Source organism: Leptospira paudalimensis (assembly GCF_026151345.1).
In the GTDB taxonomy this organism is placed as follows: Bacteria; Spirochaetota; Leptospiria; order Leptospirales; family Leptospiraceae; genus Leptospira_A; species Leptospira_A paudalimensis.
Window position 1 is genome coordinate 1 of the sequence record NZ_JAMQPR010000002.1, and the last position, 57,671, is coordinate 57,671.

Here is a 57,671-nt window from a genome sequence, read left to right on the forward strand (position 1 = left end):
AAAACCGACTCGAAGGAGGGAAGTCTTCTTTCCAAAGGAGTTTGTTACTCATCCTTGCCATCACTTTGCATAATATCCCAGAGGGACTTGCGGTAGGTGTCGCCTTTGGTGCCTTAGGTGATGGGTTTACTTACGAGGCTCTTATGGCGGCAGTGGTGGTTGCCTTTGGGATTGGGATCCAAAATATCCCAGAAGGGGCTGCGGTTTCCATTCCATTGTTACGTGAAGGGTATAGTGCTAAAAAAAGTTTTTGGTATGGACAACTTTCTGGATTCGTGGAACCCATTGGAGGGCTTCTTGGTGCGGCCCTAGTGTTTTATGTAGCTAGTATCCTTCCGTTTGCACTTTCCTTTGCGGCAGGTGCGATGATCTTTGTAGTGGTGGAGGAATTGATTCCAGAATCACATACGGGGAAAGAAACCGAAATGTCTACTCTCGGTGCGATGTTTGGATTTGTGCTGATGATGGCATTGGATGTGGGTCTAGGGTGAAAGTAATCATACATATGTTAAATGAAAATCAAATTACGAGTGTACTTATTTTCTTTTTGTTTATTTCCTGTGCGATTGACATCAAACAGGTTCCACAACCTAGAGAAGCAGAAAATACTATTTATCCTTTTATAAACCAAGAAGTTTATATCGGTAAATTTGAAGTTTACACTTCTGATAGTGTCAATTTTACAAAGGCTTGGAAATATACTTTCAAATCCATTCTAAAAAACAATCGAGTTAGTAATCAAGTCTTAGATGTCTCAAAAGATCGAAATTCTAAAGAGGAGGTGGACAAGTATCTGATCGATATTGAGGTGTATCCTAATTTCGAATCAAATTTTATCATGTGGAAAACTTGGCCAGCATTTTGGCCTTTTACTGGCTACTGGCCATTGCAAGTACGCAATCATCATTATGAGGTAAAACTCTTATGTAAAATTTCCGTTAATGGTGTTCCACGCACAAGTATTGAAATCATAGAAAATGCCAAAAAAACAATAGAAATTTATGGGTTTTATCGCACTAGCGAAATCGAATCCATGATTGAAGTTGCCAATTTGAAGGTATTAGATCGATGCGCAAAAGAAATCATAAATCATTTACAATAAATTTACTTTTGTTATTCGGAGCTTGTATTTCCATACCAGAGACTCCAAAAATTGACAAAGAAGAATGTGTTGCCCAGTATTTTCATGCGAAACGTCAAATGCGAGAAATTCAAATTCAAAATAGAAATCTTACTACAGCAATTTCTGCTTTATCCTTTGGTGTCGGGTTTTGGACAGGACCAATTGGATTCACTCCAATGTTAGTATTACCGTACACTCAATATAAAAATAAAAAAGCAGCAGACTTGATTCAAAGTGAATATGAATCCAATTATTGCAATTGATGAAAACATTGCCCCTTGGGTGAAAATCAAAACCAAGAATGGTCTAGAAGGATATGTGTTTGGAATTTTTTTGAAAAAACCAAAAGAGTTTTGGAATTAAAATGGATTTGAAACACTAAATGTCCAAATGGAATCTAACAATGATGCAAAACAGCTTGATTGCCATTACCCTGTTCGCTCTCTCCCTCTTAACAAAAGAACTTCTTTTGCAATTTTAGATAACGCTTGTCAATATGAATGGAGTTTTTTACAATTGCCCTCTAACGACAGTTCTGTACTATGAATCGTGATTGAGAGTTTTATGAAATCTAAAATTATTTTGAGCCTTCTATTCCTACTCCTGCAATGTGCCAATACTTCGTATTACCAAACTTGGGGAAAACAAAAAGTCCGATTGAATGGGTTTACCAAAGAAGAAGGGTACCAAAAAATCCAGTCCTTCAATTTCACCTACACACGAGTGTATCTATTTTGGGGTCTGTCCAATGTGAGAGACCAAACTTTGGATGAATTTTTCTCTGAACTCTATTTAAAGTATCCCAATGCCCATATTGGAGATTTAAAAATCACAGAGGAATATGAGTTTATGGATGGGATTTACGATTTGATTACTGTCGGAATTGTTAGGCCTTATTCAGTCCACATTCGTGGAAATCTTTATGCGACAAACAAAGGTGGCAACCAATGAAGTTTTCTTTTCACAAAATCGCACTTTATTTAGTGCTTTGTTTTTCTATTTTCATGACGGGTTGTGCAACTTACCGGTATGAACTAACAGATACCAAAATCCCTGTTAGTTTTTCCAATGAGCTCGAACCAAACGAAAAGTACCGTCCCTTCCACATCGAAGTAAAACTATCCTGGTATTTGTTTGATACACAAGCCATCGACACACTCCAGTTAGATGAAATATTCCGAGAAGAACTCCCAAATGCCAAAAAAATTGTAAACCTTCGGATAGAGTCAAAAGAAAATGTTGCTGACTCAGTGATCCGAACACTCACTACAGGTGCACAAGTTTTGTTTGCTTCTAACCGTGCTTTGTACTCTCGCCGAACAATCATTATAGAAGGTTTGGTTGTGGAATAGGTTGGTTAAATGGGATTATTATTGTTTAAAACTGTGATGTTACCATAAGATATGCAAACTGTGCTGTTTTCGAAAATTGATTTGTATACACGTTAGCATTCACAGTTCGGTCATTCACTTTGCTTTGGATCGCATCTCCCGCAAAAATCATACTGTACCCACCTTCGATCAGAATGTTTTTATAAGGAAGATTGTATTTTACATCCACTTCACGAAAGAGTGACCTTCCGAGTAAGGACACTGGTCGATTGTTCCCAGTACCATTCTCTGTCAATACTTGGCTTACATCGTATTGGTTATTCGAAATGGATTCAGTACTCGCACCCGATTTTGCATTTCCAACTAAGTCATACCAACTATCTTGTAATTTGTGTTTTTCGATGGCAAAATAATCGATTCGAAATGTTCCATAAGATTCAGTGGCATAACTTATATTAATCGATTTTGATTTCATATTCACCCAACTGACTTGGTCAGCCATTCCATAAAAAAAGTGGTTTGTGTGAAAAAGGTTTTGAAAAGATGCAATTGATCCATCTGTGCGATTTGGATCACCACTTCCTACATCATATGCGACTCCCATCCTTACTTTAGAAATCGTATAACCAATGTCAGCACCGAAGGCGAAGGTTTTATAACGTTCTTTTTCGCGGTATAAATTTTGTTGGTATGTTGTATTCGTGAGTGGGTCAACCAAATTCACATTGGTTTGGAAAAAGTCCCATTTTGGATTAATATTCCTACCCGTAGTTCCTGTTTGGGTAGCGTATTCAAAGGAATAATCAATTGCTTGAAGTGCTTTTTTGCCTGGTTGTGTTTTGTTGGTAACTCGGATTCCATAAGTATGGAGTACATCCCATCGTCCCGCACGTGTGTTTGGATTCCCAACTTCTCCCGTGGTTAGGACAAGGGAATTGTTTGTGCGAAGGTATTCTTTTTGTAATCCCAAATAATACAAATCAATATGCAAATAATCAGATGGTTTGAGTGTATTATAAAATCCTGTGAAGTATGAATCACCTAACTCTTGTCTTTGTGCATCAATTTTTGGTGAACATACTTTTGTGCCGTTATAGGGACAATCAAGGTAAGTATTGTACTGAGATTTGACTCCAAAATTGGTTGTATTACCTGCAATATCCGAATGGCGTTCGCTTACCGAAGTGACAAAAAGATGTGAGGAAAATAATTTGTCTTCCCATTTGAAACGAAGTCCATCAAAACTCCTTCCTACATTTGTCCAATCAAGGGAACCCACCAATCGTTCATCACCATAACGCAAAATTTGACGACCAGCTAGTACATGTAAGGGGAGGCCAAAATTATTTTTACTCTCTATATATGCTTCTCTCACATCTGTACTTTGTCTTGTCCCATCATTGGCAGTAGCGATTCCCGTTAATGATCCTTTTTCTGCCCCCCATAACCGGCTATCTTGGAACGTGACTTTGGCAACGATATCTTTCGTGAATTCTTTTTGGATAAAGAACTGTATCTTCTGTCCTGTAAAATCGACATTGTCATTTGTATTCCGATTAAAATCGAAATTATACTTCATCTCTGGTCGAAAACGAACAAAAGCACCAGCGCTAAAACCATCTGACCAAGTGGGAGGAGGGTTTGGTTTTGGTTCTTGGATGGGTTCCCGAGAGGGACTTGGAATGTTTGGACTTGTAACATTCGGCTCTGTATTGGTAGTTTGAGCAGAGACTGGATAACCAGTCGCCAAAAGCATCACAAATAAAATGAAGTATCTTCGCATGAGTTATTATCAAAAGACCACAAGGGTCTTCTCCTATGCGAATAGCGAATGCAAGAATCGTACAGACTGGAGGGGAAAAGTTTAAAAATTCTGATATTCTCATAAAGCATGGACAATATGTACATTTATTTTTAATCTTTTGTTTAGTTCATAAAAAAGTACTCAAACAATCATTCCTTTCGTTCATCAATATGTTCTAAATTAATAAATAATGTGTAAATCTTGTACGAATTGTAACCTTTGGAAATGAGTTAATCATCGGATGGTTTGGCATCACAAATGAAGGCCAAGAAGTAGGTAAAATCTAAAACAGAGGAAAACCTGCCAGTCCTAACAATTTTTAATCAGATGATCCAGGAAGTGAGTTCAGTTTTGTGCCAATACAAATGTTGTATGAATACTCATCCACGAGGGAACTCGGACTCCTATCCTTGAAAGGGGAAACTGAGAAAAAGCCTTCGAATGCAATCAATGTCTAAAACAAAACGCTCTCTTTTTTGGTCTCAAGGTTACCAATCCTAAGAAAATCTTTTACGGATATTATTGACAAACACAAGGGAATCAAATAAAAATTGCGAAACGGTAAGTTCGTCAATTCAGGAATGTACTTGGATGCACCACCTGCACCAGTCAAAAAGGATGCAAATGGTGATGTGATAGCTCCTTCACATGGCCATCGGGTGAATATTGTAGGGTACGACGATGCGAGAGGAGAATGGATTGTGAATGATTCCAACAAAGAAGAAGAGCTCACTCGTTATCCATATGAAGCCTTCGAACTGGGGAATCGATGGTCTACGGTATTAGAGAAAAAATAAAATTAAATGAAAGTATTAGTATTTTTGTTAATTATCTCTACTTCAATATTTGCAGAAGAGAAACTAGAATTAAGTGAATTAATAAAGATAGTAGAGAAAACTAATAAAAGTTTTATTAATACGATTATCGCATCCGATAGGGACGAGCTTCTAAAGTCTGTAAACTATTATACTAAAGAAGGAGATTTTAAGAAATTGCTCAAAGAACCAGATCGTTTAGAATCGATCGATAAATGGGGCGATCGTCGTCGTTGGTTTGTGAGCAAATGGCAGGGAAAAGAACCAGCCATCTATGTTTCTGCCTCGTAAAACGGAAACTATGATTTGGAACACAATCGACAGTCAAAGGATTTAAAAGACGACTATCTCTTCTATTTTAAAAACTATTGCGAATTCGATGGAACGATCGATGCACGTTATGCGAGAATCAAAAAAATGAGGCTCACGTATTACGATGCTGCTTATACAGCAGTTAATAACATGATGAATATCAAATTTGTGGGCAAATTTAAGAAAATCATCAGCTAAGACATTGAAGTAAAAGAAGATGAAAAAATCATCAATGCCATGCAGTCGTTTCAACCAGTGAAGTCTACGACGTGGTATGGCAATATCTTTGCCATACAATTGAAAGTATTGGAAGTGTATCCTGGCGAACCAAATATGCCGTTATGCACTTCAGACTACTATATGGGGTATAAAGGTTGGGGGAGTTACGAAAAAGTACTCAGTGAAATCGATGAGCTTCCAGAATTAAAAGGGAAACGAAATCCGTATTAAGATTGATGGAAGACTGGTCTTAGCTACAGGCGAGAAGAGAAAAGGCAAATACCCAAATAAAGATTCTATGAAAAATAGCAGAAGGATCCACTTACGAGGATTAGAACAGTTACATTAACAGTAACAATTCAGTCCATCGAAGTGTCACTCCCAACTCAAAACCACTTTCCCAAAATGTTTCCCAGTTTGTAGGTATTCTAAGGCTTCCGGAACTTCTTTCCAACCGAACACTTTGTCCACAACAGGTTTCATTTGATTTTGTTCGATGGCTCGGTTCATGTGAACAAAGTCACTGCGGCTTCCCACAATTACACCTTGTACTTTCACACCTTGCATGAGGATAGGATAGAGTGATAAACTCGACTCACCACCAGCAAGGACACCAATGAGGGCAATGGTCCCGTAAGGTTTCACACTCATCATCGATTTTTGCATGGTGCCAGCACCACCCACTTCAATGATCAGATCAGCCCCTGCCATTTTGGTGTGTTTTCGGACATCCCGTTCCCAATTGGATTTTGTACTGTAATTGATGGTTTCATCAGCACCTAAGGTTTTGGCACGAGCCAATTTTTCATCACTAGAGGAAGTGATGATGACACGAGCTCGCATCATCTTGGCAAATTGTAGGGCAAATAAAGAAACACCACCCGTGCCAAGACAAAGGACGTCACTTCCAGGTTCAATCCCACCAAAATTCACTACCGCATTATAAGCAGTAAGGCCTGCACATCCAAGTGTGGCTGCTTCTTTATCTGTTAAGTGGCTCGGGGTAGCGACCAGTCCTTCTTCGGAAAATTTTCCATACTGCGCCAAACACCCGTCATTTGGTCCACCTAAGGTCGTACGCAAATTGTCCATATTAGGAGCTCCATCTAACCACTTTTGGGCAAAGATGGGAAGGACTCGGTCTCCTTTTTTCCAGAGTGTGACCTCAGATCCAACAGCTTCCACAACACCAGCCCCATCCGAACAAGGGATGAGTGGGAGTTTTTGCCTTGGGTTGTAAGTCCCAATCACCATTAAATAATCACGATAATTCAGTGAAGTCGCTGTTAGGCGAACAAGTACTTCTTTAGGTGCAAGTGTTTCTGGTATTTCACGATCTGTTTCTTTTAAATTTTGGATTCCAAAATTGCCTTGGATCTCCCATACTTTGTTTCCCATTAAAACTCTAACCACCCGAATTGAAAATTCACTCGTCAGATACTCACCACAGGATTTCCTTTGTCGAGTGGGAATTGAACTGAAAGGGTAGTATGAAAAAAGAATTTTGGAACGATACTGTCGTAGTGATCACTGGTGCATCCAGTGGAATTGGAAAGGCATTACTCGAAGAACTCGCTGTTTTCCCATGCCAATTGGTGCTTTTGGCAAGGCGTGCAGGAGACATCCCCGAACCAACGGCAAAACACAAAGACACAATCCTCCATAGGGTCACATGTGACTTATCCGATCCAAGTTCTGTGTTGGATGCCATTGATTGGATCTCGAAACGAATCGAACGTGTGGATGTCCTGTTTAATAACGCAGGCATCACAGCCCATGGTCGGTTTGATTCCCTTTCGATGGAAGTGTACCATAAGACCTTCGCTACCAATTTTTTTGGACCCGTACAATTCATTAAAGGTCTCCTTCCCTTGGTGACAAGAGCCAAAGGGAATATTGTCACCACATCCACTGTTTCTGCTTTGTATGGAGTGCCTGGGCGCGCTGCATACTCTGCCTCCAAGTCTGCCTTACATGCGGCACTCGAATCCCTTCGCATCGAAAGCCTAAATTTGGGAATTGGTGTCTCACTCGTTTGTGTCCCTTATACAGACACGGCACTCCGCACTTCTGGTCTTGCTTCCGATGGGAAACTTCTCACCGAAGCTCCTGCTAAAGGCAAACGAAAGTCGGCAAAAGAAGTGGCCCATGTTCTCATGGAGGTTGCAAAGGACAAAGAAGCAAGGCTTGTTACGTTCAATTTGAGCGGTAAGTTTTTAGAATGGATGCGATTTTTCTCTCCCAAGTTTTTAGAAAAAATTCTCTATAAAAAACTCTACGACGACTTCAAAACACATTGAACTCCGTCTAAACCAAGGTAGAGGAAAAACCCACTTGGACAATATTCTAATTCCGTATCTAACGGCTGTTATTTTTACTTTTTGTTTTATGACTCTCATGTGGTTTTGGGGAAAAACCCGAGACAATTACGCTGTCATTGATGTGGGTTGGGGTCTTGTGATTGCGGGTATCGCCACAGTCCTTTCTTATTTTGGAAAAGGGACTTTGGTTGCAAAATTAGTTGTCCTCATTCCTGTTTGGGTTTGGGCCATTCGGTTATCAGGTTTTCTCTACTTCACACGGATTCGCACAAACCACCCAGAAGACAAACGTTATGCTGGGTTTCGAAAAGACTATGGTGACAAAGTCCATAGTAAAATGTTTACCAATGTTTTTTTATTACAAGGGGCTTTAGCACTCCTTCTATCTTTTCCCTTTTACTTTGCCTCTCAGTGGAATTTGTATCCGAATGTGGGGCTCTTTGGTCCCAATGGAACGCTAATGGTTTGGATCGGTTGGGCACTCTTTATCTTGGGTGTGATTGGAGAGAGCGTAGCTGACAGAGACCTACACAAATTCCTTTCGGTTCAGGCAAACAAAGGTAAGGTGTGTAATCTTGGCCTTTGGAAGTATACAAGACACCCCAATTATTTTTTTGAATGGGTGATTTGGCTTGGGATTGGAGTGATTCCCATCCTTTCCACACCAGAAGCAATGGCTTCTCTTTTCACTCCTGTATTTATGTTTGTGTTGTTACGATTTGTATCCGGTGTCCCATTTGCTGAAAAATATTCACTTCAGTCGAAAGGAGATTTATTTCGTGAGTACATGCGCACCACAAACGCATTTTTCCCTTGGTTTCCAAAACAATAAATAAAAAAGGATAAAACATGAATTTCACTGATTCTAACAAAAAGGAAGAGTCATCTTCGTTTAGTATCAACTCACTTTTAGAAAAGGATATTTTCCCGGATTGGCTCATTCGTTTCCGTATCCGGCAGTTATTGGATTTACGCATCAAACAAGAACGTAAAGAAAATGCCACAGCACAACTGACGCATAAAATGAATTATGTGAATTCACTTAAAAATTCACCCATTGCCGTTCATACGGATGCCGCAAACGAACAACACTACGAAGTCCCAAGTGAATTTTTTACCTATGTGATGGGACCAAGGATGAAATACTCTTCCGGGTATTGGCCAACACTTGATACAACTTTTGCCGAATCCGAAGAGGAAATGTTACGCATCACTGTGGAACGTGCGGAGATTAAAAATGGGATGCGTGTCCTTGATCTCGGTTGTGGTTGGGGCAGTATCTCTCTCTACATTGCTGAAAAATTTCCAAAATGTAAAGTAACAGGTGTTTCCAATTCCCGTACCCAAAAAGAATTCATCGACAAACGTGCCAAAGAAAGAGGATTAAAAAACCTCACCATCATCACAAAAGACATGAATGAGTTCACCACAAAAGACAAATTCGATCGCATTGTGTCTGTGGAAATGTTAGAACATATGAAAAACTATGAGAAACTCTTCGAAAAATTATCCAAGTTTCTTGTGGCAGATGGAAAGTTTTTTGTACATATCTTCACACATAAAGAATTTGCATATCCCTTTGAAGTGATTGATGAAACGGATTGGATGGCGAAGTATTTTTTCACCGGTGGGCAGATGCCTTCTGATGATTTGTTTTTGTATTTCCAAAAGGACTTTCTCATTGAAAACCACTGGGTAGTCAATGGAACTCATTATGCAAGGACATCTGAAGCTTGGTATGAAAACATGATTGAAAACAAGGATAAACTAATGCCTATCCTTGCGAGTACTTACGGCGAAAAAGAAACTACCAAATGGTTTGTGTATTGGAAAGTTTTCTTTCTCGCCTGTGCAGAGTTATGGGGTTATCGAAACGGAGAAGAGTGGTTTGTGAGCCACTACTTGTTTCGAAAACGCTGAGTTTTTTTCCCAGCCGCTTTTACATACACTCCACCTTCTTTTTTGGAAGAGGATGAGGTGCTGGAACGGCGGCTACTTTCTCCACCACGTTCTTTTCTTTCTCCGCGGTCACTTCTTTCGCCACGATCACTGTTGGACCTTCCACCACGGTATCCACCGCGACTTCCCGATCCACCACCATCGTCACGACGACGTCTTCCACCGCCAGAACCACCACCAGGAGGCATTTCGCTCCATTCCGCTGGGGTTTTTCCGATTTTTTCAGGGCCACTGATTTTTGCTTTGTCGAGCAGATTGGAAAGGAGTTTTAAAGCGACAGCACGTTTGTCCTCTAACTTCAAAAGTTTCTCCAATACATCTTCCGCATCGGCATGGATTTCGGTTTCGACAATTTTGTTTAGGAAATCTTCTTCTCTTCTTGCATGAACTTCCTTCTTCGTAGGGAGTGCGGCAATTGTTAAGTTCGTTCCCGAAGTTCCTTTGAGGCGGAGAAGGGCTCTTGATTCTCTTGTTGTTACCAGAGTCACAGCCTTACCTGATTTTCCAGCCCGGCCAGTACGACCAATTCGGTGCGTATAACTTTCGCTATCAAAAGGAAGGTGGTAGTTGATTACAAGAGACAAATCTTTTACGTCAAGACCACGTGCCGCAACGTCTGTTGCCACAAGGATTTTCACTCGGCCATCATGTAGACTTTTTAAAACTTGTTCTCTTTGTTTTTGGTTTAAGTCTCCGTGGAGAGCTTCTACTGGGTATCCTTTAAAACCAAGGGTAGCTTTTAGATCATCAGCTTCTTTTTTGGTTTTTGTGAAAATGATCGCCTTAAATGGGTTTTCATAATCCAAAATCCGTACAACAGCTGTTTCACGTTCCGCTTCATCAATCACGTAGTACACTTGTTCAATGTTCTTAGAAGATTTCTCTGTTGGAGCAATCTTTACGTGAGCAGGGTGTGTTTGGTATTTACTCGCCAATTTTTTAATTGGTTCGGGCATTGTTGCAGAAAATAATAATGTTTGGCGTTTGGTGGGAAGTAAGTTAAAGATGGATTCGATATCATCCATAAATCCCATATCAAGCATTTCATCTGCTTCGTCTAAAATCACCATTGATGGTTTGAAATTTTTAAGTTCCTTACCTTTTAAAAGGTCAAGGAGTCTGCCAGGAGTTGCGACAGCAACTTGGGCACCTTTTGCCACTTGAGTGATTTGTTTAGAATAGGAACTACCGCCGTAAATCGTGGTGGTTTTGATTCCTAAATGTTTTCCCAGTTTGTACAATTCATCTGATACTTGCAATGCAAGTTCCCGAGTTGGTGTGAGAACAAGCACTTGCATGCCTTCTTCCACATTGATTCGGTTCAAACAGGGGAGTCCGTAAGCTGCAGTTTTTCCGGTACCGGTCTGCGCTTGTGCGATTAAATCTTTTCCTTCCAATACGAGCGGAATCGCTTGTTTTTGGATAGGGCTTGGTGATTCGAAGCCTGCTTCAGTGATTCCTTGTAGTATTTCAGGACGTAATCCGAAGGATTGGAAGTCATTTCCAACTTCGGTGTCATTCTTAGTCATGGAAATAGGATACAATAAAAAAACGGCCTAAAAAAGAAAGGGAAAAACTACCATACCTTCCAAGTAACGTTACGGGTGTTTTTTGGCGATTTCTGCTAAATGGGAGTACAATTCTTCTTTTAAATAGGGTTTTGGCATAAAGTACTCAAACCCAGAGTTTAAAATATGTTCCTTTTCTTCTGGCATACAAAGACCCGTACAGGCAAACAAAATGGGTTTTGTTTTTTCCGAGGAAAGAGCTTTCGCTATCTCTGTTCCATGTTTTCCAGGCATCTCAATGTCGAGAAAGGCGATGTCAAATTGGTCCGATCCTAAAATCCTTTCTGTTTCGATCCCATTATTTGCCTCCACAATATCAAACGGCAGTGGTTTTAAGTAATTCTTCAAAACCTTTCGGTTCAGTTCGTTGTCGTCAGCGATGAGAACTTTTTTGCGAGAGTTAAAATTGGGAAGATTAGAATCTTTTTGGTTCGAAAGGTTTTTTTGTTCAGGGGAGAATTCTTCCCGTTTCCAAACGGTAGGAATTTTCACTTTGAATGTACTGCCTTCGCCTATCTTAGATTCCACATTGATCTCACCATTCATCTCTTCTAACGAAAGTTTGACGATGGACAAACCAAGGCCAGAGCCCGAAATTTCACAACCTTCTGGAACAAATTCATTGTACTTTTGAAAGAGTCGGTCTTTGATCTCTGGTGAAATCCCAGGGCCTGTGTCTTTGATTTCGATGATTAAATTTGCATTTTCATCTGCTTTTGTTTCTAAGTAAACATGGCAATTAACAGAACCATGGTGAGTGAATTTGACAGCATTTGCTGTTAGGTTCCAAATGATTTTTTCCAGTTTCCGTTTGTCAGAAAGTAAGTATACTGTTTCTGAAATTTCGTTCTTCAATTGGAATTCAATTTTTTTTCGTTTGGTTTCTTGTTTGAAAAAATTATGGTACACATCCAAACATTGGCTTAAGTGGAACCATTCGTTATTTAAAACTGATGCATTTTCTTCTAAGCGAGATAACTCAATCGTATCGTTTACTAAATTGAGGATCACTTCCCCTGCATTTTTGATGTGGTCCACATAATGATGAATGGATTCTGGAATGGGTTGTTCCCTGATCATTTCCGACATTCCAAGCAGGGAATTTAAAGGATTCCGAATGTCATGGCTAATGGCTGCGATAAAATCTCGTTTGGCAGCGTTTGCTCGTTCAGCTGATCTTTTTTCAATTTCGAGTTTGTCTCTGTCTTTACGCATTTGCAGAAGTCGAACGGTTTGTTTCCCAAGAAGGCGTAACATCTGTAATTGTTCTTCGTTCAGTTCTCGTGGTTTGTTATCGATGACACAAAGAGTTCCCAATTTGATTTGGTCATCCAAAGCAAGTGGGATCCCTGCATAAAATATCACATTGGGATCCCCATTCACGAGTGGGTTGTTTTTGAATCGATTGTCACGTTTGGCATTCGGAATGACAAACATCTCGTCTCCCAAAATGGCATGGGAACAAAAGGCAAGGGAACGTGGAGTTTCTCTGGCTTTAAGTCCATGGTGGGATTTAAACCATTGTCTGGTTTCATCAATGAGGCTCACAAGAGAAATCGGAGCATTGCAGATCATCGAAGCAAGTTTTGTGATTTCATCGAACATTTCCTCTTCAGGAGTGTCGAGGATCTCAAGGCCTTTTAGAGCGGAGAGTCTTGCGGCTTCATTTTTCGGCAGGGGAGCAATCTGCATGATCATTTAGACGAAAGGATTTTCATATAAATGAAAGTAAAAAATGAAATTCTTATAGTCTAACTTTCATGAAACGAAATTTACTGGTTTCTTTCCTTTCTGTCGTGATTTTGTCACTGTTCACTTCTTTTTGTTGTTCACCAACGGCAAATGAACAGGCAAAAAAACCAGAAAATTCCGAGTTACGTAAAAAACTGACCGACCTTCAATACCGTGTAACACAAGAAGACGAAACAGAACCTCCTTTCCAAAATGAATATTGGGACAACCATGAGGACGGGATCTATGTCGACATTGTCTCCAAAGAACCACTTTTTAGTTCCAAGGACAAATTTGAATCAGGAACAGGTTGGCCAAGTTTTACAAAACCACTTGTGAAATCCAATGTAGTTGAAATTGAAGACAATACGTACGGTATGATCCGAACAGAAGTTAGGTCAAAGCTGGGTGATTCTCATTTGGGGCATGTGTTTGATGATGGTCCAAAACCTACTGGCAAACGGTATTGTATGAATTCGGCGTCAATGGAATTTATACCCAAATCAAAACTGAAAGAAAGAGGTTTTGAATCGTTTTTAAAAGAATTTAAACCGTAAGTATTAGGCCCAAAGGTTCATCATAAACTCTTCGTCATTTCGTAATGAGATGAGTTTGTATTTGGTTTCGTGGATGTCTTCTCTTGAGACATCACGTTTCCAACGAATGTCCACTTTTAGTTTTCGCACTTTCGTTTGTAATTCGAGTAATTCCCAAATTGGAGCTTCCAATTCCTTTCTATACAAATTGGTAAAGAGGGGAACGAGTTGGTCAGGGGTGTCCATTTTCAAAAGTTCGATATGAGTGAGGTCTTCGATATTCTGTAAGGCCCAAATGTGTAATGTTAGGGTTGTAATGCGTTCCAATTGGGCGATTTCATCTTTGGCATTGCGAGTCACTTGTTGTTTGAAAAACCGAATGCGTTTTTCTAGGTATTGGATGAGATCAGATTTTGGGATTTCACGTTCTTTCCATTTGTCCCAATCGGCTTTGAGGTCTTCAAAAATCCCTTCTCCAAAAAATACAGAAGATGCTTCGAGGAGTTGCACCGAACCGGGTTCTGAAATTTTCAATCGGTGGCGAAGGGAATCGGCATCCCCTGCAATCATATTCACAGGAGCCACATCCTCTAATTTTTGTAAGGCTCTGGAAATCGAATCAATGAATTGTGACTTCATCTGGTCTGTAGAATGAGCCACGAGATAAAAATTTAAGTCGGAGTCTGGGTGGTAATCCCCACGTTCTCTGGAACCATAAAATAGAATTTGGTAGGGTTTTGTGCTTGGGATGAGTTCGAGTTCATCCAAGACCTGTGCATAGAGATTCGGGTTTAGTGCTTCAAATTCCATAATTCATTCAAAGTATAATTTCATTCGAGAAAGGTTTTCTAGTATGGCTTTAAAAGCACGATCACGTTCTTCTTTGCCTGGGAAAGGGAGGGACTTTACATTGTTTAAGTCTTGGTAAATGATTTCGATCGAAGGTTGGTTTGGATTTTTTTTGATCGATGCAACATAGTCCAAATTGATCACTTCCGATTCGCCAAGTTTTAACCACATAAAATTTCTCCTCAAAGCCTAACGGTGGCTTTCCATTTGCCTAATCTTTTTTTCTAAAAAATCTCCCCTTTCAGAAAAATCGACTAGTACACTTCCAAGGAACCAAGGATCAATTGATGAAAGGATTTTGCCAATTCTTTGGGTGAATCTGTTTTTTTTGTGGAAGATTCAAAGACGAGTAAAAAACCATTGTGGATTCCTTCCCAACGTAGGTACAATTCTCCCTCTGGCATGTGGTAGACTTGGACACTGCATTTTTTTTGTCCCCAAACAAAATAAGAGACTTCGGGATTTTGAGTTTCGTCTTTGAAAAAATAACGGAACTGGGATTGGTTTTCTCTGTCCGTGGAAGACAATCGTAACCAAGAAAATTCATTTGTTTCAGAAAATAAAATTTTGTATTGGTTCCCTGTTCCAAAAAGAGAGATCGATTCTTTCAGTTCAAAATTTTCTTTGTTCACCCAAACTGCATGGTAAGTAAGCCGTAATTCCTTTGTTAGGGGACGAGTTTCTTTTATTTCTAAGGGTTTAGAAACAGTCTCTTTTGGCAATGTGGTTGGGCTGGTTGTTTTACAAAATAAAATTCCCAATGATAGTAAAATGAATAAATACTTAGTGGCCCACTTCATATTCATCTCCTAGATAATTTTGAAAAAGGTACCCATTCTCTGTTTTTTTTTGTAAATACTCTGGAGATAATAATACTTTCCCACCACCACCAGTTAGGTCTTTAACATAATTTGGGATTGTGATCCCTGAGTGGTATCCTCTGAGTTTACGATAAATCTCTATCCCTTTTTCCATAGGCACAACAAAATCAGAACTTCCAAATACTTCATCACATTGGTGGAGGTAATAAGGTTTGATCCCGATGGAAATCAATTTGTAATTTAAGTCAGATAAAATTTCAGCATCATCATTAATGCCAGATAACAAAACAGACTGGTTAAAAACCGAAACATGCCCTTTTTTTATCATTCGCATAACATAGAATTTTGTTTCTTCTGAAATTTCATTGGGATGGTTAAAATGAGTGACCATGTAGAGAGGGAAGTGTTTGGAAAAAACAGAATTTAAACTTTCAGTGAGACGCATGGGCATTGTCACTGGGTGACGAGTGTGGATTCGGATTTGGTTCAAATGAGGGATTTGTTTGAGTTCGGAAAGTAGTGCATCCAAAGACGAATCAGAAAGGGTGAGCGGGTCACCACCAGAGAGGATCACTTCTCGGAGTTTGGTTTGCTTGCGAAAGTAATCCAAAGCCTTTTCCCATTCCATACGGTTCGGAGTTTCTTCTGGATCGGAGACCTTTCGTTTCCTTGTACAAAAACGGCAATACACTGCGCAGACATGAGAGATGTACCAGATCGCACGGTCAGGGTAACGGTGGGTCACACCTTTCACAGGCATATGAGTTTCCTCGGCGAGTGGATCCTCGGTTTCATTGGGTTTACGAACCAGTTCTCCTGCCCGAGGTAGGATTTGTTTGCGGATGGGACAATGGGGGTTGTTTTTGTCCAATTGTTGTAAATAATAAGGTGTTACTGCAAATTGGAACTGTTCATAGGCGCGTGCAAAGGAATCCCTTTCTTCCTCTGTGAGAGTGATCTCCTTTTCCAAATCCGCTAAAGTAGTGATGCGGTTTTGCAATTGCCATTTCCAATCGGACCAAGTCATGACTTATAACCATACTTCGGTTGACACTATGCCAAGTCCCTCGGATTTTGTTTACGAGTAACGAAATTATGAACTTAGGCATTACAGAAGTAAAAAAAGGAATGATCCTCAAGATTGAGAATGAGCTTTATTCCGTCGTCAAAACAGAATTTGTGAACCCAGGAAAGGGTTCTGCTTTTATCCGCACCAAACTGAAAAACATTGTCCGTGATTCTTCCATTGAAAGAACCTTCAAAGCAGCAGAGAAATTGGAAAGTGTGGATTTGGAACGTCGTAAGATGCAGTATTGTTATGCTGACGGTGACCAAATCATTTTTATGGACGTCAACGATTACGAACAGATCCCTGTTTCCAAAGATTATGTGGAAGACATCCTTCCCTTTATGAAAGAAGAAACACCAGTGGAAGTTTCTTTTTACAATGACAAACCAATTGGAGTCACTCCTCCTAACTTTGCGATCTTGGAAGTGACTTACGCAGAAGACGGTTTAAAAGGTGACACCACTGGTCTTGCTCTCAAACGAGTGACTGTAGAAACGGGTGGTGAAGTCCAAGTACCGATTTTTATCAAACAAGGGGATACGGTGAAAATCGATCTTCGTGATTTGAGTTACGTGGAGCGCGTTAACAAATAGATTTGGATTTGATCACTTCTTTACAGGAAATCACCAAACTTTCCCATCTCTATTATTCACGGCAGTGGATGTTTGCCACTGCTGGGAATCTCTCGACCCGAGACAATTTAACCTACAATCAATTTTGGATCACAGCCTCTGGCAAACACAAAGGAGAACTGAAAGAATCCGATTTTGTTTGTGTATCAACACTTGATGGTAGTCTCGTCCAAGCGAATGATGGATTAAAACCATCTGCTGAAACATCCATCCACCAAGTTTTGTATTCCCAGATGCCCGAAGTTGGATCTTGTCTCCATGTTCACACGATTGATTCCAACTTACTCGAGTTTGGTGTCGGAAAAGAAGAAGGATGTAAAGAGATCCCACTTCCTCCCATTGAAATCATCAAAGCCTTTGGGATTTGGGACGAAAAACCAAACCTAACAATGCCCGTTTTTTATAACCACACACATGTTCCCACCATTGCAAATGAAATCAAACGATACTTTCAAAACCATGGGATTCCCAAAGTTCCCTTCCTTCTCATTGAAGGACATGGCCCAACGGTCTGGGGGAAAACAATCGCGGAAGCCAACAAACACTTAGAAGCCGTTCATTTTCTTTTGCAGGTGATGGCACGTAGGATATGACAAAAAAGACCCACGTTTTTATATTCGGAATCGGTTCTGGAATTGGTGAGGGTCTTTACAATCGATTCCAAAAAGAAAAGGATCCAAACTGTTTCGTATTTGGATTTTCTAGAAAAGGGAAAAACCAATTATCCTCGTTTACTTTGGAATCCCCTGGCACTTATCGGTTTGATGCAAAAGACAACCAAACATTTGTTCAATTCGAATCATTGTTAAATGGATTGTATGGCGGCAAACCCAAAGATTCTGTTTCCATTATCGTATACTTTGCATTAGGTGATGGAGTATTTGGGCCGATTTCGGAACTTTCCGATGTAGATTTACAGTCACATTTAGATTTAAATGTTGTGTCCCTTCTCAAACTTTCCCGCAGTTTTTCCCGACTTTTGCCAAAATGTTCTGAATCTACGTTTGTATTTTTAGGTTCCACAGCCGGAAAACAAGGTTTCCCCGAATCCGCTTTGTACTGTGCTTCCAAACATGCGGTGCTTGGGATCTGTCGTGCCTTACGGGAAGAATGGAAACCCTTTGGATCGAAGGTGGTCCATGTTAGCCTTGGGGCAGTGGCAACCGAGATCTGGGACACAAGACCCGCATTTGACAAGAAAGACATGGTTTCAGTTTCGGACATTTCCGAGTATTTGTGGTGTATTTCGCAGTTGCCAAAATCTATCTTTGTGGATGACTTATCCATTACCCCAAAGAAAGGAATTTTATAGGTCCGATGGAACTCAAGGAATCGATTGTTCTTGTGACAGGTGGCAGTGGTGGGATTGGACGTGAGATCGTGAGAACGTTAGTCCTTGCGGGGTTTTCTGTCTGGAATCTCGACAAAGTTCGGCCAAAAGAACCTATTTTGCAAGAAACCTACCGAGAAGTGGACCTTTCGGAAACACCCTTTGTAGTCGAAAGGAGTTTGTCCAAAATCTTGATGGAGTCCTCTGATATGGGGGAGATTTATGGAATTGTTCATACCGCTGGTTTTGGAGGTCCTTACCATCCAATCACGGATGTATCTATTGAAGAATGGGAATCCATTTTTCGCATCAATCTCACGAGTTTGTATCTGATTTCGAAAATTGTACTTCCTATCTTTAAAAAATTAAAATTTGGAAGGATAGTCGCCATTGCATCCTCATTGTCCATCGTAGGTTCTGGGAATTCAGTTGCATATTCAGCCTCCAAACATGGATTAGTTGGATTCATCAAATCGATTGCGGATGAATGGGGTAAATTTGGAATCACTGCCAATGCTATTAGCCCAGGATATGTGGATACAAATATGGGCATCCAAGAAGACCAAATTTCTGATCATAAATCAAAAATCATCAACCAAACACCAGTAAAACGAATTGCGGATCCTTCTGAAATCGCCCGTGTTGTTAATTTTCTTTTGCAAAAAGAATCTGGTTATATCACTGGAGCCAATTGGACCGTTGATGGTGGAATCACTGCCATTTAATTTATGAGAATTTCTCCTCCACACGATCATTTTTTACAACTCACTACCAAAGAAAATTTGGGAAGGTCTTCTGGGATCATTTTACAAAAAGAAGCACTTTCCATCATGAAGACTGTCGAAGCCCAGAGTTCCAGAGAAAATATTGAAGCGGGTCATTTGTTTCGTCCTACCGATTCAAATTTTGAAAAACTCAAAATGGATCGAGAAACAGCCCTCGACCAAATGTGGGAACTCATCGACTATGGGCTCACAACACAATTGTTTGAGATTAAATATGATGCTGATGTAGGAGAGTTACGTCTTGTACCTTTTTTAGTTGGATTGCCTGGTGGTATGCCTCTTGAGGAACCATATAAACTATTGATTGGACGTTCTACAGAACATCTTTACGAATACATTCAAAACAAACGGATCTTAACAGAAGATACATGGCGTAATGTTTTAAATAAACTCGCTGATATCGATTATAAAGAAGATGAAGGACCAGGTGACGAACTAGACCGTTTACTCGATCCCAAACAATTCCCACTGCAACCGTCGGCCGAAATGTTAAAACGTTCTCGGGGTCTCATCATTGATGAATTGGCAAAAGAATCAAAAGTGATTGTACTACCTCACATTGGTTTTTATTTCTTACCCGAATCCGAAGCATCTAATTTTTTGAATATTGCAAATGAGTATTTGATGACAAAGGTCGAACCACTTGCCAAAGCATTTGATTCCGAAATTCGATTGGCACTCGATCGTTTGTTTGCACCTGGTTCGGGAGATGTAGAAATCAATGAAGTAGAAATCATCCGAGCTAAAGTTGATACTTTGTACGAATTCAAAGAGATCTTAAAAGAAAATGGATTTTATGCTTTTATTCATAACCTAAAAAAGGTAACAGAAATCGCTGTTAAGTTTGCAGAGTTAGAAAAGAAAAAGGAAGTGGATCGTTTATTAAAAGTCTACATGAAAATGTTAGACAGTCAATTTGACTTTGATTCAAGACTGCTTCGTATCAATTTAGAAAAAGATGACGAACATAATTTGGTGATCGTTGATTTACTTCGTAAAAACCCAAAAGTATTATCAGCAGAATGGCATGATGCAGATTCTAAAATTGCTGTTTTTGTAAATAATAACCAAAACAATATCAAAGAAATTAATACTTTGATTTACCAGAACTATCGTTTTACCACAGAACACATCTTATATCTAAAGGCAATTTTAGAATTAAATGAAAAGGAACTCAAACCTATCTTTAAAGATGAAGAGTTTGTGAAGACTTATGGTAAAAACCTACAAGCGGTTTATTTTAATTACATCCCTTGGTTTTATAAATTATTCTATTTTTTAGGGATCACGCCAATCGTAAACTCTGGTTATGCGAAGGCAAAATCTATTCTAACATTTTTGCAAATGGACCGTCAGTTTTTATACCAAAAACGAAGGGAAAACTTCTTTAGGAAAAAATTAAGAGATAGAGAAGAACGTATTGAGAAAGAGAAAAAACAACAGTTAAAAAAAGCTCTTGTATCTGCGCTTTCTGATGCGTATTTTAATAAAAATTGTTTACCTTCTGTGGATTGGCTTGGAATGAACTATCCTGCTTTTTCTGCAGAAACATTGGAAAAAATGATTCCTGATTTTGCTTTTTTATCCACAACAGGGAAGTCCATCAAACCTCATTCCGTCATACTTTTCCCAAATTCTCCCGAATTCGATTCGTTGAATAAAAAACTGAAAGATTTACTCAATCAATGGATCCGGGGTGAAATTGATCCACCACAGGAAGACCCAGAATTATTAGCTCAAATAAGAAGTTTGGTTTGAAATTTAATACCAACGTTTGATTCTAAAGTAAACTAACATAAGTAAGCCGAGAAGTCCCATTGCACCAATGGCTGAGATAAATCCATATTCCCATTCTAATGTGGGCATATGTCTAAAATTCATTCCATAAATTCCTGCAACGAGAGACATCGGTAACATAATGGCAGTCATAATTGTTAGAATTTTCATGATTTCATTTGTTTTTCGAGTAGAGATCGCAATATGAGCTTCGAGTGCTGATGAAATCGATTCAATATTACTATCCACAAGTTCTAAAATTCGAATCGAATGGTCACGTACGTCACGAAAAAAGGCATCTGCTTCATCACTAAAAAAACTATTTTTGATTTTTTCTAAGTCTTCTAAAACTTCTTTGTTTTGTAACATCCCTTTTTTGATAGAGAGTAAACTTGATCGTAAACTATATACATTACTGATGTCCAATGACTTTGCATTGCTAAAAATTTGATCCTCAAAATGTTCGATACGTTCTTCAATTTTTTGTGTGATGGCTAACGTGTGATCCGTCTCAATATCCAATATTTTATGTACGATAAACTCATATCCTTTGGATAAAATTTTGTTATTTGTTTTCCAGTCCTCAATCATATTCCCAATGCTATCGCGATAATCCAAGGTGAGAGAAATGATTTGGTTTGGAGTTAGGATGAAGTTAAAATTTTTCTGTGTGAGTTGGTTTCGTTCGAAATGGAATCCTCGGAAAATGAAAAATATATAATTGGGAAATTTTTCTAATTTGATTCGGCTATTTGGGTTTAGGATGTCCTCTATTGTCAATTGATGGATATTATGTTTTTGGAATAAGAAAGTGAGTTTCTCTTCGTTTTCGGCTGTTAAATGAATCCAATGTTTTGGATGTTTATGAGAAAGTGGGAGTGGGGTATCTAATAAAACTTCTTCCTTGGAAGAAGGAGTAAGGATGTAATTAAATATAGCAGGCATTAGACAATGTTCCTTAGAAAATATTCTCTGAATTCTTTTTTTTCAGCACTACAATCTTCTGAGACCACGAATTTTCTTGTTTTGTAAAAACCAGATGCGGTCACCATCGTTTCTTTGATTTTCCCAGCTCTGGATAGGATCAGATGGAACTTTTCACCTGGTCTTAGGTTTTTTTCTAATTTTTGTAGGATAGAATTACTTGCACGTTTCCCATTAATTGCCAGAATTTCATCATCTAACATTAAATCGATGGATTCGTGATTTGACTTATGAAGGATTTTTTGAACATAAAGGTTCCCGTTTTTTTCTTTTGTTTTAAAACCAGTATCACCAACTAAATCAGTTTGTATCCGGTGGATTCCAATATGGTCTAAATAAACATCCACTGGGATTGGTTTTGGGGATTCAAGATACTCATTAAATTCTAATTTTAAATCTACACCTGTAACTTCTTTTGTGATATCAAAAAACTCTTGTTTGGTGAATCCTCTCTGCTTTTCTTTTACAAAAACTTCATTAAGTTTGTGGAATACATGCCTAATTGTCTTTTTTTCTTTGGATTCTTGTAATAAAAATAAATTCATACACAAGGCGAGGACTCCACCTTTTGTGTAATAAGAAACCGTTATATTATGGCTGTTGCCATTCCTTTTATAATATTTTGTCCAAGCTGTGAAAGAAGACTCTTCTAAACTCATCCAAAAATCAGCATCATTGTCTTCCAATGAGAAGATATCAGATTGGAGTTTGTTTAAATATTCTTCAAAATTTAAGAAACCTGCGTGGTATAAAAAATATGCATCGTAAAAACTTGTAAAACCTTCAGCAATCCAAAGTTCCCGTGTTAAATTTGGGTTTTGGTAATCAAATGGACCAAGAGCTATAGGACGAATGCGTTTGATATTCCAAAGGTGAAAATATTCGTGGGATAAAAGTTCTAATAATCGTTTGTATTCCTCGTCATCATGAATGAGTTCAGGATTGAAATAATTGATGCTGGAGGCTTTGTGTTCTAATCCACCATAAGCAGGTAAACTTAAATTCAAAACAAATAAGTAATACTGATTGGGGCTTTCTTGCATCCATTGGATTTGTTTTTCAGTGATTTTTTGTAAATCGTTAGAGAGTTTTGTTTTGAAGTCGAATGAAACATCTCCTTCAATCAATAATTCATGTTTGGTGGTGCCAGCAGTAAAAAATACTGAGTTTTTTTTGCTGAGATGGAATGGTGAATCAAATAGTTCATCAAAATGATTGGAATAAAATTTATGAAAATTATTTTCGTCTCTTGGCAAACTTGTGTAAATGTTTGGAAAAATTTCGGATACTTTAAACTCCACAGTGGTCGGTGTATCCAATCTACCTTCTGGGTATAAAAAGAGGGCAGGTGGGTTAATGAATCCAAACTCAGTTTCTAAGTAATTGGTTCTGACAGTAAAATCTTCAAATGCATAAATGATATAAGTGATTTCAAATTTTGGAGGGAGGTTGTTTAATTTCCAGCGGTGTAAGTCCACCATTTCCCAAGAAACAGGTTCCTGATTAGCAGAGTTTATGGCTTCAAATTTATGTAAATGGGTAACATAGTCGCGGATCATGTAGGACCCAGGAGTCCAATTTGGCAAACAAAAACAAATTTGATTTTGATTGGTTTCAACCGTCAATCGCACTTGGTAATAGTGTTTGTATAAATCAAATACACTCACTTCAAAATGTAATTGGAGTGATGGCTTAGACTCTATTTCCGAGGAGATTGTTTTCCCTTCTAACTCTTTTCCCATAGTACACTATCTTGTTTTATTTTAGTTTTAATCAAATGTTTTCTTGACCAAAAATCTGAAGAGTACTAGAAAAGGCTTAGCTAAGGTATAAGCAAAGGAGGTGGTCCATTTGGATAGTAGTTGTTACAACAAAAGATTTTTGACCCGCGAGGTGGCTGGGCAATAACGCCTGTGCTTTGTTGCAAAACCGACCAGACACAGTCTTTCCAAGTTCCGAATGGGTGGTCTCCTTCGGGCTATTTGCAGTCGCTTGGAAAGCACTTCTTCCTTAGACTTCTTTTTCAATCCGAAAGGTTTTTAATAACTCATCCAAAGTATTTATCACCTGTTCCAGTCTTTCTGCATTTTCTGCCATAGAAGAAGATTGGTCTGATAATACTTGAGAACCATTTGAAATATTGATTGTCATATTGGCCAATTCGTTTGTGGCCCTTTGTTGTTCTTCTGTTGAAAGTTGGATGGACTTAACTTGTTCTGTGATTTCAACCACTTCTGTGTAAATACTTTCCGTGCGAGAACTTTGGTCTTCGATGAGGGGACCAATTTCATTGGAAGAGATGAAGATGAGTGAAACCTCATCCGTGATTTTTTTTAATACTTCCACTAATCGTTCTACTTGTTGGTTCCCACGTTCAATTGAGTCCAATGCTTCTTGGGAGAGAGTATTGATTTGTGATACTGATTCTGCAGATTGACTTGCTAATTTTGTGATTTCTTCTGCAACCACAGCAAATCCTTTCCCTGATTCACCTGCTCTTGCAGCTTCGATGGCAGCATTTAATGCAAGTAAACCAGTGCGTTTTGCAATATCGGAGATTACATTGGAAAAAGCAGTGATGGTTTTGGATTTTTCTTGGATTTCTCTGATTGCAAGAGATGTTTCCTTTGCCATGGAACGACCTTCTTCTGCATTTTGATTGGCTCGAACGGAAATCTCTCCAAACGTATTCACTTTTTCTAATATTTTTTTCATTAGGTTTTGAATGTCACCTAACGATTGGTGAATGGTTTCTGTGTTTTCAACTGCACTCAATACATTGCTGTGAATTGTTTCCGAAGATGCATTTAATTCTTCAACGGTGGCACTTGCTTCTTCGGAAGAGGCTGCTTGGTTTTGTGCTAAATCAGTCAGTTCCGTTATTGTAGTTTGAATTTTTTCAGTTGTTTCGCTAATTTTACCAGATGATTTTTGGGCAATCAGAATCAGTTTGCGCAAGTGTTCAATCATTTGGTTTAAAGTAACCATGATGCTACCCAATTCATCCATCTGATCGATTTGGATGAGGTGCCTTAAGTCCCCTGAAGCTACTTTTGTGGTAGATGAATTGATGGATTGGATACGACGATCAACCAACCTTTGGAAACTAAAGTAAATTGATAAAATAGAAAGAGTTACTCCTAAGATTCCAAGTCCAATGGTCACAAAGATAATCGAATTCAGTGTGGATTGGATTTGGGATTTTGGTACGGAGATACGGGCAAACCATGGATCGTTTTTTTCGATGATGGATATGGGAACTGCCACATGGAAGTAATCATTAAATTCGTAGATGTTTGTGTTTTTGTTTTTGATTCGATCATAAAAATAGGGATCTGCTGCTGATCGAAAATCCAATCCTTCCGAAAGGTGGGTAAAACCATCATATAAAACCAAATGATTGTCTGAGATCAGTGTGATTTTACCTTCACCATCTGAAAATTTCAGTGAATCTAAGTATGATTTAATTGTTGTTAGGCTAATATCAATCCCTGCAATCCCTATGAATTTCCCATTACGTAAAATGGGCTCCATAATTGATACAATGAACATGTCGGTTTTTCCAACCTTATAGATATAAGGTGATGTGATGCTGGTTTGTAAGGTAGTTTTTGGTTTTTGGTAAAATTCTCCCTGGATGGGATCATCCATATTCTTTAATGGTTCTGAGAATAGTTTATCTCCATCTCGGAAGATATAAGGGATGAATCTACCAGTTCCATCATGGTCTTTTGTGTTTTTATAAAAAGAATCTTTCCCATCAAATGCATTGGGTTCAAATCCACAATACGCCGCAAAAGCAATATCGTTTTCTTTGTTTAATGACTTAAGATAATTGATTGCATCTGCCCTAGAAATGATATTCCCATTTTCGTAGGATTTACGAAACGCGAATGTTTTTTTCATGGGTGACTTGAGAGTGTTCGAAATATCACTTGTGACTTTTGAAGAAATGTATTTTGTATCTTCTTCTAAATTATGTTGTAGAGTTGATCGAACAACCATCGAAAGGACAATCATTATCCCTGCAATGATGAGAGAGATGACAGCTAGCGATATCAGTATGATTTTCTTTTTGATCGACATAGAGTACCTACAATCAGGTGACGTTTAAAAATAGTATTGGGATATGTTTACTCAACTCATTTCTAAAGATGAGGGAAGTTTTTCTGGGTAGGTACTAACACCTAGTCCATTCCCATCAGGATCTTGGAAATACAACGTAAAATCTGTGCGTGAGACGATGGTGATGGATTCCAAAAATTCTTTCCATTCCGCTTCCTTCGAAGTCTCCAAAGCAAATACTAGGTTTTTGGGAGATTCCCGTTTTCCATCTTCCAACATCAATAGAATGGAACCAAATTGGATCCAGACTGAACGAATCGATCCAAATTCATAAAAATGTTCCTTTATGAGGATAGAACCAGGAATCTTCAGGTAAAAGGCCGCCAAATGGCTTGGATTGGTTGTTCCTATGGCAATATGATGGATCATTTTTTTGTTTTCAAATCCCTTTGTAAAAAAGAAACTATCAGGAAATCTATTTCATCGGAGTTTTTCATGAAAAAATCTCTTATCCTTGCGCTCGCTCTCGGGCTATTTTTGGCGAATTGTAAATCCAAAGTGTATACCCAAGAAGAGTGTGAATCTGCGCTTGCAAGTACTTTCACTCAAATTGAGGAAGAAGCTAAAAAGAACCCAGCAGCAGCTCCCGTTCTTGCAGGTTTACAACAAGGCAAACAAAAAATGATCGACCAATGTATGGAAGGAAAATTTGATCCAAACTGCTTAAAAAATGCTCCAGGAATCGCTGGCATTATGGGCTGTGTAAAAAAATAATTCACTATCATTACCGGGAGTTTCGATTCCCGGTTCCTTATTTTTCCTCTAATACTTCAAACCCTTTCTTCTCCGTATAACAACCGTGAGTCCGATATGGACCATCTTCAAAAAAACGAATTTGTTGTGCGTAACGTTTCCCTTCCCACAAACATCGTTTACAAACAAAAGGCATAATGGCCCAATCCTCACATTCTTCTGGACGAAACGTTGGGAAAACACGTAACAATGGTTTGGATAATTCCTCATTTTGATCGGAAAAAATGGAAACACTTCCCAATAGAAAAATCAAAAAAACCAAATACCGGATCATCCATTTAAACTATCGGGATTTTCACACATTTCCAGGATGGATTTGTGAAAGAAAATACAAATGTAGAATGGAAAGGGGTGGCGTTTGTTTTAACTGGAGCCTTACTTTTTAGCGCGAAAGCGGTGGTTGTGAAATTGACCTATCGTTATGAAATTTCTGCCATTGGATCATTATTTTTTCGGATGTTATTTGCCTTCCCATTCCTTTTGTGGATGGCATGGTCAGCAGAAAAAGAAACCGATAAACCTTCCTTAACAAAAAAAGACTATTGGAATGTACTCCTTATGGGAGTGGTAGGATACTATCTTGCTAGTTTGTTTGACTTTGTTGGACTCAAATTCATTAGCGCTGGACTTGAACGAATTATTTTATTCATTTATCCAACTCTCGTTGTCATTTTATCTTTTTTGTTTTTAAAAAAGAAAATTCACATAAGGGAAATTTTTTCACTCATTCTTACTTACACAGGTGTATCATTGGCATTTGGTCAAGATGTACAATTGGGATCACCGAAGGATGTCAGTTTAGGTGCCTTTTTTATCTTACTTTCTGCGTTAACCTATGCAATTTATCTCATGGGGAGCGGATCCATTATACCTAAGTTAGGTGCAAAAAGATTTACAGCATGGGCACTTATCATTTCTTCCATCGTAGTGTTCCTTCATTTTTTGATATTTGGAAGTTATAAAGAACTCATCCAACCGATCTCATTTTATCTATTGGCTTTTTTTATGGGAACTGTGAACACCGTTGTTCCGGCTGTTTTAGTATCAGAAGGGATCAAACGTGTTGGAAGTAAAACAGCAGCAATTGTTGGATCAATTGGACCAATGTCGACTTTATTTTTAGCATATTGGTTATTGGATGAGCCCATCACCATCCTACATAGTATTGGAACATTGTTTGTTCTTACAGGTGTTTTTTGGATTAGTACGGGAAAAAAACCAAAAGAAGTCTCAGTTTGAGAGAGAAAATTACTTTCCAATTGTTGATTCAGAGTAGAGAATAAAGGATCTATATGAAATTTAGAATCGTTTTCCTTTCCACAGTTTTGGTCACCTTGTTTGCACAAACGGAACTATCTGCCCAATTTACCTGCGAAGGATCAGCTTGTAGTTTTTTACCTTCACAACTCACAGAAACAGGAAATGCCACACTTAAAAAATTCGAGAAAGGGTATCTCGACGAAGTATTAAAAACAAATTTAGAAGCAGGATTTTTGGCCAATGTAGGAGCAAGTAACATTGGAACAGGTACGGTCCGACGTATCCAAATTGGTGTGAGTGCATCTGCCGCTGGTTATAAAAAAGACGACATCCAAATCCAAGATGATTTAATCAAATACCCAAAACTTCCGAATGTCGGTGGAGCTGTCATCCCTTCCTTTCATTTGGACATTAACCCTGGATGGTTATTCGGAACTGATGATGGTAGTTTTCTTCGACGATTTGGAATTTTTTTACATGGAATGAATGTAGCGGTGACTCAAGACCAACTCCAAGCTGCATCGAATAACAAGAATTATGAGGGAAGAATCGCCGTACGTTCGTATGGTGGAATGCTTCGTTACCAACTGGTAGAAAAAGAAGGATTTTTAATGAACCTCATCACTTGGAATGGGATCAATGTCGGAGTGGGCCATCATGTGATGGAACAAAACATGAGTCTCAGTTATTTGGAGGGGAAAGCGGCACAAATTGAATTCCAAGGTGTAAAGGGAAAATGGGGAGGTGACACCAATTTTCTGTTTAACACAAAGGTCCAAACAACCAACGTAGACTTACGAACTGGGATTGGACTCTTTTGGGTAGCAAACCTGATCGTTGGGGGTGGTTACAGTTGGAATTCAGGTCATAACTCTGCTTCTCTCTCTCGTAGAGGCCCTTTCATCATTTCAGCCAACCAATCCTTACCGCTTGAACTTCCTAGAGAATACCAGGCTGTCCTTGACCAACAACTCCTTGCCCAAAATCCGAATGCTACTCTTGGTTTTCGTGCCAGTGGAGAATCCAATACGAAACGAGGGATCGGTTATGGGATCGTCGGTTTGGAATTGGACTTGTTCATGCTAAAGGTGATCGCCGAGGGATTGTATGGAGGTAAAGACCTCTACTCAGCAAATTTAGGTCTCAAACTCTCTTTTTAGAAAACTTCGGGGAAATCCATAAAACCTTGCCGTACTTCGTATCAAATTTACGATATGCAAAGGTCTAAGTTTCAATGAATTTGTATAAACGTTACACACGTTCCTTCATCATGGCTTCCCAAGTGTTTTCCTTGGGAGTAGTGGTTCCAATTGGGATTGCTCTCATCTTATTTTATGTCGATTTAAGTTCCACTCAGATTAAGACCTTTTTAGGGGCAACGGTAATCGCAGCTCTCATCACGTTACTGCTTCCTAGTTTGATTTTCCCAAAAAAACTCAAGTTCATCAAAGAGGGTTTATTGGAATTAGAGTCCCAGTCGGAAAAAAACCCAGAAACGTATACAAAAGTATGGGATACCATTGCCAGAATGCCAGTGATTGGAGCAACTGTTGGTGCCTCCCAATGGGCATTGGCAATTCCGATTGTTCTCATTCCGGTCTTATCCTTATCTGAAACAAGTAAATCAGATGGATTTTACATTATTTGTAGTTTGATTCTCACTGCACTTCTCAATATCATCATCTCGTTTGTATTTTTAGAGAAAGCATCTCACATTGTACTCGATGACGATATTTTCCAGTCAGAACTCAATGATCGAATCACTCCATATTATCGTAATTTAAGAAATACAGTACCAGTTATGTTTTCCTTTATGGTAATGGTACTCTCCATTTTTCTTTTGATATATTCATTTAATGTGAATGCAAAGGCATTGGAGAAAGCATTTTCAAACCAATTGTACAATTTTAATCAAAGTAATGAAGCAGGGATTAATGTTTATTTTGAAGCAGTTGAAAATACATTAAAAGACGTGGCTTCTTTGACTTCCGTTAAACAGGCGCTAGAAACACGAAATTATAAATTAGCGGTGCCTGCTTTGGAAAAAGCTTACGGTGATACTCAATTACTCCTTGAAAATGCTTTTATAGCGTCCTTTGAGGAAGGCATTCCAATCGTTGCATCTGGACTTCCAGGCGGAGCAAGTGTTGGATACAAACTTGTTGCCAATCCTGAGGTTTCCGAAAATATCAAAGCCTCCAAAGAAGGTAAGTCACATGTTGGGGTTGCCGTTAAATCACCATTTAACGGTCAGATTGTGATCATGATCACAACACCTGTAAAAAATACAAATGGAACTGTGGTTGGATTTGTTGGAATGCCTTTTTTAGTTGGGAAGGCAATGGAATCATTCCTTAAAAATGTAAAAATTGGTTCCACTGGTTATTCGTTTTTACTCGATCGAGAATCCACGATGGTTTACCATCCCAATCCAAAATATTTAATGAATAGTTTTAAAGGATCTGAATTTGAAAAACTTGCTCTGAACGCTGGTGAAACGGATTCCTTTCGTAACCCTTGGGAAGGTTCAACATTCTTACTCCGAAGAAAAGTTAGTACAAAGTATGGAATTCAGTTTTTTTCTACCATAGATCTTAAGGAAATTGAAGTAGAAAGTTTGTCCTCTTTACGAGGATTAACAGTCATTAGTTTGATTGGATCCATTGTCATTGCACTTTCCATTTATATGTTGTTTTCTGCAAGGTTTCATCCAATGAAAACGATTGGAAAGGTTTTACAAAATGTAGAAGTGGGAGATTTGCGAACTAAAGTAAAGTTGGAATCTTCCGATGAATTTGCTCGCCTTTCTCGAGGACTAAATGCAACACTCAAACAAATTGTAGAAGTTGTTGGTTCCAACCAAGCATTCTCTGAAGATTTGGCTTCCTCCGCGGAACAAATGTCAGCATCACTAAATATGTTGTCATCGAATGCACAAACACAAGCTGCTTCCGCTGAAGAAATCTCTGCTTCCATTGAAGAAATTTCTGCTGCAGTCCAAAATGTAGATGCCCAAGCAGAAGACCAATTTCGCAAAGTTGATTTTTTGAAATCAAAAATGGCGGAACTTTCGAGTCTCATTGAAGCAACTGGAAAACAAGTTGGAAAGGCTTCACAGGATGTGAACCAAATTTCCGAGGAAGCAAAATTAGGACAATCATCGCTTGATTCGATGAGGAATTCCATCTCAAAAATCAGTAATAGTTCGGAAGAAATTGGAAGTGTGATTGAAATCATCAATAATATCTCGGAACAAATCAACTTACTCGCGTTAAACGCTGCCATTGAAGCAGCAAGAGCTGGTGTCTATGGTCGTGGGTTTGCCGTGGTGGCAGATGAGATTGGAAAACTCGCCGAAAAAACTGCCATTTCGATCAATGACATTGGCGAACTCATCCAAGCAAACGAGAAGGAAATTGAAAGTGGTCGAGACACGATTGAAACCACCATCTCTCTCATCCAAAGGATCATCCAAGGTGTGAGTTCCTTTGATGACATGACAGACACGATCGAAAAAAGCACCAAAGAACAGCTCATCATCAATCAGAAGGTAGGGGAAGAGGTGGATAAGGTGAACCAAATCAGCCAGGCGATCCGACTCTCCATGGAAGAGCAAAAAAATGCAATTGGAGAGGTTGCCCAAGCTATTTTCAGCATCAATGACCTCACCCAAGGGACTGCCGCGGGCCTTGAAGAAATGACTGCGACTGCCAATGGGATCGCAAACTTAGCGGAAACCCTAAAAAGAAAGATCAACTTCTTTAAAATTTCTTAGATTCCAACCGAGCAGTGTTCCCATTTTTGGAAACATTGCTTTTTTTGGTTGCCTTGGATCTACATATCAAGATTTCTTGATATGTAGATATCTTAGAAATGACAACAGAAACCCTTCCATCCTTCCGCAGTGCCGCGCAAATCCTAGCTGCCACCAAAGCCATTTCTGATGAAACCAGAATCAGGATCCTCCATATCTTAAGTTTTGGGGCATTTTCCGTGAATGAAGTGGTGGAAATTTTGGGTATGGGCCAATCACGAATCTCCCGCCATTTAAAAATCCTAACAGAAGCTGGGTTAGTTGGTTCGAGGCGTGAAGGCAGTTTGGTGTACAGCTTTTTACCGGATGAAGAGGGATTTGGATTTAAATTTCCCTTAGAGCTCACCAAATTATTGTTATCTTATAAAGAAGAACTTCCCTCAAGAGAAAAGGACCAAAAAATGGTTCATCAAATATTAGAAGCTCGTGAGAAAAAATCGAAATCATTTTTTGATGGAGTTGCTGAGAGTTGGGAAAAATTACAGGAAGAGACCTTACACCCAAAACTTTATCGTTCATGGATTTTACAAGAGTTACCACTTTGCGAAAACATTGTCGACTTGGGATGTGGTCCAGGGGGCCTTATTCCTTTTTTACTGAATAAAGCAAAACATGTTACGGGAGTTGATAACTCATCCCGAATGATTGAAAACGCATCCATCCATTTTGCAAAAAATCCAAGTGTGAGTCTAATCCAAACACCTATGGAACATTTGCCACTGTCATCTAACTCCTGTGATGCGGTAGTAGCTTCTATGGTTATGCATCATATTTCTCATCCACCTACAGTTTTAGAAGAGATTGTTCGAGTTTTAAAACCTGGTGGTGTTTTGTGTATTGTCGATCTAGAGAAACACAATGCGGAATACATGAGAGATAATTTTGCGGATTTATGGCTTGGGTTTGAACCAGAATTATTTGAATCATGGTTATCAAATGCAGGTTTCAAAGTCGAATCCATTGGAGAAATCCAAACAGAATCAAGTTTTAAAATTTTAACAATCAAAGCAACAAAGGAATAAGGAAACAAAATGTCCACAGCAACTGAAACAAAATCGGAACGATTGCCATATAAAGTGAAGGATATCTCTCTTGCAGAATGGGGAAGAGAAGAAATCATTTTGGCAGAAAAAGAAATGCCAGGTCTTATGGCTCTTCGTAAAGAATTCGGAACTTCTAAACCACTTAAAGGTGCAAGAATTTGCGGATCTCTTCACATGACAATCCAAACAGCGGTTCTTATTGAAACCTTAGCTGCATTAGGTGCTGACATTCGTTGGTCCTCTTGTAACATTTTTTCAACACAAGACCATGCAGCAGCCGCAATTGCAAAAGCAGGAATCCCTGTATTTGCATGGAAAGGTGAAACAGAAGAAGAATACTGGTGGTGTATTGAACAAACGCTATTTTTTGATGGTGGAAAAGGTCCAAACATGATCCTAGATGATGGACATGACCTCACACATTTCATCCATGAAAAATACCCACAACTACTTGCAGACATCAAAGGTGTTTCTGAAGAAACAACTACAGGTGTGATTGCACTTCATAAAAAACTAAAAGCGGGTACTTTGAAAATCCCTGCAATCAACGTAAACGACTCTGTAACAAAATCAAAGTTTGATAACCTTTATGGTTGCCGTGAGTCACTTGCTGATGGAATCAAACGTGCCACTGACGTGATGCTTGCTGGAAAAGTAGCTCTCGTTTGTGGATACGGAGACGTAGGAAAAGGATCTGCAGCATCCCTTCGTAACTTTGGAGCACGAGTGATCGTTACTGAAATCGATCCAATTTGTGCACTCCAAGCAGTGATGGAAGGATACCAAGTACTTCGAGTCGAAGATGTAATTGAAAATGCAGACATCGTTGTGACAGCAACTGGAAACGATGATATCATTTCTCTTGAACACATGAAAGCAATGAAAGATGGTGCGATCCTTTGTAACATCGGTCACTTTGATACTGAGATTCAAATGTCACGTTTGAATTCTGAGAAAGGTGTGACTAAAAAAGAAATCAAACCTCAAGTAGACAAATACACTTTCCCAGATGGTAAATCCATTATCGTTCTTGCGGAAGGTCGTCTTGTAAACTTAGGTTGCGCAACAGGCCACCCTTCATTTGTCATGTCTAGTTCCTTTACGAACCAAGTTTTGGCTCAAATTGAACTCTATACTACGAAATATGAGTTGGGTGTGTATCGCCTTCCAAAACACTTGGATGAAAAGGTAGCTGCACTTCATTTGGAGCAGTTGGGTGTTCGTTTGACAAAACTCACTCAAAAACAAGCTGATTACATCAGTGTTCCACTAGAAGGTCCTTACAAACCGGACCACTACCGCTACTAAAAAAAATTGCCCTTTATGATTGTTCAATAAAGGGCATTGGGAGTTTCTCATGGCTTATGTTGTAACTGAAATTTGCGTTGATTGTAAATACACGAGTTGTGCTGCAGTTTGTCCAGTGGAAGCTTTTCACGAAGCTCCGGACACTTTGTACATCGATCCAGATACTTGTATTGATTGTAATGCATGCCAATACGAATGCCCGATTGATGCGATTTTTCCGGACTATGATGTTCCCGAAAAACACAAACCGTCTATTGAAGTAAACGCAAAAGAAGCAAATAAATTCCCGGTAATCGTAACAACAAAACCACCTCTCAAAGGTGCAAAATGTTCCGACCCGAGTAAATAACGAACCTTGTGGGTGTATTACGAAAGTGATCGCCCACTTTTATTTTAGTCTACTGATCTAATTATATACATAAATATTATGAAATTTGAATATACCAATCCTTCTTCCAAAACCCTCTTAAAGTTACTCACGGAAAAAATCTTAGTTTTAGATGGTGCGATGGGGACCATGATCCAAAGGCACTCACTTGAGGAAGACGATTTCCGAGGTGACAGGTTTAAGGATTGGCCTGTTTCGATAAAGGGAAATAATGATGTTCTTGCGATTACAAGACCAGATATTATCGAATCTGTCCACCTAGAGTATTTGGAAGCCGGTGCAGATATTATCGAAACCAATACCTTTAGTTCCAACATTGTCTCGCAAGCAGACTACAAAATGGAATCTGCTGTGAGAGACTTAAACCTAGCAGCTGTTCAGTGTGCTAAAAATGCTGTAGAAAAGTTCAAAGCGAAAACTGGGAAAACAGACGTTTTTATTGCAGGTTCGATTGGACCAACAGTCAAGACAGCATCCCTCTCCCCTGATGTAAATAACCCAGCATTTCGCGCTGTCACCTTTGATGAATTAGTCGATTGTTTCCATGAACAGGTATCGGCATTACTCGATGGTGGTGTGGATTTATTATTACCAGAAACCAATATCGATACTTTGAATCTAAAGGCATGTATTTATGCCATTGAAAAGGTATTTGAAGAACGAAACATTCGTATCCCTGTTGTTTTATCGGTTACGATAACCGATGCATCTGGGCGAACCCTTTCTGGTCAAACAGGTGAAGCTTTTTACATTTCGATCAAACATGCAAAACCACTTGCTGTCGGTATTAACTGTGCGTTAGGTGCAGGGGAAATGCGTCCCTATATAGAAGAAATATCTCGTGTGGCCGATTGTTATGTATCTTGTTACCCAAATGCTGGCCTTCCCAATGCGTTCGGTGGGTATGACCAAACTCCAGAAGAGTTTGGTGGATGGATGAAAAATTTTGGTGAAGCCGGTTTCTTAAATATAGTAGGTGGGTGTTGCGGAACCACACCTGCCCACATCCGTGCTGCAAAAGAAGCAGTTAGTTCAATCAAACCTCGTGCCTTAAAAGAACAACCAAAACTCAGTACATTTGCAGGTCTTGAACCACTCAAACTGACGAAAGACCAAGGGTTTATCAACGTTGGGGAAAGAAACAACGTCACAGGATCTCCAAAGTTCAAAAAACTCATCTTAGATGGAAATTTTGAAGAAGCAGTACAGGTTGCCTTACAACAGGTGCAAGCTGGTGCCAATATTATTGACATTAACTTTGATGAGGCGCTTCTCGATGGAGAAGCTTCGATGACAAAGTTTTTGAATTTAATCGCAGGGGAACCTGACATTGCCCGTGTTCCTTTTATGGTCGATTCCTCGAAATGGTCGGTGTTACTTGCGGGCCTCAAATGTATCCAAGGAAAACCAATCGTAAACTCAATCTCCCTCAAAGAAGGGGAAGAAGTATTTTTAAACCATGCTCGCACCATCCAAAGATTTGGAGCTGCAGCGATTGTGATGGCGTTCGACGAACAAGGGCAGGCGGCAACTAAAGATGACAAAGTCAGAATTTGTAAACGTGCTTATGACTTACTTGTTTCGAAGTTAGACTTTGAACCTACGGATATTATCTTTGATCCAAACATACTTACGGTTGCAACAGGGATTGAAGAACATAATAATTATGCTGTCGATTTTATCGAAGCGACACGTGAGATTAAAAAAGTTTGCCCAGGTGCGAAAGTATCAGGTGGACTCAGTAATATTTCCTTTTCTTTCCGAGGAAATAACCCAGTCAGGGAGGCAATGCACTCTGCCTTTTTATACCATGCCATCCAAGCAGGAATGGATATGGCAATTGTCAACGCAGGGATGTTAGAAGTTTATGAAGAAATCCCGAAAGACTTACTTGAATTAGTGGAAGATGTGTTACTCAATCGAAGACCAGATGCCACCGAACGATTGATTGATGCTGCAGGTAGTTTCCATGGTGAAGCAAAAGTCCAAAAGAAGGATGATGTTTGGCGCAGTGGAACGGTTGAAGAAAGGCTCACTCATGCCCTTGTGAAAGGGATAGATGAATTTGTGACCCAAGATACAGAAGAAGCAAGGAAAAGTTTAGCAAAACCTCTTGATGTCATCGAAGGACCACTCATGAACGGGATGAAAGTTGTTGGGGAACTTTTCGGTGCTGGCAAAATGTTTTTACCACAAGTGGTAAAAAGTGCGCGGGTAATGAAAAAGGCAGTCGCATACCTCATGCCATTTATGGAAGAGGAAAAACGAAACCAAAAAGACGAAAGTAAACAAGCAAAATTTCTCATTGCAACTGTAAAAGGTGATGTTCACGATATTGGTAAAAATATCGTAGGTGTGGTTTTGGCGTGTAACAATTATGAGGTGATAGACCTTGGTGTGATGGTGCCATGTGAAAAAATTTTGGAAACTGCCAAAAAAGAAAATGTAGCAGCCATTGGCCTATCTGGTCTTATCACTCCATCACTTGATGAAATGGTTTATGTGGCAAAAGAGATGGAACGATTAGAGTTCAAGGTTCCACTTCTGATTGGTGGTGCGACTACTTCTCCTGCCCATACTGCTGTGAAAATTGCTGAACAGTACTCACAACCAGTTTTACATGTGATGGATGCATCTCGCGTCGTGAATGTGATGAATAGTGTCTTAAATCCTCAAACATCAAAGGAGTATGCGAAAACGATCACGGAAGAACAATCACGCATCCGAGAAGAGTTTTATTCCAGAGAAAGTGAACGTAATATCCTTCCGATAGCTGATGCAATCAAAAATAAATTTGCAGCGGATTGGGATTCATATACTCCACCAAAACCAAGTTTTACGGGCATAAAAGTTTTTAATGATGTTACTTTAAAAGACTTACTTCCGTTCATTGACTGGTCTCCTTTCTTTTTGGCTTGGGAATTAAAGGGGCGTTTCCCTCAAATTCTGAAGGATCCAGTGATTGGGAAAGAAGCCACTTCTTTGTATAATGATGCACAAACTATTTTAAAAGAAATGTTGGAAAATCCAGACCTCAAACCGAGGGCTGTTGTTGGTATGTTCCCAGCAGTTTCCCATGGCGAAATGGTGGAAATTTTTGAAGATGAAACTAAACAAAAATCATTGGGATTTTACCCTATGTTACGCCAACAAACTACTAAGATGTCCAACCAACCTAATTATAGTTTGGCGGATTTTATCGCTCCAAAAGAATCTAACAAAAATGATTATATCGGTTATTTTGCAGTCACAGCGGGCCATGGCATTGAGGAATTAGCTAAGACCTATGAAGTGAAACATGATGACTACAATTCGATTTTGGTGAAAGCTTTAGCGGATCGTTTTGCAGAAGCTTTTGCGGAATACATGCACCATAAAATGCGTGAGGAATGGGGTTTTGGAAAAGATGAAAATCTTACCACTGAAGATTTGATCCGTGAAAAGTATCGCGGGATTCGACCTGCACCTGGTTATCCAGCTTGTCCAGATCATACGGAAAAACGCAAGATTTGGAAACTTTTGGATGTGGAAAAAAATGCAGGCATCAAACTCACTGAATCTTGTGCGATGTGGCCTGCAAGTAGTGTGAGTGGGTATTATTTTTCACACCCTGAAGCACGTTATTTTGCCATTGGAAAAATCAACGAAGACCAAGTAGAACCATACTCTAAAATGAAAGAAATGGAAAAATCGGAAGTGGAACGTTGGTTGTCTCCGATTCTAAACTATGACCCATCCAGGAAGTCTAAAGGGTAGTAATACAAACAAATCATTGTTAGATTCAAAACAATGATTTTGTAGATTGAATGGGATAGAGGACTAAATGGCAGAACCTGGACATTCACACAACCATGGTTGGAAAATAGCAGGGAAGGGAAAACTCTCTACTGGGTTTTCCTTCCATCCTAAACTTGCGGAGTGGTTACAAACATACACAAACATTCCAAAGGATGCAGAATTGGAAATTTTGGAAGTGAGTTGTGGAGAAGTAAGTTGTCCTACGGAAGAAACGTTGATTGTCTGGGACAAACAAGAGTTTCGTATCTCTCGTAAAAAAGAAATGATTTCTAAAATGGATGTGGACTTATCTTGGAAACGCTTTGTTGGGAAATCGTAAAGGGTACTGTAAGTAAGACATGACCATAAACGTTAATTGAGATTTGCCCTTTGTATGTTGCCTCGCATTATGTGAATAAGAACTTTATTTGAATGCTGTTAATTGCAGTGCAAATAACACGTCATCTCTGCATTGATATCCGCATTGCAATGATCGTATACGTTTTCTCATGTAATACTGATTTCTATTATCATTTCAGTCTATTTGCGATTTAAGTAACGATTGAATTGTTTTGTATTCGATATTGTAAAAATGAATTTTGAAGGAATGAAGATGATTGTTGCGAATTTAAAAAGTGTTTTGGTCATTTCTATTTTGGTTACACTTTCGATGATGTGCAATTCAACAGATAGATCGAACGTGATCAATTATGAATCAAAAGGGAACCTTAAGGTTATAAATCCAATCAATTGTATTGCTTTATCAGAATTAAAATCAAATATCACTCCCCCTGATCTATATTATGGAATTCGAAATTGTATTGAAAATGAAAATTATTCTTTTGGTTTTAAATTACAAGCATTAGCGGGTGTTTATGGAAGGTATGATAGTTTAAGAGTGACAGACACTACCGCTCACCAAGCGAATACAACTTTAAGAATCAATTTTCTTGGAAATCTTAGCGAATCTAAAATCTCAAAATACCAAGAATTTGTAAAAAATAATTATATTTCCAATAGCGAAAATATGGAAGCACTTTGTAAAGAAATTATAACCATAGGAAAACCTAATTATTTCCCCGATTATATGATTTCACATGGATTAAGAGGATATTCTGTCGGAAATAATGGAATCAATGAAAGTTTCAATGGAGAGGCATCTTGGAAACAAACGTTGGATTCTTATTTGCATTGTAAAATCGAATAAGATGGGCAGATGCAAAGTAGGAATCAATCATAAGGACCCTAAATGAATCAAATTCTATTAGAAGTTGTTCCGAGAGATGTCTCTGTTGTTTTACAGGAAGTAGGTTTTGTAAAAAACAAATTTAAGCAAATCACAGGTATTAACATCCCTGATTTGTTACGTTTTGAAAATAGGAGTTGGGACGTGGCCTCAGTGGTTCGCCCTATCTTTCCAAATGTAATCCCTCATATTCGTGCCATCGATTTTGATTTAGATCATTGTGAAGAAATCATCGAAACATTAAATCAATCCCAAATTTCTTCTGTGCTTGTGATCAAAGGTGATCCACCGACTGATATGTCAAAACAAGTTTATCCAACAACAACCATTAAACTGATCAAGAAACTTAAAAAAGAAATACATCATTTGAAAGTGTATGCAGCGATTGACCAGTACCGTGTGGGGATCAAAGACGAGTTTGACTACATAGAAATGAAGAAGGATGCAGGAGCCGATGGATTTTTGACACAACCTTTTTTTGATATGAGACTTATTGATATATTCTCGGAAAAACTGAAAGGGACGGAAGTGTATATCGGTGTCAGTCCTGTGGTCACTGATAAATCACAAAGTTATTGGGAATCTAGGAATCGGGCCTATTTCCCGAAAGAGTTCCGTCCGAGTTTGGAATGGAATGTGAAATTTGCAAAGGATGTACTTTCTTATTGTTCTGAGAATGGAATGAATGCCTATCTTATGCCAATCCGCATCAATGTTGAGGAGTACTTACAGCGGGTATTTAATTGAGGCAATTAAAGTAGTCATCGGTTAGAACTATTTTTTATGAATGTGATCCTATTTCATATAGGACTCATTGTATTAACTACGTATTCAATTAGTGATATGCAAGTGTTACCGGATTTTTTTAGATTGGGTGGTTGTTCATTGTAATGCGAATAACTGGAATGGGAGTCGGCTAATTGCAATGCGGATAACATACAAGAGTTGCCGTGATATACCCAACGCGCATATCATATCCATCCCCAGAATTTATCTGAAACTCGATTATTACCGGATATAAGATTGTTATACAAATTGCAATTATAACACCAGCTTTTTCCCGAGCCTTCCCCTGCGCCAGCGATTGAAGCGGAAATCTTTTCCCTATAGGTATGGATTCTGAAAACCTTTACATGTTGGAAAAATTGGAGCGAAAAGCGCGGTCGTTATAAAATTGATTATAAGTCATCTAACGAATGCGAGGCGCCCCTAGCAAAAGAAGGTACCGATTTCGTTCCGTTAGATCTTGGAAATGTGGATTGGAAACTTGTCCCTTTACTGGTTGGAACGCGAAGGTGTGACTGGCATATAGTACTTGAGTCCTAAGTTTCCTTGGATCTCAGGTGCCCATAGTTCGTCGAGTGTGCGACCTGCTTCTCTCGCATTGATGGGAACTCGCACCATACCTTCAAATGTAATATTACTATTGGAAATACTGATCCCTGGAGTCACATAGACTTGTCTTCCTACGAAGTTTGTGCGTGAGGGTTCTTGGGCACGGATGGAAGTGTTAAAACGATTGGTGTAATCAGAAGATTCAAACCTGTGTAATTCCGAAAGTTGCAAAAACAACTCCCAACGTGAATTTTTAATAAAGGAAAATAAATTCCGGTTGAGGCGGTATTTGATTCGCACTTTTGATTCTGCCACATCCACGTAGCCATTGGATCCTTGGTTGAGTGACATACCGATGCTCAGACCTAAATCAAGTGTGAATCCATTGCGGTAATACACATAGGTTACATTTGGTTGGTATGATAAAAGTGCTGCATTGGAACGTTCTGGTCTTACATCAAAATTCCCTTCAGGATTACGGTAGGGGTTTGAGGTTGTAAATGGGATCACTGGAGAAAAAATCTGAATCCCTGCCATGGGGTCATTGGATTTGGAAAAATCAGAATTGGATCCCAATTCGAGTTCCTTTGGGAAACGAAAGGGGATCAGTATCGCCAAATTTCCGTTATGTGAATTACCAACTTGGAAAAGGGACGAACGAGGATCAGTAAAAGAGTAACTAGAAAAAAACGGAAGTCCTTGTGCTAAAATGGTAAGGCTCGTCATCGAGACGAGAAAGGAGATGAGAACTATCTTTTTTAGCATCTAAAAGCATTTCTGCCTGATTTTCCTTTGTTTGGCAATGAAATTTGCTTTCTTCTCTGTCTTTTTTTGTTATAAGTGAGACCGATGAATCAAAACGATACGAAAGTAGAACAATTTGGACCTTGCACCATCCCAAACCCAGCGGGTTATGATTATTGGACAGAAGACAATTCAGTTGTCTTGTTTCAAACCATCTTTTCTGGAGCAGAAGATGCCAAAAAAACAGTTGAGACAAGTCCGGTATTTTTTGAACAAGCTGGTCCAAAAGAAAAAATCTACTTTAAACCGGAAGAAGTGACAGCAGGCATCGTGACCTGTGGTGGACTTTGCCCCGGCATCAATGATGTGATCCGTGCTCTTGTCATGGAATTACACTATCGTTACAAAGTTCCAAGGATTCTTGGATTTCCATTTGGGTATGAAGGTCTTGTTAAAAAATTTGGACACAGACCGATTGAACTCACACCTGATAAAGTGGCTCATATCATGAATTTTGGTGGGTCCATCCTTGGTTCGTCTCGGGGCAACCAAAAGATAGAAGAAATGGTAGATACTTTATTTTTATATGGAGTGAAGATGTTGTTTTGTATTGGTGGAGATGGAACTCTTCGAGGTGCCCAGGCCATCCAAGAAGAAGTGAGAAAACGAAAAGAAGACATCGCCATTGTTGGGATTCCGAAAACTATCGATAACGATATCAATTATGTCCAAAAAACGTTTGGGTTTTCGACTGCGTTTAGTAAGGCGGTGGAAGCAGTCAACTGCGCACATGAAGAAGCAAAAGGGGCACCAAATGGAATTGGCCTTGTGAAACTGATGGGTCGTCATTCTGGGTTCATTGCTGTCAACTCTGCCTTGGCTTCCAAAAATGTGAACTTTGTCCTCATCCCAGAACAAGATTTTGATTTAGAAGGAGAAGGGGCATTTTTACCAGTTTTAAAGGATCGAGTGCAAAGAAGGGGGCATGCTGTTGTCATCATTGCGGAAGGAGCAGGACAAAAGTACTTTGAAGACAAAGGGGAAAAAGACCAATCTGGTAACAAAAAACTCGCTGATGTGGGTGTGTTTATGAAAGAGAAAATCACAGAGTACTTCAAAAAAGAAGGTGTTGCACTCAATCTAAAGTACATCGACCCAAGTTACATCATTCGATCTGTTCCTGCCAATGCAGAAGATTCGGTCTTCTGTGGGTTTTTAGCACAAAACGCGGTTCATGCGGCGTTTGCTGGTCGCACTGGTTGTGTGGTAGGGATTTGGAATAATGTATTCACTGTGATGCCGATCTCACTTGCCATTGCAGAACGAAAGGTATTACGACCAGAGCGGAGTACGTTATGGCGAGCACTCCTTGCCTCCACAGGCCAACCAAATACGATGAAGGCGAAAGGCTGAAAAAAGAAAGATTTTTCTCTTCCACTGGAATCGGGCTTTCGTCTAACTGGTAAGTGAACCGTATGAAACCGAAGCAAACAAAGGAACTAAGAATTGTCAGTGCCATTCTACTGACTTCCATTGCCTTTGTGTTGGTTTGTACGGCTGGATTTTTCACATGTCCCAAATTCGGTATAACTCAAACAAGTAGTGAAACTGCAGATTCTCAAGATTACGTCATGCCTTGCCATGCAGATTCGAAAGAGGCAGGGGATTCAAATGAAACGCCGAATGGAAATTCTTGTCAATGCAATGAAGTTTCAAATTCGGATGGAATACGTTTTCAAATAGAGTTTTCTAAATTAGTACGTGTCTTCATTCAAAAACTGTATTTGCCTTCACAAGTCGAAATACCAATTTCAAATTTTGCATTTCAAATATTTCAATCAAACGCTGATACTTTCCATAACGATTTTATAACCCTACAAAAAACCATAAAACTTCTCATTTAAACCATTTCGATTTTTTTGATTAAAATTGGAGGTAATTTATGGGAAATCATTACATACATATATTAAAATATACTGCATTACTTATTTATTTTGTCTTTTTTGTTCAAGTAGATGCAAGTAACCTAGACAGTCCAAGTGGCATTGACGGCAAAATCAACGAATTATTGAAAAAACATCCAGAAGTATCGTTGAAGTTTTTGGAAGCGAAAGAAAAAGAATTTCGTTCCAAACATGCAGATGTATACCCAGATCCAAAAATTGGATTTGCATACAGATCCTATCCTTACAGATCAGGATTTGATACCGATCGCGCTAGACCTGATACTCCCAGTATGACTGGGAAAGAATATTCCATCTCACAAGAAATTCCATTCCCAGGAAGATTGAATTTAGAAAAACAAATTCTAAAAAACGATTCGGAACTGGATTATTGGAGTGGCGTTTGGATCCAAAATGAATTCATTCGAACATACTTTGAATTAATTTTGTCCGTTGCAGCAATTGAAAGAGAAATAAATGATCTGGAAAATATTGAAAAACAACTTTATACCAAAGTAAAATTGGAATCCTCGCAATACGTTTCAGAACAGTTTAAATTATCCAATGTTCTCAAAACTAAAAATCAAATTGAAAGAATCAAGGATAGAGTGATTGAGAAAACAATTACTTTAAAAGAATTAAAACAATCCCTTGATTTTTATTCAATATATATAGGTACCAATTCCATTACTGAAGAAGAGATTATTGCGTATCTGACAAAAAAAGAAAGTAACATTGAGCAGGAATTGTCAGGAGATTCGTTATCGAAGTTTCCACTCATCCAATATGCTGAGGTGAACCAAACGAAGGCAATTGTAGAATCTAAAAAAGATGAGATCTTACACTTACCGGATTTTGAAGTATTCGTGAGTTATATGCAACGAAGGCGTAAACCTTTTTTACTTGATAGTGGACCTTTGAACCTAGCCATTATGGATAATCCTGAGTTTGCTGGTGATCTTTGGAGTGCAGGTGTGACCATTCGAGTGCCTGTATGGTCTTTGTCAAAAGTAGATGAATTGAATCAATCCAATGCCTTTAAAGTGATGAGGTTACAAAAAGAAAAAGAAAAAGAACGGATTCGACTTAAGGTAGAATACCAAGCAACGATTGAATCATGGTTAGGGAATAAACAAAGACTTAATAACTTCAAAAATAATCTTTTGCCGTCTTATCAAAAGAATATAAAATCATCACTTTCATCGTATGCTAAAGGAGATAGCGTATTGGGTGAGAGTTACGATTTTATCGCTGAATCATTAGAAATGCAATCCCAAGTGCATCAAATCCAATTCAAACGTTGGTCATCTGTTTTAAAATTATTGCAACTAACAAATCATTTGTTGCCTGAAGGAGAAAATCATGAAGGTTAAATATATTCTATTTCCCATCCTCATTGTGTCTTTATTTTTGGTTTCCTGTGGTGAAACTGTTCATAATCATAAAGATATTTATACTTGTCCGATGCATCCTCAAATTGAAATGGACCATCCAGGAGAATGTCCGATTTGTGGCATGACACTTGTAAAAAAGGAAGATCCACTCCTTGAGCCTGAATCTGAGCATGCAAACCATACCCAATCAAAAGAGCCTGACTTAAAACTATCAGAGAATAAACAATCCATTCTCAATTTAGATACGGTTCTTGTGACAAGGGGAGCCATTAGTAAAACGATCAATCTCAGTGGGCAAGTCGCTTATGATCCTGAAATTTTTTCGACTGCCAATGAATACAAGTCAATTGGTTCTGGGAACGAATGGGGGAGGGAAATTCGAGAGGGAATTCGTTTGCGATTCACCAAATTGGGGTTAAGTGAAAAACAGATCCAATACATCCTTTCTAAAAATGCAAATCTATTTTTAACGGGTAGGTCAAACCACACAGCCTTATTAGTTTTCCAAGTGTATGAAAATGATCTCTCCTATTTAAAAGTAGGAAAGTTCATAGATTTAGTTAATCCAATCGAAACAAATACTCAACCAAAAGCAAAAATTGTGGCAATGGGAAATTTGATCAACCAAGACACACGGACATTGTCTGTTTGGTGCGAGGTGAAAGATCCCCAAGAATATTTTAAACCACAGATGTATGTACAAGGGACCTATGGGATAGAAAAGACGAATGTTTTAAGAATTCCAAAAGAATCCATTCTTCCTACAGGCAAATCCGATTTGGTGTATCAGAAAACTGAATCCAACCATTATGCTCCCAAAAAAATAAAAGTTGGGTTTTCTTCTGCAGAATGGGTCGAGGTACAGGAAGGTTTAGTAGAAAATGATGAAATTGTCTCCAAAGCAAATTTCCTTTTAGATTCAGAATCAAAATTAAAGTTAGGTGGTGATAAAAATGATCAGCACAATCATTAGGTTCTCCGCAAACAATCGGTATTTGGTCATCATCACGGCATTATTTTTTGTATTAATGTCGGTTTTTGCAATGAAACACATCCCATTGGATGCTTTACCTGATATGTCTGATACACAGGTGATTATCTATTCCAAATGGGATCGTAGTCCAGATATCATCGAAGACCAAGTGACTTATCCAATCGTCAGATCATTGTTAGGAGCTCCCAAGGTAAAGGCGATCCGAGGATTTTCCGATTTTGGTTATTCCTTTGTTTATGTAATCTTTGAAGATGGAACTGATTTGTATTGGGCACGTTCGCGAGTGAACGAATACATTTCCCAATTGCAAAATAATTTGCCAACGGGAGTAAACTTAAGTTTAGGACCTGACGCTACGGGTGTTGGTTGGATCTACCAATACGTTTTAGTCGATGAAACAAACCAAATGGATTTGGCTGAAATTCGTTCGTTCCAAGATTTTAAATTGAAGTACCTTCTAAATTCTATCCCTGGAGTGGCGGAAGTTGCCACTGTGGGAGGGTTTAAAAAACAATACCAAATCCAAATTGATCCTTTAAAATTACAAATATTTGGAATCGATATGGACCGTGTCATTGATACAGTTCGTAAATCAAATGATGACATAGGCGCTAGGTTACTCGAAATTGGTGGAGCTGAATACATGATCCGTGTGAGAGGGTATGTTCAGTCCAAAGAAGACATCGAACAAATCTCGTTAGGTGCCGATTCCTTGGGAACTCCTATTTATTTATCACAAGTTGCGACAATTGTAGATGGCCCTGACTTAAGGCGAGGTGTTGGTGATTGGAATGGTGAAGGGGACCAAGTCTCTGGGATCATCATCATGAGGCATGGTGAAAATGCACTTCGAGTCATTGAATCAGTGCAAGATAAAATCAAATCAATGGAAGCTTCTTTACCCAAAGGTTTAAAAATTAAACCAGTGTATGATCGTTCCATCCTTATCAACGAAACCATTCGTGTATTAAAGGAAAAGTTAACAGAGGAAATCATTGTTGTTTCCATCATCATCTTAATATTCCTTTGGCACATTCCATCTGCGATCGTTCCGATCCTTACCATACCAATCGCAGTCATCCTTTCTTTTTTGCCCATGTATTTGGCTGACATTGGTTCCAATTTGATGTCCTTGGCAGGGATTGCTTTATCGATTGGAGTCCTTGTGGATGGGGCAATCGTGGAGGTAGAAAATGCTTATAAAAAATTGGAAGAATGGGAATCATCTGGCAGAGTGGGTGACTTTCATGCCATTCGACTGGAAGCATTACTGGAAGTAGGGCCTTCCGTATTCTTTTCTCTTCTCATCATCGCCGTTGCTTTTTTTCCTATTTTTACTTTAGTTGACCAAGAGGGAAAATTATTTAGACCTCTTGCCATTTCGAAGAATTTAACCATGGCGATCGCTGCGATCCTTGCGATTACTGTAGATCCTGCGTTTCGAATGTTATTCACGCGGATGGATCCCTTCACAAAGTTTACACCTGTTGTCAATTCTCTGTTAACAACTATTTTTGTAGGGAAGTATCATTCAGAGAAAAACCATCCGATTAGCAAACGTTTGTATTTAGTGTACGAACCTGTGGTGAAAATGGTTTTGAACCATCCCAAAAAGACAATTCTCTCTGCAGTTTTGTTATTTCTTTTGACAGTTCCGATTTATTTTAAATTGGGAACTGAGTTTTTGCCTCCACTCAATGAAGGTTCCATTTTGTATATGCCTACCACACTTCCTGGGATTAGTATTGGAGAAGCCGAACGAGTGTTAAAGATCATGGATCAGAAGTTGGTTCGTTTTCCGGAAGTAGAATCTGTTTATGGAAAAGCTGGAAGGGCAGATACATCCACAGATCCATCTCCCATTTCAATGTTTGAGATCGTTGTCACTCTCAAACTAGAGAAGGATTGGAGGCCAGGGCTTACCAAAGAAGAACTTGTGAAACAAATTAACGAACAAATGGAGATCCCAGGTTTTTCGAATGCTTGGACTCAGCCAATCCGTGCTCGTATTGATATGTTGTCTACGGGGATTCGAACTCCGATCGGTATAAAAGTGTTAGGTGAGAATCTGGAAGAAATCCAAGAGGTTGGAATCCATATTGAAACTGCTTTGAAAAAAGAAAAAAATGTTCGTTCTATCTTTGCTGAAAGAACATCTGGCGGTTATTATATTGATATTAAAATCAAAAGGGAACTTGCTGCCAAGTATGGATTAACCATCGAAGACATCCAAAAAACAATTCTATCTGCTTTGGGTGGAGAAACCATCTCCACAACCATTGAAAAACGAGAGAGGTATTCCATCCAAATTCGATATCCCAGGGAATACCGTGATAGTCTGGAAATGATTTCAAAAGTACTCATTCCAATTCCAAATCGTGGGCATATCCCACTTAGTTACTTGGCAACTCTTGAATACAACATAGGACCTACTATGATCAGAGATGAGAATGGATTTTTGACAGGTTATGTGTATGTGGATACAACGGACACGGATTTACTCGGATTTGTGGATCGTCTGAAGACGGTCGTTGAAAAAGAAGTGAGTCTTCCCAAAGGAGTATTTTTGGAGTGGAGTGGGCAGTATGAAAATATCATTCGCGTTAGAAACCGGATGATGATTGTGGTACCCATAACGCTTATCTTGATATTTTTTCTTTTATATCTCAATACAAAGTCTGTTATCAAGACGGCAATCGTATTAACCGCAGTTCCTTTTTCGATGATAGGCGCCTTTTGGTTGTTATATGTTTTAGATTACCAAATTTCAGTTGCCGTTTGGGTAGGAATCATTGCACTTCTCGGGTTAGATGCGGAAACTGGAGTATTTATGCTCATGTATTTGGATCTCTCTTATGAGAAACATAAATCTCAACATTCAAATTTGAGTTTACCGGATCTAAAACTAGCCATTATCGAGGGAGCAGTGCACCGAATACGACCCAAAATGATGACAGTTCTTTCTGGATTCATAGGTTTATTGCCAATCATGTGGGCGACGGGTTCTGGTTCTGACCTAATGAAACGGATAGCAGCACCGATGGTTGGTGGGCTCGTCACAAGTTTTGCACTGGAACTTGTGGTTTATCCAGCCATCTATTATCTGTGGAAACAAAAAGAGATGTTGTTAGAAAAAAGTTCATGAGTGAACGAATTTACAGATTAGAATCAAAAAATAGCTGAAGGTTCCCCTTCAGCTATTCTCTACTTTTTTTTGGAACTTAAGGATATTGTCTCTGATCTCTTCTTCTTTTTTGTGAAGTTCGTTTAGAAACTCGGTATCCAAAATCATTTCTGGTTTTTTGATGAACTTACTTTCATCGTAATTGTCTATTTCGTATAACAGATCTTCGATGTTTGATTCTACTTTGACCAAACTTTGGATCGATTCCACTACCTTTTTGTTTACAAATAGGATTTCTTTGAATCGTAAGATGTAATGTTGGAATCTGTTTTCGCGGATCATGGCTTGTCTTTGCATTTCCTTGACCACTTCGCGTTCTTTTAATACTTCTTTTTTTTCGACAAGGATTTGGTTTTTGAAGATTCGGATTAAATTTTCCGTCTCCAATTTATAATTTTCAAAACTACTGTTATGATTGTTTTGAAGGTCTTCCATTTGTTTGCGAAATTCTTTTTCTCGCAATCTGTCTTGTTCTTTGCGTAATTTGTCAGAGGTTTGCAGTGCGTTTTTAACTCGTGTTTCAATGACTGCATCTAACATCGCTTTGTGCAGTTTGTCCAAACGGAGAAACACTGCCATTGCATATAGAATGCGTCTCATAAAATCTCCTTTCTCTTTAGTTTAGACGGATGATAAAGAGAGAAAGGTCATCATGTGGTTCCGCTTCTCCCACAAATTCACTTACTTTTTGTAAGATTGCTTGCCGAATCACTTCTGGTGGATCGTTGATATGAGATAGAATCACAGACTCAAGCCTTTCTTCTGAAAAGAGTTCTTCTTTTAGATTCATGGCTTCCGTCACACCATCGGTGTACAATACAAGTAAATCACCTGGCAAATAACTGACAGTATGTTCCGAAAATTCACATTTTCCAATGCCCATCGGTTGGCCTTTACCCGATAAGTGTTGGATCTTATGGTGTTTTTTGCGATAGATGATTTGTAAATTATGACCAGCAGAAGAATAGGTTAATTCTTTTTTTGTCATATTGATACGCACTAACATCGCTGTGACAAACATTAGAAAACCAGATTTGTCTTGTAGGATTTGGTTGGCATTAAAGAGAGCTTCACTTGTCGAAGTGGTTTTTGAAACTTCTTGTTGTAATACGGTTTTGGAAAATTCCATAAACAGTGCAGCAGGAGTTCCTTTCCCAGAAACATCGGCGATGATGACTGACACTTCATCTTTCCCATGTACTACCATATCGTAAAAGTCTCCACCGATCTCACGAGATGCTTGGTAGTAGGTATCAAATTCGAGAAGTGAGTATTGTTTAGGAATGATAGGAAGTGAGTGTTTTTGGATCATGGCTGCGACTTGCATGTCACGATCGATGTTTTTCAAACGTTCACTTTGGATCTTCACCTGTAACGCTGTATAGGCTTCACCGACTTGGTTTGTCAGAGTACGAAGGATTCGAATGTCCATTTCATCAAAACGAGTACGAGATGTTTTGTCCGAAACAACAAGAGAACCTAACCATTCTTTGTTCTTTAGAATGGGAAGTAAAATCATACTGTGTTGGAAGAGTCCCTTGTGAGTGAGTTGCATCCCTTGTGGTGAATTGGCGGTAATGACCTTAAACCCTTTGAACATCCAATCTGATTTATCGTTGAAGAGAAGTCCTACTACATCTTCGTCTTGGATTTGGTCGGAAAATCCTTTGGATTTGGATCGTGGTAATCCTCGTTTCTCAATCTTTTCAAAGTTGAGGCAAACTCTGTCCACTTGTAAAACATCGGAGATGGTTTTGACGGCAAGGTCCATAAATTCATCTGAACTTTGGATATTGGCAAGTGCTTGTGAAATTTGGAAGAGGCAATTGAGTTCGTTTGCTCTTAAATTTAAGTTATCAATGAGAAGACGGTTTTTGACAGCAATGGCTGCTAAATTAGAGAGGTAACGTAGGATCTTGATATCGGTTTGGGTGAAGTCACGATTGTCGAGGGAGTTTACAGCTTCGAGTACACCTTGTACTTCGCCTTGAGCAATCATTGGTACACAAATTAAATTACGAGTGACATAGCCAACTTTTTGGTCGATCGCTTTGAAGATTCTTGGGTCGTTTGCTGCATCATTTACGATTTCTGGTTTTAGTGTTTCAAGCACCATACCGGCGATCCCCTTTCCCCTAGGAACTGTTAGGTGAGCAAGGGATTCTTCTTTTAACCCACTTGTTGTATTAAAAACAAGTTGGTCATTTTCCTTATCGTAGAGGAGTAGGGAGGAACCTTCCGTATGTAACACATCACGAGTGATCCCCATTATTTCACTGAGAAGGGTGTTTAGATCTTCTTGCGAATTGATTCGACTCGTTATATCTGAAATCAGACTTAATGTTAAAAGTTTCGTAGGCATCCAAATCTATCCTTGTTCGATCAAACTTCCTATCCCTTGGTTAGTCAAAATTTCAATTAAGACGGAATGAGGCACTCGACCATCGATGATGTGAGCTCGTTTGACACCAGAATCAATCGCACCCAAACAACACTCTACTTTTGGTATCATGCCACCAGAGATCTGTCCAGTTTTTATGTAACCATGAATGTCGGCTTTTTTGAGACCCGTTACCAATTGGCCATCAATTAGGATCCCTGGTGTGTCTGTGAGTAAAATGAGTTTGTCTGCATGGAGTGCTTGTGCAATTGCTCCTGCCATCGTGTCGGCATTGATATTGAGAGTTTGGCCTTCTTTTGACATGGCTACTGGGGATATGATCGGAATAAAACCTTCACGTTGTAAGGTGAGGATGATATTTGGGTCAACAGAAGTGATTTCTCCCACAAGACCTAGGTCAACTTTTTGGGTTTTCCCATCTTCCCCTTCGACTTCCATCAAATATTTTTCGGCAATGGCAAGACCTCCGTCCTTTCCCGAAAGACCAACAGGTTTTCCTCCCTTTTCTTGGATGAGGGAAACAATTTGTTTGTTTACTTTTCCAGTGAGAACCATCTCTACCACTTCCATAGTGGCCTCATCTGTTACTCGATGGCCACGGATGAATTGTGTGTTGAGATTTAATGATTTGATGAGAGAATTGATCTCAGGGCCACCACCGTGAACCACCACAGGATTGATGCCTAAGTACTTGAGTAAAACAATGTCTTCTGCAAAGGAAGCTTTGAGTTCTTCCTCCACCATGGCCGCCCCACCATATTTGATGACGATGGTTTTTCCAGAATATTTGATCAAATAGGGAAGTGCTTCTAAGATATGATTGATTTTTTCTGATTGGTGGTCCATAAAAGTCCTCATTTATGATAATGAATTTTAAAGCCGCCGTTGTGCAAGTCACAAGTGCAGCAAGAGTTTCAAATAACCTAACTAAGTGTAGGCAACTTGTGGAAGGTGCGGCTAAGGCCGGTGCCAAAGTCATTGGCCTACCTGAAAATTTTTCTTTTATGGGAAGTGAAGCTGAAAAACAAAACCTACTTGGTCAAATTGAGGAAGAAACCTTTTCCTTTTTAAAAGAAACCGCGATGGACCTTGGGATTTATCTTTTGGGAGGAGGATTCCCCACAAAAGCACCTACAGGAAAAGTGTTCAACACGGCTGTCATTGTAAATCCCAAAGGTGAGGAAGTGTTCCGTTACCACAAAGCCCATTTATTTGATGCAGTTGTGGGAGATGGATTTCCATACAAAGAATCCAATCACACGGAAGCGGGAGAAAAAGTCCCCGATGTGATACCTACCGAATATGGAAACATATCCTCTGCCATTTGTTACGACCTAAGGTTTCCCGAACTTTTCCGTGCCTTATCCAAACAAGGTGTCGATTTGTGTTTTTTACCTGCTGCATTTACAGTGCCAACAGGAGAAGCCCATTGGCATGTTCTCCTCCGAGCAAGGGCGATTGAAAATTTAATGTATGTTCTCGCACCTGGCCAGACAGGAACACATGATCCTCATGGCAAACGTAAGACCTTTGGCCATTCACTCATCATCTCTCCGTGGGGAGAGATTTTAGCTGAGCTCGATTTTGAAGAAGGGTTTGCCATCGCCGAGATCGAAATGGATCGATTGTCTGAGATCCGTTCTACTTTACCGAGTTTGCACCACCGAAGGTTTGGAATTTAGAAAAAGGACTTCTTTGTCGAAGAAGATTTTTTCATCAAAAGAAAGTCCTTCATCACTTTCTCAGCTGCTTTTTGTTTTTCCATGTGTACAAAGTGTCCGCATTCTGAAAACAATACAGCTTTTACATGAGGTGTTGTTCTTTCTAATTCCATCACATCCTTACCAGGAATGATGGGATCTTCTTCCCCTCGCATGATGAGTGTTGGTACTTGGTTCCCAAATACAATGGGTCGAATGTCTGTGCGGTCGAGCATCTCAAGGATCATGAGGATCTGCCTTGGGTTCAAACATTCAAATTGTGGGTTGTATTCTTTTAAGAATTGTTTGATGTCTTCTCTTGCATGGAACGCACTTGAATCATACACTCCATAGGAAAAACCTATCTGTAAGGCTTTAGGTAATGATTTTCCAATTTTAAATCCTAGGTCAAAAAAAGTTCCTAAATTGGCACGTAACCCCATCACTCCGATTTTTAAGATCCCAGGGACTGGTCCGTGCACATAGGGGGCGATTGCGATCACTTGTTTGATGCGTTGTGGAAAAAGGGACGCAATGGCAAGGACTGCCATCCCACCTGTGGAGTGGCCAACGAGTGTGATTTCTTTTTCCCCGGCAGATGCCCAAATCCCTTGTGCCTGTGTTTCTAAAAAATCCTGGAGGGTAAGGCCTTTTTTTTGGTCAAAAATTTCTGCTGGATAATGACCAACTAAGTCAAGTTCGATGACATCGCCCAATTGGCGAAAAAATGGAATATTGAGTCCCCAATACCCTGCAGCAGAACACCATCCTCCAACAAGAACAATTGTTTCCTTGGATTTTGGATTCAGGGATTTATGCCGAACGTATGTTAGTCTGTGGTTTTTCCAATTATATGTTTGTCTTTCTGACATATGGTCCTCTAGTCTTCAATGATACGAGGGAAGGATCCCAAAATTTTTGTGACTACTTCATAGTTGATGGTTCCAGTCCACGTGGCATGGTCATCTGCTGAGATCACTTCATTCCCTGACTTACCTAAAATTACAACATCGTCTCCAATTTTCGCTTCCGGAATGTGAGTGATGTCAAGCATACTCATGTTCATACAAATTCTACCCAAAATTTTAGCTCGTTCTCCTCGAATTAACATATAACCATGGTTAGATAATTTTCTATCCAATCCTTCATAATACCCAACCGGCACAACAGCAAGCCTTGTTTCATGAGTGGTTTTGAAAGTGGATCCATAACCAACAAAGGTTCCTGGGTTAAGGTTTTGGATGTGTTGGATTTGTGTTTTCCAACTGAGAGCAGGTTTTAACATTCCCACATCTTTTTTCATAAGAGAAAGTGAAAGTTTGGTTTCGAGACTGGGCCATAGTCCATAAAGAGAAATTCCAACTCTTACTAAGTCCATACGTGCTTCTGAAAATAACATCGCCGATGCAGAGGAGGCGCAATGGCAAATGAGATCGATAAACCCGTGTTTAGCGAATGTATCGATGGTTTCTTGGAACCTTCCCAGTTGTAACATGGAATAACTATGTTCGGTAAAATCTTCCGTACTCGCAAAATGGGTAGCAATCCCTGAAAGTGGGAGTTTTTTTTCTGAAATTTCTTTGGCGAGGACTTCCGCATTCTGGAAGGGAATACCCAAACGACTCATCCCGGTATCTACCTTTAAATGGATTTTGGGAGTAGGAGAAAGTTTGGCCAAAATTTCAATTTCTTCAATCCTAGAAACCATCACCCAAAAGTTTTCATCCGCTAGTTCTGCCTTTCTTTCCTGTAAATTGGGAATACTTCCCAAGATGAGGATGGTCGCTTTGGCAAACACACGCCGAATGGAAACCGCTTCTTCAAGTGAATTGACACCCAAATAATCGGCACCTGCGTCGAGGGCAATGGATGCGGTAGCAAGTAACCCATGTCCATATGCATTGGATTTAATAATGGCTGTGAATTTTGTTTTAGAACCAATGAGTTTTCGAAAAAGAGCGATGTTATGGCTAAAAGCGGAACGAGAGAGGTAAATCCGAGAAGATTGCACGGTCCCATTTTTTTTTACTTTTCTCTTCTGTCGCTTCAGATATTTCTATTTTTACATGTCTGAATCTCCATCTGTTTTCCCTCCCTTCCCGAAATTTTCTAACTGGAAAGGCATTTCCGAGTATTTCCCCGTACAAAAAGAATCGGTTTGGTTGAACTATTGTGGTACCACCCCTGTTTCGACCTATGCCATTCAAATGATGAATGTGTATTTAGAGGAATATGCAAAAATTGGAATCTTCACTCCTAATTTTTCGGAACCCTATATCAAAAAAGAAATTCGTGGGTATCTCTCAGAAATTTTACATTGTGATCCACCAGAGATAGGAATTGTACATAACACCAGTGAGGGGATGAATTTTTATTCTCATAGTATCCAAATTCCAAAAGGTAAACGGATTTTGGTTTTGGAAAACGAATACCCAAGTAATGTGTATCCTTGGGAACATTGGCAAAACAAAGGTGTAACATTAGGTTTTGTCAAAGTAGGGAACACTCCCAATGAATTTTTAGAAAACCTAAAACTTGAACTAGAAAAAAAGGATGTTTTCATCCTTAGTATATCACCTGTTCATTGGTGTACGGGTGTAGTGTTTGATATGGAAACTGTTTCAGCATTATGTGAACGTTATGGAACCAAACTTGTGATTGATGGAAGCCAAGCAGTTGGTCATATCCCACTTAATTTTTCCAAAATCAAAGTGGCCTTTTGTGCGTTTGCGGCTTGGAAATGGTTACTTGGTCCATTGGGATTAGGTGTGATTTATATTTCAAAAGAAGAATCGAAAGGATTCCAACTGGTATTCAAAGGACAAGCAAGTGTTGTCAACGATTCCAATTATTTTCCATATCGAGACGAATGGAAACCCGCTGCCGAACAATTTGAACAAAGTACCATCAATTTTAACGATTGGATTTATTTTTTTGCCTCCCTCAAAATGTTATCTACTCTTGGGTTCTCTCGAGTCCAGGAAAGAATTTACGAAGTAGCAGGGATGTTAAAAGACATGTTACACGAGTTAGGTTTTACTCTGGAATCAGATGCTTTCCCCGACGTCAAAACAGGAATTTTAGCCATTACAAACCACAAAGACCCTAAAAAATTCCAACCAGAAGCCATCCAGGCCCATCTCAAACAACATGGAATCATCACGGCGGTTCGCCTAGGTCGACTTCGAATGGCACCTCATATTGGGATTGAAGAAGAACATGTAAATCGTGTTAGAACCCATTTACAAACTTATTTGCAAAAATAATCAATACTTGTGTTAACAAATCTCTCAAAACAAATCGTAAATGCATTTCCCCTTGTATTACTTGGGATTGCAGGAATAGGGTTTCTGGAACCAGAAAAAATTTCTTGGTTTAAGGGGCCTTGGATCACTTACAGTTTAGGCCTCATTATGCTTGGGATGGGATTATCATTAGAAGTGGATGATTTTCTCAGGATCTTCAAACAACCCAAACCGATTCTCATTGGTACTATCTTGCAGTATACCATCATGCCTTTGTTAGGTTATTATCTTGGTTTTTGGTTTCACTTACCTGAAGCATATGCAGTAGGACTGATTCTTGTATCGTGTTGCCCTGGTGGAACTGCATCCAATGTCATTACCTTTCTTGCAAAGGCCAATGTTCCACTTAGTGTCACTCTGACTTCTGTTTCGACGATCCTTGGTATCGTATTCACTCCCATGTTAGTTGCATTTTTTATAGGCAGTCGTTTAGAGATAGACCGCTTGGGACTTGTTCTCACCACCTTCCAAGTGATCCTTGTGCCTGTTGGACTTGGACTTTTTCTCAAATCTTTTTTCCCAATAGCAACAGAGAAAACAAAAGATATTTTTCCCGTACTATCTGTACTCCTCATTGCAATGATTGTTGCTTCCATCATTGCCAGTGGGAAAGAGACCATCATCACATCAGACTACCGAATTTTTTTAGCAGTGATTTGTTTGCATTTAGGTGGGTTTGGACTGGGAGGACTTTTTGCTTGGGTCCTCACTCGGAATCCAAAAATCTCCCAAACCATTTCCATCGAAGTGGGAATGCAAAATTCAGGGTTAGGAGCAGTCCTTGCCAAGACCCATTTTGCCGATCCAAACACAGCAATTCCTAGTGCACTCTCGAGTCTCACTCATTCCTTACTCGGAAGCCTCTTTGCTAGCTATTTTCGGAAGGAATTGAAAAAACCCGCTATTGTCGATTGACTATATATGGGGTCGGTACGTCATGGCATAAATTATGAGAGAAATCATAAAACTAACCTGTGTCCCATGTGCGATAC

The 57,671-nt window shown here is 39.2% G+C and carries 58 protein-coding genes (1 of these 58 running past the window's edge); 39 read left to right on the forward strand and 19 right to left on the reverse strand.

Going from position 1 to position 57,671, the window contains the following annotated elements:
* The 6 genes from ND855_RS17000 to ND855_RS17025 all read left to right on the forward strand — a co-directional run.
* Positions 1-491 (forward strand): ZIP family metal transporter (locus ND855_RS17000; protein WP_265359431.1); only part of this gene is annotated, 491 nt, incomplete at its 5' end.
* On the forward strand, positions 488-1,102 hold the full coding sequence (locus tag ND855_RS17005) for an LBF_2127 family putative lipoprotein (RefSeq protein ID WP_265359432.1): 615 nt from the start codon (positions 488-490) through the stop codon (positions 1,100-1,102). The genes ND855_RS17000 and ND855_RS17005, both read left to right, overlap by 4 nt.
* The gene (locus ND855_RS17010) at positions 1,069-1,386 is read left to right on the forward strand and encodes a hypothetical protein (protein ID WP_265359433.1); all 318 of its coding nucleotides are present in this window, start codon (positions 1,069-1,071) and stop codon (positions 1,384-1,386) included. Before ND855_RS17005 ends, ND855_RS17010 begins: the two co-directional genes overlap by 34 nt.
* Positions 1,364-1,486: an SH3 domain-containing protein gene (locus tag ND855_RS17015; protein ID WP_265359434.1), complete on the forward strand. Its 123-nt coding sequence runs from the start codon at positions 1,364-1,366 to the stop codon at positions 1,484-1,486. The genes ND855_RS17010 and ND855_RS17015 overlap by 23 nt, the downstream gene beginning before the upstream one ends.
* Positions 1,487-1,687: 201 nt before the next feature.
* Positions 1,688-2,074 carry a hypothetical protein gene (locus ND855_RS17020; RefSeq protein WP_265359435.1) on the forward strand — a complete coding sequence of 129 codons (387 nt, stop codon included), beginning with the start codon at positions 1,688-1,690 and terminating at the stop codon, positions 2,072-2,074.
* Entirely contained in the window at positions 2,071-2,475 is a 405-nt protein-coding gene (locus tag ND855_RS17025) for a hypothetical protein (RefSeq protein ID WP_265359436.1), read from the forward strand. Before ND855_RS17020 ends, ND855_RS17025 begins: the two co-directional genes overlap by 4 nt.
* Before the next feature lie 25 nt (positions 2,476-2,500).
* Here ND855_RS17025 and ND855_RS17030 read toward each other — a convergent pair whose 3' ends face one another.
* Entirely contained in the window at positions 2,501-4,237 is a 1,737-nt protein-coding gene (locus ND855_RS17030) for an alginate export family protein (protein ID WP_265359437.1), read from the reverse strand.
* Positions 4,238-4,809: 572 nt separating this feature from the next.
* On the opposite strand from ND855_RS17030, the gene ND855_RS17035 reads away from it, so the two are divergent.
* From ND855_RS17035 to ND855_RS17050, 4 genes are read left to right on the forward strand one after another with little or no spacing between them, the layout of a single operon-like run.
* On the forward strand, positions 4,810-5,055 hold the full coding sequence (locus tag ND855_RS17035; RefSeq protein WP_265359438.1) for a hypothetical protein: 246 nt from the start codon (positions 4,810-4,812) through the stop codon (positions 5,053-5,055).
* A 6-nt stretch (positions 5,056-5,061) separates the two neighbouring features.
* The gene (locus ND855_RS17040) at positions 5,062-5,364 is read left to right on the forward strand and encodes a hypothetical protein (protein ID WP_265359439.1); all 303 of its coding nucleotides are present in this window, start codon (positions 5,062-5,064) and stop codon (positions 5,362-5,364) included.
* Between the two features lie 15 nt (positions 5,365-5,379).
* Complete coding sequence (locus tag ND855_RS17045; protein ID WP_265359440.1) at positions 5,380-5,583, forward strand: hypothetical protein; 204 nt, start codon at positions 5,380-5,382, stop codon at positions 5,581-5,583.
* A gap of 39 nt (positions 5,584-5,622) precedes the next feature.
* Positions 5,623-5,835, forward strand: a complete 213-nt coding sequence (locus tag ND855_RS17050; RefSeq protein ID WP_265359441.1) for a hypothetical protein — start codon at positions 5,623-5,625, stop codon at positions 5,833-5,835.
* 144 nt (positions 5,836-5,979) lie between these two features.
* On the opposite strand, the gene ND855_RS17055 is transcribed toward ND855_RS17050, so the two are convergent.
* Positions 5,980-7,002 carry a zinc-dependent alcohol dehydrogenase family protein gene (locus ND855_RS17055; RefSeq protein ID WP_265359442.1) on the reverse strand — a complete coding sequence of 341 codons (1,023 nt, stop codon included), beginning with the start codon at positions 7,000-7,002 and terminating at the stop codon, positions 5,980-5,982.
* A 92-nt stretch (positions 7,003-7,094) separates the two neighbouring features.
* Here ND855_RS17055 and ND855_RS17060 point away from each other — a divergent pair, with 92 nt between their 5' ends.
* From ND855_RS17060 to ND855_RS17070, 3 genes are read left to right on the forward strand one after another with little or no spacing between them, the layout of a single operon-like run.
* Entirely contained in the window at positions 7,095-7,904 is an 810-nt protein-coding gene (locus ND855_RS17060; RefSeq protein WP_265359443.1) for an SDR family NAD(P)-dependent oxidoreductase, read from the forward strand.
* Positions 7,905-7,938: 34 nt separating this feature from the next.
* Positions 7,939-8,757 (forward strand): DUF1295 domain-containing protein, encoded by an 819-nt coding sequence (locus ND855_RS17065; protein WP_265359444.1) that lies wholly within the window; start codon positions 7,939-7,941, stop codon positions 8,755-8,757.
* A gap of 17 nt (positions 8,758-8,774) precedes the next feature.
* Positions 8,775-9,845, forward strand: a complete 1,071-nt coding sequence (locus tag ND855_RS17070; RefSeq protein WP_265359445.1) for an SAM-dependent methyltransferase — start codon at positions 8,775-8,777, stop codon at positions 9,843-9,845.
* Here ND855_RS17070 and ND855_RS17075 read toward each other — a convergent pair.
* Together ND855_RS17075 and ND855_RS17080 are read right to left on the reverse strand one after the other, a co-directional pair.
* Complete coding sequence (locus tag ND855_RS17075) at positions 9,824-11,413, reverse strand: DEAD/DEAH box helicase (RefSeq protein WP_265359446.1); 1,590 nt, start codon at positions 11,411-11,413, stop codon at positions 9,824-9,826. The genes ND855_RS17070 and ND855_RS17075 overlap by 22 nt on opposite strands.
* 69 nt (positions 11,414-11,482) lie before the next feature.
* Positions 11,483-13,144 carry a hybrid sensor histidine kinase/response regulator gene (locus ND855_RS17080; protein ID WP_135638045.1) on the reverse strand — a complete coding sequence of 554 codons (1,662 nt, stop codon included), beginning with the start codon at positions 13,142-13,144 and terminating at the stop codon, positions 11,483-11,485.
* A gap of 68 nt (positions 13,145-13,212) precedes the next feature.
* Here ND855_RS17080 and msrB point away from each other — a divergent pair, with 68 nt between their 5' ends.
* A complete protein-coding gene (gene msrB, locus ND855_RS17085; protein ID WP_265359447.1) occupies positions 13,213-13,740 on the forward strand; it encodes a peptide-methionine (R)-S-oxide reductase MsrB in 528 nt (175 codons plus the stop codon).
* Positions 13,741-13,743: 3 nt separating this feature from the next.
* Here msrB and ND855_RS17090 read toward each other — a convergent pair whose 3' ends face one another.
* The 4 genes from ND855_RS17090 to ND855_RS17105 all read right to left on the reverse strand — a co-directional run bounded on the left by ND855_RS17090 (position 13,744) and on the right by ND855_RS17105 (position 16,416).
* Positions 13,744-14,529, reverse strand: coding sequence for a nucleotidyltransferase family protein (locus ND855_RS17090; RefSeq protein WP_135637971.1), 786 nt, complete (start codon positions 14,527-14,529; stop codon positions 13,744-13,746).
* A gap of 3 nt (positions 14,530-14,532) precedes the next feature.
* A complete protein-coding gene (locus ND855_RS17095) occupies positions 14,533-14,739 on the reverse strand; it encodes a hypothetical protein (RefSeq protein WP_004787999.1) in 207 nt (68 codons plus the stop codon).
* A gap of 83 nt (positions 14,740-14,822) precedes the next feature.
* Complete coding sequence (locus tag ND855_RS17100) at positions 14,823-15,368, reverse strand: hypothetical protein (RefSeq protein ID WP_265359448.1); 546 nt, start codon at positions 15,366-15,368, stop codon at positions 14,823-14,825.
* Entirely contained in the window at positions 15,352-16,416 is a 1,065-nt protein-coding gene (locus tag ND855_RS17105; RefSeq protein WP_265359449.1) for a KamA family radical SAM protein, read from the reverse strand. Before ND855_RS17105 ends, ND855_RS17100 begins: the two co-directional genes overlap by 17 nt.
* Positions 16,417-16,484: 68 nt before the next feature.
* Between ND855_RS17105 and efp the strand changes: the two genes are divergently transcribed.
* Genes efp through ND855_RS17130 form a run of 5 tightly spaced genes read left to right on the forward strand, consistent with a single transcriptional unit; the run spans position 16,485 to position 20,963 of the window.
* Positions 16,485-17,051, forward strand: a complete 567-nt coding sequence (efp, locus tag ND855_RS17110) for an elongation factor P (RefSeq protein WP_100715848.1) — start codon at positions 16,485-16,487, stop codon at positions 17,049-17,051.
* 2 nt (positions 17,052-17,053) lie between these two features.
* Positions 17,054-17,683 (forward strand): methylthioribulose 1-phosphate dehydratase, encoded by a 630-nt coding sequence (gene mtnB, locus ND855_RS17115; RefSeq protein WP_265359450.1) that lies wholly within the window; start codon positions 17,054-17,056, stop codon positions 17,681-17,683.
* A complete protein-coding gene (locus ND855_RS17120) occupies positions 17,680-18,402 on the forward strand; it encodes an SDR family oxidoreductase (RefSeq protein WP_265359451.1) in 723 nt (240 codons plus the stop codon). The genes mtnB and ND855_RS17120 overlap by 4 nt, the downstream gene beginning before the upstream one ends.
* 5 nt (positions 18,403-18,407) lie before the next feature.
* Positions 18,408-19,145, forward strand: coding sequence for an SDR family NAD(P)-dependent oxidoreductase (locus tag ND855_RS17125; RefSeq protein WP_265359452.1), 738 nt, complete (start codon positions 18,408-18,410; stop codon positions 19,143-19,145).
* Positions 19,146-19,148: 3 nt separating this feature from the next.
* Entirely contained in the window at positions 19,149-20,963 is a 1,815-nt protein-coding gene (locus ND855_RS17130; RefSeq protein ID WP_265359453.1) for a hypothetical protein, read from the forward strand.
* A gap of 3 nt (positions 20,964-20,966) precedes the next feature.
* Here ND855_RS17130 and ND855_RS17135 read toward each other — a convergent pair whose 3' ends face one another.
* The 4 genes from ND855_RS17135 to ND855_RS17150 form a co-directional block, all read right to left on the reverse strand.
* Positions 20,967-21,926 (reverse strand): magnesium transporter CorA family protein, encoded by a 960-nt coding sequence (locus tag ND855_RS17135; RefSeq protein WP_265356318.1) that lies wholly within the window; start codon positions 21,924-21,926, stop codon positions 20,967-20,969.
* Complete coding sequence (locus ND855_RS17140) at positions 21,926-23,707, reverse strand: M61 family metallopeptidase (RefSeq protein WP_265359454.1); 1,782 nt, start codon at positions 23,705-23,707, stop codon at positions 21,926-21,928. The genes ND855_RS17135 and ND855_RS17140 overlap by 1 nt, the downstream gene beginning before the upstream one ends.
* Before the next feature lie 268 nt (positions 23,708-23,975).
* A complete protein-coding gene (locus ND855_RS17145; protein ID WP_265359455.1) occupies positions 23,976-26,051 on the reverse strand; it encodes a methyl-accepting chemotaxis protein in 2,076 nt (691 codons plus the stop codon).
* Positions 26,052-26,102: 51 nt separating this feature from the next.
* Positions 26,103-26,459, reverse strand: a complete 357-nt coding sequence (locus tag ND855_RS17150) for a VOC family protein (protein WP_265359456.1) — start codon at positions 26,457-26,459, stop codon at positions 26,103-26,105.
* A gap of 66 nt (positions 26,460-26,525) precedes the next feature.
* Between ND855_RS17150 and ND855_RS17155 the strand changes: the two genes are divergently transcribed.
* Entirely contained in the window at positions 26,526-26,804 is a 279-nt protein-coding gene (locus tag ND855_RS17155) for a TIGR04454 family lipoprotein (RefSeq protein WP_012476661.1), read from the forward strand.
* 37 nt (positions 26,805-26,841) lie between these two features.
* Here the strand turns inward: ND855_RS17155 and ND855_RS17160 are convergent, their stop codons facing one another.
* Entirely contained in the window at positions 26,842-27,117 is a 276-nt protein-coding gene (locus tag ND855_RS17160; RefSeq protein ID WP_265359457.1) for a hypothetical protein, read from the reverse strand.
* A 44-nt stretch (positions 27,118-27,161) separates the two neighbouring features.
* Here ND855_RS17160 and ND855_RS17165 point away from each other — a divergent pair, with 44 nt between their 5' ends.
* The 10 genes from ND855_RS17165 to ND855_RS17210 all read left to right on the forward strand — a co-directional run bounded on the left by ND855_RS17165 (position 27,162) and on the right by ND855_RS17210 (position 40,426).
* Complete coding sequence (locus ND855_RS17165; RefSeq protein ID WP_265359458.1) at positions 27,162-28,082, forward strand: DMT family transporter; 921 nt, start codon at positions 27,162-27,164, stop codon at positions 28,080-28,082.
* 53 nt (positions 28,083-28,135) lie between these two features.
* The gene (locus tag ND855_RS17170; protein ID WP_265359459.1) at positions 28,136-29,263 is read left to right on the forward strand and encodes an Lsa36 family surface (lipo)protein; all 1,128 of its coding nucleotides are present in this window, start codon (positions 28,136-28,138) and stop codon (positions 29,261-29,263) included.
* Positions 29,264-29,337: 74 nt separating this feature from the next.
* The gene (locus tag ND855_RS17175; RefSeq protein ID WP_265359460.1) at positions 29,338-31,878 is read left to right on the forward strand and encodes a methyl-accepting chemotaxis protein; all 2,541 of its coding nucleotides are present in this window, start codon (positions 29,338-29,340) and stop codon (positions 31,876-31,878) included.
* A gap of 98 nt (positions 31,879-31,976) precedes the next feature.
* On the forward strand, positions 31,977-32,939 hold the full coding sequence (locus ND855_RS17180) for an ArsR/SmtB family transcription factor (RefSeq protein ID WP_265359461.1): 963 nt from the start codon (positions 31,977-31,979) through the stop codon (positions 32,937-32,939).
* 9 nt (positions 32,940-32,948) lie between these two features.
* Positions 32,949-34,268 carry an adenosylhomocysteinase gene (gene ahcY, locus ND855_RS17185; RefSeq protein WP_265359462.1) on the forward strand — a complete coding sequence of 440 codons (1,320 nt, stop codon included), beginning with the start codon at positions 32,949-32,951 and terminating at the stop codon, positions 34,266-34,268.
* Positions 34,269-34,317: 49 nt separating this feature from the next.
* Positions 34,318-34,617 carry a ferredoxin family protein gene (locus ND855_RS17190; protein ID WP_002980754.1) on the forward strand — a complete coding sequence of 100 codons (300 nt, stop codon included), beginning with the start codon at positions 34,318-34,320 and terminating at the stop codon, positions 34,615-34,617.
* A 78-nt stretch (positions 34,618-34,695) separates the two neighbouring features.
* On the forward strand, positions 34,696-38,412 hold the full coding sequence (gene metH / locus ND855_RS17195; protein WP_265359463.1) for a methionine synthase: 3,717 nt from the start codon (positions 34,696-34,698) through the stop codon (positions 38,410-38,412).
* 67 nt (positions 38,413-38,479) lie between these two features.
* A complete protein-coding gene (locus tag ND855_RS17200) occupies positions 38,480-38,773 on the forward strand; it encodes a hypothetical protein (protein ID WP_265359464.1) in 294 nt (97 codons plus the stop codon).
* 273 nt (positions 38,774-39,046) lie between these two features.
* Entirely contained in the window at positions 39,047-39,640 is a 594-nt protein-coding gene (locus tag ND855_RS17205; RefSeq protein WP_265359465.1) for a hypothetical protein, read from the forward strand.
* Between the two features lie 42 nt (positions 39,641-39,682).
* On the forward strand, positions 39,683-40,426 hold the full coding sequence (locus tag ND855_RS17210; protein ID WP_265359466.1) for a methylenetetrahydrofolate reductase: 744 nt from the start codon (positions 39,683-39,685) through the stop codon (positions 40,424-40,426).
* Between the two features lie 528 nt (positions 40,427-40,954).
* Here the strand turns inward: ND855_RS17210 and ND855_RS17215 are convergent.
* Positions 40,955-41,779: a hypothetical protein gene (locus tag ND855_RS17215; protein WP_265359467.1), complete on the reverse strand. Its 825-nt coding sequence runs from the start codon at positions 41,777-41,779 to the stop codon at positions 40,955-40,957.
* A gap of 84 nt (positions 41,780-41,863) precedes the next feature.
* On the opposite strand from ND855_RS17215, the gene ND855_RS17220 reads away from it, so the two are divergent.
* The 5 genes from ND855_RS17220 to ND855_RS17240 all read left to right on the forward strand — a co-directional run bounded on the left by ND855_RS17220 (position 41,864) and on the right by ND855_RS17240 (position 49,234).
* Positions 41,864-43,171, forward strand: coding sequence for an ATP-dependent 6-phosphofructokinase (locus ND855_RS17220; RefSeq protein ID WP_265359468.1), 1,308 nt, complete (start codon positions 41,864-41,866; stop codon positions 43,169-43,171).
* Positions 43,172-43,233: 62 nt separating this feature from the next.
* A complete protein-coding gene (locus ND855_RS17225) occupies positions 43,234-43,662 on the forward strand; it encodes a hypothetical protein (RefSeq protein WP_265359469.1) in 429 nt (142 codons plus the stop codon).
* A 38-nt stretch (positions 43,663-43,700) separates the two neighbouring features.
* Positions 43,701-45,074 carry a TolC family protein gene (locus ND855_RS17230; RefSeq protein WP_265359470.1) on the forward strand — a complete coding sequence of 458 codons (1,374 nt, stop codon included), beginning with the start codon at positions 43,701-43,703 and terminating at the stop codon, positions 45,072-45,074.
* A complete protein-coding gene (locus tag ND855_RS17235; protein WP_265359471.1) occupies positions 45,064-46,068 on the forward strand; it encodes a heavy metal-binding domain-containing protein in 1,005 nt (334 codons plus the stop codon). Before ND855_RS17230 ends, ND855_RS17235 begins: the two co-directional genes overlap by 11 nt.
* Positions 46,049-49,234, forward strand: a complete 3,186-nt coding sequence (locus ND855_RS17240) for an efflux RND transporter permease subunit (RefSeq protein ID WP_265359472.1) — start codon at positions 46,049-46,051, stop codon at positions 49,232-49,234. The genes ND855_RS17235 and ND855_RS17240 overlap by 20 nt, the downstream gene beginning before the upstream one ends.
* Positions 49,235-49,282: 48 nt before the next feature.
* Here the strand turns inward: ND855_RS17240 and ND855_RS17245 are convergent, their stop codons facing one another.
* From ND855_RS17245 to argB, 3 genes are read right to left on the reverse strand one after another with little or no spacing between them, the layout of a single operon-like run.
* On the reverse strand, positions 49,283-49,873 hold the full coding sequence (locus tag ND855_RS17245; protein WP_265359473.1) for a hypothetical protein: 591 nt from the start codon (positions 49,871-49,873) through the stop codon (positions 49,283-49,285).
* Between the two features lie 16 nt (positions 49,874-49,889).
* On the reverse strand, positions 49,890-51,635 hold the full coding sequence (locus tag ND855_RS17250; RefSeq protein ID WP_265359474.1) for a SpoIIE family protein phosphatase: 1,746 nt from the start codon (positions 51,633-51,635) through the stop codon (positions 49,890-49,892).
* A 6-nt stretch (positions 51,636-51,641) separates the two neighbouring features.
* Positions 51,642-52,520: an acetylglutamate kinase gene (gene argB / locus ND855_RS17255; protein WP_265359475.1), complete on the reverse strand. Its 879-nt coding sequence runs from the start codon at positions 52,518-52,520 to the stop codon at positions 51,642-51,644.
* A gap of 20 nt (positions 52,521-52,540) precedes the next feature.
* On the opposite strand from argB, the gene ND855_RS17260 reads away from it, so the two are divergent.
* Positions 52,541-53,356 carry a carbon-nitrogen hydrolase family protein gene (locus tag ND855_RS17260; protein WP_265359476.1) on the forward strand — a complete coding sequence of 272 codons (816 nt, stop codon included), beginning with the start codon at positions 52,541-52,543 and terminating at the stop codon, positions 53,354-53,356.
* On the opposite strand, the gene ND855_RS17265 is transcribed toward ND855_RS17260, so the two are convergent.
* Together ND855_RS17265 and alr are read right to left on the reverse strand one after the other, a co-directional pair.
* Complete coding sequence (locus tag ND855_RS17265; protein ID WP_265359477.1) at positions 53,353-54,246, reverse strand: alpha/beta fold hydrolase; 894 nt, start codon at positions 54,244-54,246, stop codon at positions 53,353-53,355. The two genes, ND855_RS17260 and ND855_RS17265, sit on opposite strands and share 4 nt — an antisense overlap.
* 8 nt (positions 54,247-54,254) lie before the next feature.
* The gene (gene alr / locus ND855_RS17270; protein ID WP_265359478.1) at positions 54,255-55,385 is read right to left on the reverse strand and encodes an alanine racemase; all 1,131 of its coding nucleotides are present in this window, start codon (positions 55,383-55,385) and stop codon (positions 54,255-54,257) included.
* Positions 55,386-55,440: 55 nt separating this feature from the next.
* Here alr and ND855_RS17275 point away from each other — a divergent pair, with 55 nt between their 5' ends.
* The 3 genes in view from ND855_RS17275 to rpmG are tightly spaced (at most 34 nt apart) and all read left to right on the forward strand, a layout consistent with a single transcriptional unit that may run on beyond the window.
* Positions 55,441-56,640 (forward strand): aminotransferase class V-fold PLP-dependent enzyme, encoded by a 1,200-nt coding sequence (locus tag ND855_RS17275; RefSeq protein ID WP_265359479.1) that lies wholly within the window; start codon positions 55,441-55,443, stop codon positions 56,638-56,640.
* A 9-nt stretch (positions 56,641-56,649) separates the two neighbouring features.
* Positions 56,650-57,594, forward strand: coding sequence for a bile acid:sodium symporter family protein (locus tag ND855_RS17280; RefSeq protein WP_265359480.1), 945 nt, complete (start codon positions 56,650-56,652; stop codon positions 57,592-57,594).
* Positions 57,595-57,628: 34 nt separating this feature from the next.
* A protein-coding gene (gene rpmG / locus ND855_RS17285) for a 50S ribosomal protein L33 (RefSeq protein ID WP_100715880.1) crosses the window boundary here: on the forward strand, positions 57,629-57,671 show its beginning. The gene runs 119 nt beyond the window's last position; 43 of the gene's 162 nt are visible here — the first part of the coding sequence; the start codon lies at positions 57,629-57,631; the stop codon falls past the right edge of the window.

What these genes read in the sequence shown, in the direction of transcription:
- ND855_RS17010 (WP_265359433.1), top strand. Translation starts at nt 1,069, where the DNA reads ATGCGCAAAAGAAATCATAAATCATTTACAATAAATTTACTTTTGTTA.
- ND855_RS17015 (WP_265359434.1), top strand. Translation starts at nt 1,364, where the DNA reads ATGAATCCAATTATTGCAATTGATGAAAACATTGCCCCTTGGGTGAAA.
- ND855_RS17020 (WP_265359435.1), top strand. Translation starts at nt 1,688, where the DNA reads ATGAAATCTAAAATTATTTTGAGCCTTCTATTCCTACTCCTGCAATGT.
- ND855_RS17025 (WP_265359436.1), top strand. Translation starts at nt 2,071, where the DNA reads ATGAAGTTTTCTTTTCACAAAATCGCACTTTATTTAGTGCTTTGTTTT.
- ND855_RS17030 (WP_265359437.1), bottom strand. Translation starts at nt 4,237, where the DNA reads ATGCGAAGATACTTCATTTTATTTGTGATGCTTTTGGCGACTGGTTAT.
- ND855_RS17040 (WP_265359439.1), top strand. Translation starts at nt 5,062, where the DNA reads ATGAAAGTATTAGTATTTTTGTTAATTATCTCTACTTCAATATTTGCA.
- ND855_RS17050 (WP_265359441.1), top strand. Translation starts at nt 5,623, where the DNA reads ATGCAGTCGTTTCAACCAGTGAAGTCTACGACGTGGTATGGCAATATC.
- ND855_RS17055 (WP_265359442.1), bottom strand. Translation starts at nt 7,002, where the DNA reads ATGGGAAACAAAGTATGGGAGATCCAAGGCAATTTTGGAATCCAAAAT.
- ND855_RS17060 (WP_265359443.1), top strand. Translation starts at nt 7,095, where the DNA reads ATGAAAAAAGAATTTTGGAACGATACTGTCGTAGTGATCACTGGTGCA.
- ND855_RS17070 (WP_265359445.1), top strand. Translation starts at nt 8,775, where the DNA reads ATGAATTTCACTGATTCTAACAAAAAGGAAGAGTCATCTTCGTTTAGT.
- ND855_RS17075 (WP_265359446.1), bottom strand. Translation starts at nt 11,413, where the DNA reads ATGACTAAGAATGACACCGAAGTTGGAAATGACTTCCAATCCTTCGGA.
- ND855_RS17080 (WP_135638045.1), bottom strand. Translation starts at nt 13,144, where the DNA reads ATGCAGATTGCTCCCCTGCCGAAAAATGAAGCCGCAAGACTCTCCGCT.
- msrB (WP_265359447.1), top strand. Translation starts at nt 13,213, where the DNA reads ATGAAACGAAATTTACTGGTTTCTTTCCTTTCTGTCGTGATTTTGTCA.
- ND855_RS17090 (WP_135637971.1), bottom strand. Translation starts at nt 14,529, where the DNA reads ATGGAATTTGAAGCACTAAACCCGAATCTCTATGCACAGGTCTTGGAT.
- ND855_RS17095 (WP_004787999.1), bottom strand. Translation starts at nt 14,739, where the DNA reads ATGTGGTTAAAACTTGGCGAATCGGAAGTGATCAATTTGGACTATGTT.
- ND855_RS17100 (WP_265359448.1), bottom strand. Translation starts at nt 15,368, where the DNA reads ATGAAGTGGGCCACTAAGTATTTATTCATTTTACTATCATTGGGAATT.
- ND855_RS17105 (WP_265359449.1), bottom strand. Translation starts at nt 16,416, where the DNA reads ATGACTTGGTCCGATTGGAAATGGCAATTGCAAAACCGCATCACTACT.
- efp (WP_100715848.1), top strand. Translation starts at nt 16,485, where the DNA reads ATGAACTTAGGCATTACAGAAGTAAAAAAAGGAATGATCCTCAAGATT.
- ND855_RS17120 (WP_265359451.1), top strand. Translation starts at nt 17,680, where the DNA reads ATGACAAAAAAGACCCACGTTTTTATATTCGGAATCGGTTCTGGAATT.
- ND855_RS17125 (WP_265359452.1), top strand. Translation starts at nt 18,408, where the DNA reads ATGGAACTCAAGGAATCGATTGTTCTTGTGACAGGTGGCAGTGGTGGG.
- ND855_RS17130 (WP_265359453.1), top strand. Translation starts at nt 19,149, where the DNA reads ATGAGAATTTCTCCTCCACACGATCATTTTTTACAACTCACTACCAAA.
- ND855_RS17135 (WP_265356318.1), bottom strand. Translation starts at nt 21,926, where the DNA reads ATGCCTGCTATATTTAATTACATCCTTACTCCTTCTTCCAAGGAAGAA.
- ND855_RS17140 (WP_265359454.1), bottom strand. Translation starts at nt 23,707, where the DNA reads ATGGGAAAAGAGTTAGAAGGGAAAACAATCTCCTCGGAAATAGAGTCT.
- ND855_RS17145 (WP_265359455.1), bottom strand. Translation starts at nt 26,051, where the DNA reads ATGTCGATCAAAAAGAAAATCATACTGATATCGCTAGCTGTCATCTCT.
- ND855_RS17150 (WP_265359456.1), bottom strand. Translation starts at nt 26,459, where the DNA reads ATGATCCATCATATTGCCATAGGAACAACCAATCCAAGCCATTTGGCG.
- ND855_RS17155 (WP_012476661.1), top strand. Translation starts at nt 26,526, where the DNA reads ATGAAAAAATCTCTTATCCTTGCGCTCGCTCTCGGGCTATTTTTGGCG.
- ND855_RS17160 (WP_265359457.1), bottom strand. Translation starts at nt 27,117, where the DNA reads ATGATCCGGTATTTGGTTTTTTTGATTTTTCTATTGGGAAGTGTTTCC.
- ND855_RS17170 (WP_265359459.1), top strand. Translation starts at nt 28,136, where the DNA reads ATGAAATTTAGAATCGTTTTCCTTTCCACAGTTTTGGTCACCTTGTTT.
- ND855_RS17175 (WP_265359460.1), top strand. Translation starts at nt 29,338, where the DNA reads ATGAATTTGTATAAACGTTACACACGTTCCTTCATCATGGCTTCCCAA.
- ND855_RS17180 (WP_265359461.1), top strand. Translation starts at nt 31,977, where the DNA reads ATGACAACAGAAACCCTTCCATCCTTCCGCAGTGCCGCGCAAATCCTA.
- ahcY (WP_265359462.1), top strand. Translation starts at nt 32,949, where the DNA reads ATGTCCACAGCAACTGAAACAAAATCGGAACGATTGCCATATAAAGTG.
- ND855_RS17190 (WP_002980754.1), top strand. Translation starts at nt 34,318, where the DNA reads ATGGCTTATGTTGTAACTGAAATTTGCGTTGATTGTAAATACACGAGT.
- metH (WP_265359463.1), top strand. Translation starts at nt 34,696, where the DNA reads ATGAAATTTGAATATACCAATCCTTCTTCCAAAACCCTCTTAAAGTTA.
- ND855_RS17200 (WP_265359464.1), top strand. Translation starts at nt 38,480, where the DNA reads ATGGCAGAACCTGGACATTCACACAACCATGGTTGGAAAATAGCAGGG.
- ND855_RS17205 (WP_265359465.1), top strand. Translation starts at nt 39,047, where the DNA reads ATGATTGTTGCGAATTTAAAAAGTGTTTTGGTCATTTCTATTTTGGTT.
- ND855_RS17210 (WP_265359466.1), top strand. Translation starts at nt 39,683, where the DNA reads ATGAATCAAATTCTATTAGAAGTTGTTCCGAGAGATGTCTCTGTTGTT.
- ND855_RS17215 (WP_265359467.1), bottom strand. Translation starts at nt 41,779, where the DNA reads ATGCTAAAAAAGATAGTTCTCATCTCCTTTCTCGTCTCGATGACGAGC.
- ND855_RS17220 (WP_265359468.1), top strand. Translation starts at nt 41,864, where the DNA reads ATGAATCAAAACGATACGAAAGTAGAACAATTTGGACCTTGCACCATC.
- ND855_RS17225 (WP_265359469.1), top strand. Translation starts at nt 43,234, where the DNA reads ATGAAACCGAAGCAAACAAAGGAACTAAGAATTGTCAGTGCCATTCTA.
- ND855_RS17230 (WP_265359470.1), top strand. Translation starts at nt 43,701, where the DNA reads ATGGGAAATCATTACATACATATATTAAAATATACTGCATTACTTATT.
- ND855_RS17235 (WP_265359471.1), top strand. Translation starts at nt 45,064, where the DNA reads ATGAAGGTTAAATATATTCTATTTCCCATCCTCATTGTGTCTTTATTT.
- ND855_RS17240 (WP_265359472.1), top strand. Translation starts at nt 46,049, where the DNA reads ATGATCAGCACAATCATTAGGTTCTCCGCAAACAATCGGTATTTGGTC.
- ND855_RS17245 (WP_265359473.1), bottom strand. Translation starts at nt 49,873, where the DNA reads ATGAGACGCATTCTATATGCAATGGCAGTGTTTCTCCGTTTGGACAAA.
- ND855_RS17250 (WP_265359474.1), bottom strand. Translation starts at nt 51,635, where the DNA reads ATGCCTACGAAACTTTTAACATTAAGTCTGATTTCAGATATAACGAGT.
- argB (WP_265359475.1), bottom strand. Translation starts at nt 52,520, where the DNA reads ATGGACCACCAATCAGAAAAAATCAATCATATCTTAGAAGCACTTCCC.
- ND855_RS17260 (WP_265359476.1), top strand. Translation starts at nt 52,541, where the DNA reads ATGAATTTTAAAGCCGCCGTTGTGCAAGTCACAAGTGCAGCAAGAGTT.
- ND855_RS17265 (WP_265359477.1), bottom strand. Translation starts at nt 54,246, where the DNA reads ATGTCAGAAAGACAAACATATAATTGGAAAAACCACAGACTAACATAC.
- ND855_RS17275 (WP_265359479.1), top strand. Translation starts at nt 55,441, where the DNA reads ATGTCTGAATCTCCATCTGTTTTCCCTCCCTTCCCGAAATTTTCTAAC.